The 56590-nt window shown below is 43.8% G+C and carries 64 protein-coding genes and 1 pseudogene (1 of these 65 running past the window's edge); 37 read left to right on the plus strand and 28 right to left on the minus strand.

Features of this window, described 5'->3' with window-relative positions; all coding sequences use genetic code 11:
• Both F6K64_RS19470 and F6K64_RS19475 read right to left on the minus strand, forming a co-directional pair.
• Positions 1–19 carry the start of a S1 RNA-binding domain-containing protein gene (locus F6K64_RS19470; RefSeq protein ID WP_044495335.1) on the minus strand. It extends 887 nt beyond the left edge of the window, so 19 of the gene's 906 nt are visible here — the first part of the coding sequence; it begins with the start codon at positions 17–19; its stop codon lies beyond the left edge, outside the window.
• A gap of 77 nt (positions 20–96) precedes the next feature.
• Positions 97–840 (minus strand): dienelactone hydrolase family protein, encoded by a 744-nt coding sequence (locus F6K64_RS19475; protein ID WP_008190223.1) that lies wholly within the window; start codon positions 838–840, stop codon positions 97–99.
• A 272-nt stretch (positions 841–1112) separates the two neighbouring features.
• Between F6K64_RS19475 and F6K64_RS19480 the strand changes: the two genes are divergently transcribed.
• The 3 genes from F6K64_RS19480 to F6K64_RS19490 all read left to right on the plus strand — a co-directional run bounded on the left by F6K64_RS19480 (position 1113) and on the right by F6K64_RS19490 (position 4772).
• Positions 1113–1355: a hypothetical protein gene (locus F6K64_RS19480; RefSeq protein WP_287266064.1), complete on the plus strand. Its 243-nt coding sequence runs from the start codon at positions 1113–1115 to the stop codon at positions 1353–1355.
• 453 nt (positions 1356–1808) lie between these two features.
• Positions 1809–2795 (plus strand): GntR family transcriptional regulator, encoded by a 987-nt coding sequence (locus F6K64_RS19485; RefSeq protein WP_008190220.1) that lies wholly within the window; start codon positions 1809–1811, stop codon positions 2793–2795.
• A 765-nt stretch (positions 2796–3560) separates the two neighbouring features.
• On the plus strand, positions 3561–4772 hold the full coding sequence (locus F6K64_RS19490) for a type IV pilus twitching motility protein PilT (RefSeq protein ID WP_008190218.1): 1212 nt from the start codon (positions 3561–3563) through the stop codon (positions 4770–4772).
• A gap of 307 nt (positions 4773–5079) precedes the next feature.
• Here F6K64_RS19490 and typA read toward each other — a convergent pair whose 3' ends face one another.
• From typA to F6K64_RS19525, 7 genes are all read right to left on the minus strand, one after another.
• On the minus strand, positions 5080–6882 hold the full coding sequence (typA, locus tag F6K64_RS19495; RefSeq protein WP_008190216.1) for a translational GTPase TypA: 1803 nt from the start codon (positions 6880–6882) through the stop codon (positions 5080–5082).
• Positions 6883–7012: 130 nt separating this feature from the next.
• Entirely contained in the window at positions 7013–7225 is a 213-nt protein-coding gene (locus tag F6K64_RS19500; protein WP_131826878.1) for a hypothetical protein, read from the minus strand.
• 77 nt (positions 7226–7302) lie between these two features.
• Positions 7303–9063 carry a peptidoglycan-binding domain-containing protein gene (locus F6K64_RS19505; RefSeq protein WP_287263235.1) on the minus strand — a complete coding sequence of 587 codons (1761 nt, stop codon included), beginning with the start codon at positions 9061–9063 and terminating at the stop codon, positions 7303–7305.
• 175 nt (positions 9064–9238) lie between these two features.
• Entirely contained in the window at positions 9239–9406 is a 168-nt protein-coding gene (locus tag F6K64_RS19510; RefSeq protein WP_154659963.1) for a hypothetical protein, read from the minus strand.
• Between the two features lie 297 nt (positions 9407–9703).
• Positions 9704–12130: a hypothetical protein gene (locus tag F6K64_RS19515; RefSeq protein ID WP_287266067.1), complete on the minus strand. Its 2427-nt coding sequence runs from the start codon at positions 12128–12130 to the stop codon at positions 9704–9706.
• Positions 12131–12214: 84 nt separating this feature from the next.
• Positions 12215–13609 (minus strand): NACHT domain-containing protein, encoded by a 1395-nt coding sequence (locus tag F6K64_RS19520; RefSeq protein WP_287266069.1) that lies wholly within the window; start codon positions 13607–13609, stop codon positions 12215–12217.
• Entirely contained in the window at positions 13590–13718 is a 129-nt protein-coding gene (locus tag F6K64_RS19525) for a hypothetical protein (protein WP_267872112.1), read from the minus strand. The genes F6K64_RS19520 and F6K64_RS19525 overlap by 20 nt, the downstream gene beginning before the upstream one ends.
• A 654-nt stretch (positions 13719–14372) precedes the next feature.
• On the opposite strand from F6K64_RS19525, the gene F6K64_RS19530 reads away from it, so the two are divergent.
• Together F6K64_RS19530 and F6K64_RS19535 are read left to right on the plus strand one after the other, a co-directional pair.
• Positions 14373–15581, plus strand: coding sequence for an FG-GAP repeat domain-containing protein (locus F6K64_RS19530; RefSeq protein WP_287266072.1), 1209 nt, complete (start codon positions 14373–14375; stop codon positions 15579–15581).
• A gap of 32 nt (positions 15582–15613) precedes the next feature.
• Positions 15614–15772: a hypothetical protein gene (locus F6K64_RS19535; protein ID WP_154659961.1), complete on the plus strand. Its 159-nt coding sequence runs from the start codon at positions 15614–15616 to the stop codon at positions 15770–15772.
• 3 nt (positions 15773–15775) lie between these two features.
• On the opposite strand, the gene F6K64_RS19540 is transcribed toward F6K64_RS19535, so the two are convergent.
• On the minus strand, positions 15776–15940 hold the full coding sequence (locus F6K64_RS19540; RefSeq protein ID WP_287266074.1) for a hypothetical protein: 165 nt from the start codon (positions 15938–15940) through the stop codon (positions 15776–15778).
• A 160-nt stretch (positions 15941–16100) separates the two neighbouring features.
• Here F6K64_RS19540 and F6K64_RS19545 point away from each other — a divergent pair, with 160 nt between their 5' ends.
• The 10 genes and pseudogenes from F6K64_RS19545 (at position 16101) to F6K64_RS19590 (ending at position 21717) form a co-directional block, all read left to right on the plus strand.
• On the plus strand, positions 16101–16250 hold the full coding sequence (locus tag F6K64_RS19545; RefSeq protein ID WP_287266076.1) for a hypothetical protein: 150 nt from the start codon (positions 16101–16103) through the stop codon (positions 16248–16250).
• Between the two features lie 138 nt (positions 16251–16388).
• Positions 16389–17165: pseudogene (gene rimK, locus F6K64_RS19550) on the plus strand (30S ribosomal protein S6--L-glutamate ligase); the annotation flags it as partial.
• Positions 17166–17280: 115 nt separating this feature from the next.
• Positions 17281–17508, plus strand: a complete 228-nt coding sequence (locus tag F6K64_RS19555) for a hypothetical protein (RefSeq protein ID WP_044495330.1) — start codon at positions 17281–17283, stop codon at positions 17506–17508.
• Positions 17509–17587: 79 nt separating this feature from the next.
• Positions 17588–17968: a hypothetical protein gene (locus tag F6K64_RS19560; protein WP_008190197.1), complete on the plus strand. Its 381-nt coding sequence runs from the start codon at positions 17588–17590 to the stop codon at positions 17966–17968.
• 555 nt (positions 17969–18523) lie between these two features.
• Entirely contained in the window at positions 18524–19969 is a 1446-nt protein-coding gene (locus tag F6K64_RS19565) for a PRC-barrel domain-containing protein (RefSeq protein ID WP_287266078.1), read from the plus strand.
• 49 nt (positions 19970–20018) lie between these two features.
• Entirely contained in the window at positions 20019–20258 is a 240-nt protein-coding gene (locus F6K64_RS19570) for a hypothetical protein (RefSeq protein ID WP_008190191.1), read from the plus strand.
• 36 nt (positions 20259–20294) lie between these two features.
• Positions 20295–20471, plus strand: a complete 177-nt coding sequence (locus tag F6K64_RS19575) for a hypothetical protein (RefSeq protein ID WP_287266082.1) — start codon at positions 20295–20297, stop codon at positions 20469–20471.
• Positions 20472–20510: 39 nt separating this feature from the next.
• Positions 20511–20798, plus strand: a complete 288-nt coding sequence (locus F6K64_RS19580; protein WP_287266084.1) for a hypothetical protein — start codon at positions 20511–20513, stop codon at positions 20796–20798.
• A 163-nt stretch (positions 20799–20961) separates the two neighbouring features.
• Entirely contained in the window at positions 20962–21339 is a 378-nt protein-coding gene (locus tag F6K64_RS19585) for a hypothetical protein (protein WP_008190188.1), read from the plus strand.
• 84 nt (positions 21340–21423) lie between these two features.
• Positions 21424–21717 carry a TroA family protein gene (locus F6K64_RS19590; protein WP_008190185.1) on the plus strand — a complete coding sequence of 98 codons (294 nt, stop codon included), beginning with the start codon at positions 21424–21426 and terminating at the stop codon, positions 21715–21717.
• Between the two features lie 204 nt (positions 21718–21921).
• On the opposite strand, the gene F6K64_RS19595 is transcribed toward F6K64_RS19590, so the two are convergent.
• On the minus strand, positions 21922–23556 hold the full coding sequence (locus F6K64_RS19595; protein WP_008190184.1) for an alpha/beta hydrolase: 1635 nt from the start codon (positions 23554–23556) through the stop codon (positions 21922–21924).
• 556 nt (positions 23557–24112) lie between these two features.
• On the opposite strand from F6K64_RS19595, the gene argF reads away from it, so the two are divergent.
• Complete coding sequence (gene argF / locus F6K64_RS19600; RefSeq protein ID WP_008190182.1) at positions 24113–25033, plus strand: ornithine carbamoyltransferase; 921 nt, start codon at positions 24113–24115, stop codon at positions 25031–25033.
• On the opposite strand, the gene F6K64_RS19605 is transcribed toward argF, so the two are convergent.
• Positions 25019–25282 carry a hypothetical protein gene (locus F6K64_RS19605; protein WP_154659959.1) on the minus strand — a complete coding sequence of 88 codons (264 nt, stop codon included), beginning with the start codon at positions 25280–25282 and terminating at the stop codon, positions 25019–25021. The two genes, argF and F6K64_RS19605, sit on opposite strands and share 15 nt — an antisense overlap.
• Before the next feature lie 144 nt (positions 25283–25426).
• On the opposite strand from F6K64_RS19605, the gene lexA reads away from it, so the two are divergent.
• Positions 25427–26059, plus strand: a complete 633-nt coding sequence (lexA, locus tag F6K64_RS19610; RefSeq protein ID WP_287266088.1) for a transcriptional repressor LexA — start codon at positions 25427–25429, stop codon at positions 26057–26059.
• A gap of 63 nt (positions 26060–26122) precedes the next feature.
• Here lexA and F6K64_RS19615 read toward each other — a convergent pair whose 3' ends face one another.
• On the minus strand, positions 26123–26413 hold the full coding sequence (locus F6K64_RS19615) for a TRADD-N-associated membrane domain-containing protein (protein ID WP_008190174.1): 291 nt from the start codon (positions 26411–26413) through the stop codon (positions 26123–26125).
• Between the two features lie 935 nt (positions 26414–27348).
• Between F6K64_RS19615 and F6K64_RS19620 the strand changes: the two genes are divergently transcribed.
• The 4 genes from F6K64_RS19620 (at position 27349) to F6K64_RS19635 (ending at position 29593) form a co-directional block, all read left to right on the plus strand.
• Positions 27349–27582 carry a hypothetical protein gene (locus F6K64_RS19620; RefSeq protein WP_287266089.1) on the plus strand — a complete coding sequence of 78 codons (234 nt, stop codon included), beginning with the start codon at positions 27349–27351 and terminating at the stop codon, positions 27580–27582.
• Positions 27583–27716: 134 nt separating this feature from the next.
• Entirely contained in the window at positions 27717–27851 is a 135-nt protein-coding gene (locus tag F6K64_RS19625; protein WP_287266091.1) for a hypothetical protein, read from the plus strand.
• 71 nt (positions 27852–27922) lie between these two features.
• Positions 27923–28051, plus strand: a complete 129-nt coding sequence (locus F6K64_RS19630; RefSeq protein ID WP_008190170.1) for a hypothetical protein — start codon at positions 27923–27925, stop codon at positions 28049–28051.
• A gap of 246 nt (positions 28052–28297) precedes the next feature.
• Positions 28298–29593, plus strand: a complete 1296-nt coding sequence (locus tag F6K64_RS19635) for an AAA-like domain-containing protein (protein ID WP_287266093.1) — start codon at positions 28298–28300, stop codon at positions 29591–29593.
• Here the strand turns inward: F6K64_RS19635 and F6K64_RS19640 are convergent.
• Positions 29562–29756, minus strand: coding sequence for a hypothetical protein (locus F6K64_RS19640; protein WP_287266100.1), 195 nt, complete (start codon positions 29754–29756; stop codon positions 29562–29564). The genes F6K64_RS19635 and F6K64_RS19640 overlap by 32 nt on opposite strands.
• A 39-nt stretch (positions 29757–29795) precedes the next feature.
• Between F6K64_RS19640 and F6K64_RS19645 the strand changes: the two genes are divergently transcribed.
• The 5 genes from F6K64_RS19645 (at position 29796) to F6K64_RS19665 (ending at position 38416) form a co-directional block, all read left to right on the plus strand.
• Entirely contained in the window at positions 29796–33413 is a 3618-nt protein-coding gene (locus F6K64_RS19645; RefSeq protein WP_287266102.1) for an AAA-like domain-containing protein, read from the plus strand.
• A gap of 119 nt (positions 33414–33532) precedes the next feature.
• On the plus strand, positions 33533–34429 hold the full coding sequence (locus F6K64_RS19650) for an Rpn family recombination-promoting nuclease/putative transposase (RefSeq protein ID WP_287266105.1): 897 nt from the start codon (positions 33533–33535) through the stop codon (positions 34427–34429).
• A 28-nt stretch (positions 34430–34457) separates the two neighbouring features.
• Positions 34458–36215, plus strand: coding sequence for a sodium:solute symporter family protein (locus F6K64_RS19655; protein ID WP_287266107.1), 1758 nt, complete (start codon positions 34458–34460; stop codon positions 36213–36215).
• Between the two features lie 142 nt (positions 36216–36357).
• Positions 36358–36513 carry a hypothetical protein gene (locus F6K64_RS19660; protein ID WP_287266109.1) on the plus strand — a complete coding sequence of 52 codons (156 nt, stop codon included), beginning with the start codon at positions 36358–36360 and terminating at the stop codon, positions 36511–36513.
• Positions 36514–36529: 16 nt separating this feature from the next.
• Positions 36530–38416 (plus strand): abortive infection protein, encoded by a 1887-nt coding sequence (locus tag F6K64_RS19665; RefSeq protein WP_287266112.1) that lies wholly within the window; start codon positions 36530–36532, stop codon positions 38414–38416.
• Positions 38417–38857: 441 nt separating this feature from the next.
• Here F6K64_RS19665 and F6K64_RS19670 read toward each other — a convergent pair whose 3' ends face one another.
• Positions 38858–39169, minus strand: a complete 312-nt coding sequence (locus F6K64_RS19670) for a protealysin inhibitor emfourin (RefSeq protein WP_287266114.1) — start codon at positions 39167–39169, stop codon at positions 38858–38860.
• 303 nt (positions 39170–39472) lie between these two features.
• Here F6K64_RS19670 and F6K64_RS19675 point away from each other — a divergent pair, with 303 nt between their 5' ends.
• The gene (locus F6K64_RS19675) at positions 39473–39664 is read left to right on the plus strand and encodes a hypothetical protein (protein WP_008190150.1); all 192 of its coding nucleotides are present in this window, start codon (positions 39473–39475) and stop codon (positions 39662–39664) included.
• A 281-nt stretch (positions 39665–39945) separates the two neighbouring features.
• Here F6K64_RS19675 and F6K64_RS19680 read toward each other — a convergent pair whose 3' ends face one another.
• The 3 genes from F6K64_RS19680 to F6K64_RS19690 form a co-directional block, all read right to left on the minus strand.
• Positions 39946–40332: an SET domain-containing protein-lysine N-methyltransferase gene (locus F6K64_RS19680; protein WP_008190148.1), complete on the minus strand. Its 387-nt coding sequence runs from the start codon at positions 40330–40332 to the stop codon at positions 39946–39948.
• A gap of 193 nt (positions 40333–40525) precedes the next feature.
• Positions 40526–40708: a hypothetical protein gene (locus tag F6K64_RS19685; protein ID WP_193374721.1), complete on the minus strand. Its 183-nt coding sequence runs from the start codon at positions 40706–40708 to the stop codon at positions 40526–40528.
• A 229-nt stretch (positions 40709–40937) separates the two neighbouring features.
• Positions 40938–41138, minus strand: a complete 201-nt coding sequence (locus tag F6K64_RS19690; RefSeq protein ID WP_287266116.1) for a hypothetical protein — start codon at positions 41136–41138, stop codon at positions 40938–40940.
• Between the two features lie 282 nt (positions 41139–41420).
• Here F6K64_RS19690 and F6K64_RS19695 point away from each other — a divergent pair, with 282 nt between their 5' ends.
• Positions 41421–42065, plus strand: coding sequence for an iron-containing redox enzyme family protein (locus tag F6K64_RS19695; protein WP_008190140.1), 645 nt, complete (start codon positions 41421–41423; stop codon positions 42063–42065).
• Between the two features lie 83 nt (positions 42066–42148).
• Positions 42149–42922 carry a CmcI family methyltransferase gene (locus tag F6K64_RS19700; protein ID WP_287266119.1) on the plus strand — a complete coding sequence of 258 codons (774 nt, stop codon included), beginning with the start codon at positions 42149–42151 and terminating at the stop codon, positions 42920–42922.
• Positions 42923–43078: 156 nt separating this feature from the next.
• On the opposite strand, the gene F6K64_RS19705 is transcribed toward F6K64_RS19700, so the two are convergent.
• The 3 genes from F6K64_RS19705 to F6K64_RS19715 form a co-directional block, all read right to left on the minus strand.
• The gene (locus F6K64_RS19705) at positions 43079–43228 is read right to left on the minus strand and encodes a hypothetical protein (protein ID WP_207554295.1); all 150 of its coding nucleotides are present in this window, start codon (positions 43226–43228) and stop codon (positions 43079–43081) included.
• A 145-nt stretch (positions 43229–43373) separates the two neighbouring features.
• Positions 43374–44456: a M4 family metallopeptidase gene (locus tag F6K64_RS19710; RefSeq protein WP_229419779.1), complete on the minus strand. Its 1083-nt coding sequence runs from the start codon at positions 44454–44456 to the stop codon at positions 43374–43376.
• A gap of 466 nt (positions 44457–44922) precedes the next feature.
• Positions 44923–45426, minus strand: a complete 504-nt coding sequence (locus F6K64_RS19715) for a hypothetical protein (RefSeq protein WP_008190132.1) — start codon at positions 45424–45426, stop codon at positions 44923–44925.
• A gap of 870 nt (positions 45427–46296) precedes the next feature.
• Between F6K64_RS19715 and F6K64_RS19720 the strand changes: the two genes are divergently transcribed.
• Positions 46297–47019 carry a hypothetical protein gene (locus tag F6K64_RS19720; RefSeq protein ID WP_008190128.1) on the plus strand — a complete coding sequence of 241 codons (723 nt, stop codon included), beginning with the start codon at positions 46297–46299 and terminating at the stop codon, positions 47017–47019.
• Here the strand turns inward: F6K64_RS19720 and F6K64_RS19725 are convergent.
• Positions 46913–47299, minus strand: a complete 387-nt coding sequence (locus F6K64_RS19725; protein ID WP_287266120.1) for a hypothetical protein — start codon at positions 47297–47299, stop codon at positions 46913–46915. The genes F6K64_RS19720 and F6K64_RS19725 overlap by 107 nt on opposite strands.
• Before the next feature lie 339 nt (positions 47300–47638).
• Between F6K64_RS19725 and F6K64_RS19730 the strand changes: the two genes are divergently transcribed.
• The 6 genes from F6K64_RS19730 (at position 47639) to F6K64_RS19755 (ending at position 52387) form a co-directional block, all read left to right on the plus strand.
• Positions 47639–48499 (plus strand): DUF1350 family protein, encoded by an 861-nt coding sequence (locus F6K64_RS19730; protein ID WP_008190120.1) that lies wholly within the window; start codon positions 47639–47641, stop codon positions 48497–48499.
• A 516-nt stretch (positions 48500–49015) separates the two neighbouring features.
• Positions 49016–50455 (plus strand): alpha/beta hydrolase family protein, encoded by a 1440-nt coding sequence (locus tag F6K64_RS19735; RefSeq protein WP_008190118.1) that lies wholly within the window; start codon positions 49016–49018, stop codon positions 50453–50455.
• Positions 50456–50529: 74 nt separating this feature from the next.
• Complete coding sequence (locus tag F6K64_RS19740; RefSeq protein ID WP_044495321.1) at positions 50530–50772, plus strand: hypothetical protein; 243 nt, start codon at positions 50530–50532, stop codon at positions 50770–50772.
• A 105-nt stretch (positions 50773–50877) separates the two neighbouring features.
• Positions 50878–51081 carry a DUF8624 family small hydrophobic protein gene (locus F6K64_RS19745; RefSeq protein WP_008190114.1) on the plus strand — a complete coding sequence of 68 codons (204 nt, stop codon included), beginning with the start codon at positions 50878–50880 and terminating at the stop codon, positions 51079–51081.
• Entirely contained in the window at positions 51074–51583 is a 510-nt protein-coding gene (locus tag F6K64_RS19750) for a GNAT family N-acetyltransferase (protein ID WP_008190112.1), read from the plus strand. Before F6K64_RS19745 ends, F6K64_RS19750 begins: the two co-directional genes overlap by 8 nt.
• A gap of 45 nt (positions 51584–51628) precedes the next feature.
• Complete coding sequence (locus F6K64_RS19755; RefSeq protein ID WP_287266122.1) at positions 51629–52387, plus strand: HEAT repeat domain-containing protein; 759 nt, start codon at positions 51629–51631, stop codon at positions 52385–52387.
• Between the two features lie 113 nt (positions 52388–52500).
• On the opposite strand, the gene nblB is transcribed toward F6K64_RS19755, so the two are convergent.
• The 6 genes from nblB to murG all read right to left on the minus strand — a co-directional run bounded on the left by nblB (position 52501) and on the right by murG (position 56282).
• On the minus strand, positions 52501–53163 hold the full coding sequence (gene nblB / locus F6K64_RS19760) for a phycobilisome degradation protein NblB (RefSeq protein ID WP_287266125.1): 663 nt from the start codon (positions 53161–53163) through the stop codon (positions 52501–52503).
• A gap of 84 nt (positions 53164–53247) precedes the next feature.
• Positions 53248–53715: a CBS domain-containing protein gene (locus F6K64_RS19765; RefSeq protein WP_008190106.1), complete on the minus strand. Its 468-nt coding sequence runs from the start codon at positions 53713–53715 to the stop codon at positions 53248–53250.
• 281 nt (positions 53716–53996) lie between these two features.
• A complete protein-coding gene (locus F6K64_RS19770; RefSeq protein ID WP_131826873.1) occupies positions 53997–54212 on the minus strand; it encodes a hypothetical protein in 216 nt (71 codons plus the stop codon).
• A 38-nt stretch (positions 54213–54250) separates the two neighbouring features.
• Positions 54251–54550 carry a glutathione S-transferase C-terminal domain-containing protein gene (locus F6K64_RS19775; protein ID WP_008190105.1) on the minus strand — a complete coding sequence of 100 codons (300 nt, stop codon included), beginning with the start codon at positions 54548–54550 and terminating at the stop codon, positions 54251–54253.
• 15 nt (positions 54551–54565) lie between these two features.
• Entirely contained in the window at positions 54566–54976 is a 411-nt protein-coding gene (locus F6K64_RS19780) for a Tom37 metaxin N-terminal-like domain-containing protein (RefSeq protein ID WP_008190102.1), read from the minus strand.
• A 256-nt stretch (positions 54977–55232) separates the two neighbouring features.
• Positions 55233–56282 (minus strand): undecaprenyldiphospho-muramoylpentapeptide beta-N-acetylglucosaminyltransferase, encoded by a 1050-nt coding sequence (murG, locus tag F6K64_RS19785; protein WP_008190099.1) that lies wholly within the window; start codon positions 56280–56282, stop codon positions 55233–55235.
• 52 nt (positions 56283–56334) lie between these two features.
• Between murG and F6K64_RS19790 the strand changes: the two genes are divergently transcribed.
• Positions 56335–56565 carry a hypothetical protein gene (locus F6K64_RS19790; RefSeq protein ID WP_131826872.1) on the plus strand — a complete coding sequence of 77 codons (231 nt, stop codon included), beginning with the start codon at positions 56335–56337 and terminating at the stop codon, positions 56563–56565.
• Positions 56566–56590: the final 25 nt, after the last annotated feature.

Consider the following 56590-nt stretch of genomic DNA (forward strand, 5'->3'; position numbering starts at 1 on the left):
AGGTTGATTTTGAATTCATGATGATTAACGGTTTAAAATCAGTAATGATTTCTGATATAGGAGCAGCTGCTTAAAAAGTTGGGAGCCGGTGACAGTTTAGTCAAGTTTTTCCCTAAACAGCTGCAAAACGTTTTGCCAAGCATCAGTAGCTGCTTTTTCATTGTAGCTAGCCCGTTGGTCACAGAAAAATCCGTGGTCTGCTCCATCGTAACGAAAGACACGATAATTAATTTTATTTTTCTCAAGAGCAGCCTCAATCTGATCAACCTCTTCTGCTGGAATGCTAGCATCTTCCATCCCAAAGAAACCATAGAGTGTACCGTTAATCTCTGGTGTGCGAGTAATCGTTGGTTCACCACCGCCAGGAGTCATGGTAGTAATCCCAGCACCATAGAACGAAGCAGTAGCTTTAATATCGGGTAAGGTAGCAGCCAGATAGGCAACATGACCCCCGAAACAAAAGCCAATAGAGCCGATGGGGTTATCTTGCACAGGGGTTTGACTCCTCAGGTAACCGATGGCCCCTTGGATGTCTCCCAGGAGTTCCGCTGCTCTGGTTTGTTCCTTGTATTCCTTGCCAATGTTAATGTCTTCAATGGTGTAACCTGTCTCAAAGCCTGGAGCAAGGCGTTGATAGAGTGCGGGAGCGATCGCAACATAGCCTTCTTTGGCAAACCGTTCTGTGATATCCCGGATATGGCCATTCACCCCAAAAATTTCTTGCAGCACCACAATTCCAGGAAGAGGTGTTTCTGCCACCGGCATTGCCAGGTAAGCTGCTATGTCTAGATCACCATTGACCACCTTGACGGTAATGCTACGAATTTCCCTATGTGTCATAATCGATTTGGAAGGATGTGAAGCTCTTGCTTGGCAGTTATAGATGCTAAGCTAAAGGTTTTCTTGGCTTTCTGAATTCAGCGCCAATTCTACAGCAGTAGCTTAACTCTAAATTATACCTGTATTTAATAAATAAATAATAAGTTTATTAACTAGTTTACTTAATTGGAGAGTTCAGGATAGTCCAGATTATTACTTTACCATCTATTAATTTTTATTGATTTTTATTGATTTTTATTGATTTAATTATTTGGGAGCTAAATCCGTTATAATTGGCTGATTTTTTTTCAGCTATCAGCTATCAGCTATCAGCTATCAGCTATCAGCTATCAGCTATCAGCTATCAGCTATCAGCTATCAGCTATCAGCTATCAGCTATCAGCTATCAGCTATCAGCTTATGGGCTACAGATGGTGCTACAGATGGTGCTATCAGCTATAGCGCTTTTTATCCTCATGAGGTACACATATTTTATTTTTTTACCTCTTCCCTCTTCCCCTCCTGGGAGGGGTTAGGGGTGGGTTCCTCTTCCCTCTTCCCTCTTCCCTGCTCCGAACGCGCCCCGCGTGGCCTACGGCCTCAGTCCCTGCTCCGAACGCGCCCCGCGTGGCCTACGGCCTCAGTCCCTGCTCCCTAAAACCCAAAAACTTGTACCTGACTAGATTAAAAACAGCTATATCAGCTATCAGCTAATGCTCTAATTGAGTTGCTACAGATGGTGCTATCAGCTATCAGCTGACGGCTGAATGCTTACTACCGAGACTTTGAATTGCTTCAAATCTAGAACTATTAAATTATTCCAAATGAAGTTTATTTTAAGCTGACGGCTGACCGCTGACCGCTGACCTTTGGCTGATAGCTGAATGCTTACATTATAGCTGAAGTGGATAGCAAAATTTGACCGAAAAGTTTAAAATCTAAAATTTACCATATAATAGTGATAAACAGGGGATTTTGGAGACTCTGTAATGGTTCAGTATCATATTCAACAAGATAGTGAAATACCTGCCTCGAAGCAGCTATTTGACCAAATTCAGTTTGCGATCGCATCCCGACAATATTCCCCAGGTCATAAACTGCCCAGTACTCGTCAGCTAGCCATGGAGACGGGTTTGCACCGCAATACCATCAGCAAGGTATATCGGCAGTTAGAAGAAACAGGACTAGTAGAGTCCCATGCTGGGTCAGGCATTTATGTTAAGGCACAGGGTCATGAAGGGGGTAATCGACGTCAGGTTGGCATTCTTAACCAGTTTTCCCCCGAAGCTTACAAGGTTGTTCAAGATAGCCTCAATCAACTTCTCGGACAAGGTTGCTCCCTTAACCAAGCTAGGGAACTATTTTTGTCGGAGATTGACTGGCGGTTACGGTGTAGCGCTAGGGTACTGGTGACAGTAGAGTCACGAGATCTTGGTGCTGGAGAATTGATGGTGCAGGAGTTAGAACAATCCTTGGGAATCCCGGTGCAGTTGGTGCCAATGGAAGAACTCTCAGAAGCTTTGGATCAAACTCACTCGGCTACAGTAGTTACTAGTCGCTATTTTATCGGTAAAGCAGAAGCGATTGTTGCCCCTAAATCTGTCCGTGTCATCCCTGTTGATATTTATGACTATGAGCCAGAACTTAAGCTAATTAAGAATCTCTCCAAAGGTAGCCGTTTAGGAGTGGTTAGCATCAGTTCTGGGATTTTAAAAATAGTAGAAATTATTATCCATAGTCTACGGGGAGATGAGTTGTTAGTGATGACGGCTCAGATCAAGGACAACTACAAACTAAAAGCTCTGGTTCGCAGTTCCCAGATAATTATTAGCGATCAGGCAAGTTATCAAAGTGTTAAAGATGCCATATTAGCCGCTCGTGAAGATATTATTCGACCACCCAAGGTGATCCGTTGTGAAAACTATATTGGTAGCAAATCGATTAATCTGCTCAAACGGGAACTGGGTTTGGGTTAACTTAAAGGTTTGATGGGATTAAAGCTATGGGATATTATGGATTATACCGCTAAAAATATCAAAATCAAAATATATTGTCCAGTAAACCGTTTTATAACATTAACTCCATCAGCTCAATTAGCTAGTTTAAATTAACTCCTTTAACTTAACTAAAGCAATTAATTATTCGTAAAATCACTGGACTTTTTAAAAACTAGCTCCAACTCTCGTCCCTTCTGCCTTCTACCTTCTGCCGTAAGCATTTAGCCGTCAGCTATCAGCTAGCTATCAGCTAATGCGCTACAGATGGTGCTACAGATGGTGCTATTGAATCAGCTATGCAGAGGTGCGACCCGTGGCGAATTTAATTCGACGACTGTAAACGCACCATTACCGACCTGCGGGGGTTTACCCCACTCACGCTTGGCATCAAGACAACAGGTAAGCATTGCTTTAATCTGAGTTACGTCAGCTGACCGCTGTTCGCTTAGCGTGAGCTAAAAGCTCACGGCTGACCGCTGATAGCTGAATACTTACGCTTAAGTTCTGCTACCTAAGGCTATATATTATAAAATTTAATTAGATCAGATCTAGGTGATGTCTGACAGCAATATCAAAAACCTAGCTGGATTAGTGTGAAAACTTTTTATATAAAGTAAAATTTCTCTAGGGTTGTTCTTTGGTTGGATCACAAGCAACCGAAATTAACTGCCAACAAGAAGATCAGCAAACATCAACGCCCCGACCCGATCAGTCCAGCAAGGGTATCCCTAGGTACATCATATTATGAAGAACACGAATTCTGGTGTAGGAGTGCAAATTGATCAAGAGCCTCAAACTTTCCCATCACCACTTAAACCAGTAGTAGAACTTAACCAGAACCTTAGTCATTCCCCTTCTATCGAGCAAATCGTCGCAGAGGCTCATGGTCACAAAGCTTCTGACATTCATATTCGAGTGGGACAGGTCCCCAGATTTAGGATTCGGGGCAAGATGTATGTGGCTAAACGTCATACCAAGGTCACAGTGGAAGTCTTTGAGGCATACCTCAATGAGATTCTCACTCCGGCTCAGAGGAAGCAGTTTGCTGAAGCCAAAGAACTGGATACTGCTATTTTTTACCCTGGCTTAGTGCGCTGTCGGGTGAATTGTTTTGACTCCCTAAACGGCGGAGCCATTGTGCTGCGATTAATCAGCCTTGATGTTCCTTCAATCGATGATTTAACTCTACCGCAAGTTTTCAAAAAAATAGTTAGCAGGGGTCAGGGAATTATTTTAATTACCGGTCCGACAGGATCAGGTAAATCAACCACTCTTGCGGCTATGATTCGCCATCTCAATGAAACAGAGTACAAACATATTGTTACGATTGAAGACCCGGTTGAATATGTCCACCGCTCCCGAAAGTGCCTGATTAGTCAGCGAGAAGTGGGATTGCACACCCATGAGTTTCACCACGCTCTGCGGTCTGTGTTACGGGAGGATCCCGATATAATTCTAATTGGGGAAATGCGCGATCGCATCACAGTTGATACTGCCCTGCAAGCTGCCCAAACCGGTCATCTGGTCTTGGGTACTCTACACACTCGCAATGCCATCAGCAGTATTAACCGTCTGTTGAATCTCTACAATCCTGATGAACAGTCAGCGATCCGCATCCAGATTGCTGAGTCCCTGTTGGCAGTTATTGCCCAACTCTTAGTACCAACCATCGATAAGGGTCGGATTGCGGTTCATGACATTTTAATCAATACCCCAACTGTACAGGATTACCTGCTTAAGGGAGAAGATGTGGATGTGTTCCGACTGATGGAAACTGAAACCATTGAAGGGATGCAAGTGATGAATCAGGCTCTCTACAACTACCTAATTGATGAAAAAATCACACCCACCGAAGCCCTTAAAGTGTCTCCTGATCCCCAGGCTTTGATACGCCAGATGCGCACTGGTGGTATAGATGCTTCCGCCTCGGCTCGTGATTGGATGAATGAAGGTTAGGAGGTTGTCTGTCAGAATTTAGAATTAAGAATGAAGAATTTAGAATGTAGCATTTAGAATGCAGAATTTAGAATGAAGAATGAAGAATGAAGAATGCAGAATGCAGAATGAAGAATGCAGAAGGCAGAAGGCAGAAGGCAGAAGGCAGAAGGCAGAAGGCAGAATGGTGAATTCCCAATTCTAAATTCTAAATTCTAAATTCCCAATTCTACATTCTTAATTCCCAATTCTACATTCTTAATTCCCAATTCTACATTCTTAATTCCCAATTCTACATTCTACATTCTTAATTCTACATTCTTAATTCTTACCTTTTACCTTGCTTCGCCAACTTCTTCTTAGACAGCTTCCGCAAACGAACTGACTGAGGTGTAATCTCTACCAGTTCATCGGGTCCAATATACTCCAAAGCCCGTTCCAAACTCATCTCCACTGGGGCTTGTAACTGCACTAATTCATCCCCAGTCGCGGAACGATGGTTAGTTAACTGCTTAGTTTTACAGACATTTAGATCTAAATCCTGAGGACGATTGTGTTCCCCAATAATCATGTTTTTGTAAACCTTGGTGCCTGGTTTAATAAAGAATACACCACGGTCTTCTCCATTTTTAAGGGCATAGAAGGTAGCCATCCCTTCTTCAAAGGCTACAATTACTCCATTGCGGCGAGTCTCTAATTCCCCAGTCATGGGACGATATTCTAGGAAGCTATGATTCATGATACCTTCACCTTTGGTCAGGCGAAGGAAGTCCCCCCGGAAACCGACTAAGCCACGGGCAGGAATCACAAAATCGATTTGGGTGCGACCATTGGCACCTACTTGCATATCTTGCATTTCCCCTTTGCGCTGTCCCAAACGCTCGATACAGCTACCAACCGCTTCTTCTGGTACATCTAGCACTAGATATTCAAAGGGTTCACAAGGTTGACCATTGACTTCCCGGTAGATCACTTGGGGTTGGGAAACTTGGAACTCATATCCTTGGCGACGCATGGTTTCGATCAGAATACCCAGGTGTAGCTCTCCACGACCAGATACTAGGAATTTATCGGGGGAGTCAGTGGGTTCTACCCGTAGTGCTACGTTTGTTTCTAATTCTCGGAATAAGCGATCGCGTAATTGTCGCGACGTTACAAAGTCCCCTTCCTTACCGGCAAAGGGCGAATCATTCACGCAGAAGGTCATTTGCAAGGTAGGCTCATCTACCTTAATTAGGGGTAAGGCTTGGGGTTCATTGGGACAAGTAATGGTTTCACCAATATTGGCATCAGCAAACCCAGCTACTGCCACGATATAACCAGCTGATGCTTCTTTTAGGTCAACTCGCTTGAGTCCTTCAAATCCCATCAACTTGGTAACTTTTGCCTGAACTATGTCCCCAGTATCCTTAACTAAAGCAGCTTGTTGACTGGCCTTAATGGTTCCGTTGTGAATTCTGCCAATCACAATCCGACCTAGGTACTCAGAATAGTCCAAGGTGGTGACTTGTAGTTGTAGGGGCTTAGCAGGGTCTCCTACTGGTGGCGGAACATGATGCAAAATTGCTTCAAACAGTGCCTGCATATCTACCGCTTCTGCATCCAAATCTTCTTTGGCGTAGCCTTGTAGACCGGAGGCAAATAGGTAGGGAAACTCACACTGGTCATCGTCTGCTCCTAATTCTAGGAACAGATCCAGGACTTTGTCGATGGCACCATAAGGGTCGGCTTGGGGTCGGTCAATTTTATTGACCACTACAATCGGGCGCAGTCCTTTTTCCAGAGCTTTTTTCAGGACAAATCGGGTTTGAGGCATTGGTCCTTCATTCGCATCCACAATTAGGATGCAGCCATCCACCATACCCAATACCCGCTCTACTTCTCCACCAAAGTCAGCGTGACCGGGAGTATCAACAATATTAATTAGGATGTCTTTGTACCGAACGGCGGTATTCTTAGAAAGAATAGTAATACCCCGCTCCCGCTCTAAATCGTTGGAGTCCATCACGCAGTCTGGAATGTCTTCCCCTTCGCGGAAGATACCGGATTGTTTGAGTAGAGCGTCAACTAGGGTAGTTTTGCCGTGATCGACGTGAGCGATAATAGCAACGTTGCGAATTGGGAGAGTCATACCAGCGCCTGGAAATAGGTAGCAGCAGTTAAAATTTTTTCTAAAGATTTCTTAATAATTCTAGCTTATCTTGGCAAGACCCGAAGAAAAATGGCTGATGCCCGACTTGTAGCATCCGGCTAAGCTAAACCTATGTATAGCAAAGGGAGTAGGGAGTAGGGAGTAGGGAGTAGGGAGTAGGGAGTAGGGAGTAGGGAGTAGGGAACTTCAGATTAAAAATTATCACAATTGATTTAGGTACCCTATCAAATTTATGCACTTTTGAGAAATTTGCGTTCGCGTAGCGTGGCCTACGGCCAATCGCTTTTAGCGGAAGCTTCGCTTCATCGCGTAGCGTGACCAAAGGTCAATCTTTGCTGCTGGTGCCATCAGTTGAGAGTTACCTGTAACTGTAGGCTTACTCGGTCAGTCCTGAATTGATTAACTGCTGACACTGGTAAGCGATCGCGTTTCAGTGGATACCTTCTTCTGGCTTTCAACCGGGGGCTGAGGAGGTGCTGACTCGTTCTCAGCCTTCAAACGCAGAGTAAAGGATTTATCAACATAGATACCTTTGGAATCAGTGCGACGGACAATCACGGTATGGCTGGTGTCTGTTTTGAAATTCATCAAGCTTTGCTCGGTAAGAGCCAGTTTATTCTCCGTCAACATAAACCGCCCGCCAGCATCATCAATTAATGAGTAGGTATACCGTTCTCCTGTTTTTGGGTTAGTCGGGGATAGGATACCAACTACAGTTCCTGGTTTCATCTGCTCAGGGATAGGTTGATCAGCTTGGTCAGACTTTTGGGCTGTTCGGCGGACATTTTCCTGACTTGTGCTGGTATCTTGGTGATGGTTTTGGTTAGCTAAGCTAGCGTTTTGAGCAAGGCGATACAGGTCAGTAAAGAAGTTATTGAGAGGTTGAATCCGCCCCTTAGCTGCTTCGACTTCGACTAAGTCACTGTTGGTCAATTCTTGAATAACGGACGATATAGAAGGGTGGGTAAAACTGTAGAGACCTTCCGCAGGAGATTCCAAAACAGCTGAGAAAGATAGATTCTCTTCACCGATCGATGGTGGTGATTGTTTAAATTTAATCTGATCTAAGGGCAAGAACAACGTAGAGGATTTAGCCAAGTTTAGCTTAGCTGTATTTTCCTTACTATCCTCAACTTGTATCGGTAAACTATTAGGGCTTGTTGCCACTGGGCTGGTGAACAGAAGTAGACCATACTTCCCTAAGCTTAAGTCTTGATTGTTTTGCTCTACAGTTTCCTCTATAGCATCAGTTTCAGAGACTGTTTCAGGGGTTGAGGATTGGTCTATCTCGCTCTCACTGATGGTAGTTAGCAAATCATCCATTGAATAGATGTTTGATTCGCTATCTTCTATGGGCACAATATTGTCAGGTTGCCCTGTTTTTGTAGAGGATTTTCCTATCCTCAGCCGAATCGGAAGCCGATGATAGTTTATCTGTAGTACAATTACTCCCCATCCTCCAAGAGATACCACTGCCCAGCCAAACAACCATAGGTATAGTGGTTTATTGGAGAGGGCGTTCAAGGGGGTTGAACTAACCGATTGATTTGCTAAGGGAGACTCTGCTGTTGAAATAAAATTATCAATGATAGTATCCTGGAGTTCCCCTCTAGTTTCTGGCTGATTTGGGGAAATCTCGATCAACTCCCTCTCTTGAGCAGATAAAAATTCTGAGTGCAATTGTTGTAGAGTTATCCAGGTTATTGGTCCAACTATACCATCCGCATTCAACCCTAGTGCTTGCTGGAATGTAGAGACAGCAGCAAAGGTATTGGAGCCGTATACACCATCCACTGGCTGTTGGTAGTATCCCAACTGTTGCAGTATAGTTTGTAGTCTAGTCACAACTTCCCCTTGGCTACCCAAACGCACTGTTGGGGGCAAGGCTATTTCTTCTGAATACCTTCCCTGGACTGTTTTGAGATTACTGAATCGAGAGTTTTGAGCAAATGCGATCGCTTCTGGAGCACTGATGCTATTGGGGGGTTTCCACTGCCCAGGGGCTTGGTTGAGCTTCTCAGTGGGCATGCAGATACTGCTGTGACTGTAGTTAAGACTAGCAGTGGCATTTTTGCAGTGGCTGTAGGCTAGTAGTAGGAGAGTTGAGGGGTCAGGCATATAGCGTTTGTATCTAGGTTGCAAACACGCTTCTTGCTGCAAAAGGCAAGAGGCAAGAGGAATTCCCCCTAACCGCCCTCAATCAGGGGAGGAGGCAAGAGGGGGAAGAGATCGGGAGTTTTATTCGACAATAAAAAAAGACCTCCTAGGTTTACATCTGATCGAGAAACGCTATAGACAGCACTTTAGTCTAGTAAGCTTTGCAGAATTTATTTTGTTAACCCGGATATTTTGGTGATGAGATTTGTAAAGTTTTGTAAACTATGGTAAAGGGAGCAGGGAGTAGGGAGCAGGGAGTAGGGAACAGGGAACAGGGAGTAGGGAGTAGGGAGTAGGGAGTAGGGAGTAGGGAATAGGTAATAAGGAAAAAATCTCTGTACCTCATAGCTATTAAAAACGCTATATAGCCATTTTCTATCCCATGAGCTACAAAGGGATCCCCCTAAATCCCCCTTAAAAAGGGGGACTTTGAGGTTGATAACCGTACTTTATAAATGCAAGAAACGCTATAAGTAAATATTATTAATTATGCTAGTATAGCATTCAAAAATCAAAAAGCTTTTTCTATCAGACTAGAGCGGTTTCTAGTCTAATCAGGTAGACATTATTTTTACCCTCTTACATTTTATGACTTCACTGCTCCCTACTCCCTACTCCCTACTCCCTTTGCTATAGATTATCGCTATTCACTAGATTGAGTTGAAGAAGGAGATGGAACAGTTGGCGTTGGTGACAGTGACGGCTGCTGATCTATTCTAAAAAATCTTTTTATTTGCTCGTTAAATATCCCATTACCGAATAATCCTATCACTCCCGCAACCACACCAACAATTGTCATAATCCCAAGGATTTTGTTCCATAGATCTCCGCTGCTAGGGTTGGTTTTAGGGTCAGTGACTTTGATAGTATTGCGTTTCCCTTTTCCGATTTTATTTGTAGTAATAGTTTTGCTGTTATTAACACTGCCTCTATTCTTGTTATTGGAATTGGTGATGACATCGCCACCATCCGTGTTGAAAGTCTTCTTTTTAACCATATTGGTTATATCTTTTCCTCCGATGGAAACATTACCACCTTCATTATACAAATCTATATTATATGTACTTTGATTATCTCCCACAGTTTTACTAACTATGGGATCATGATATAATATCGTCTTAATAACGTCTTTTGGCTCAAGTGCATTCCAGGTTTTACGACGCATGGTATCCCTGGCAGATATCAGCCTTTGCTTAAGCCAACGTAGTTCAGGAAATTTTCCAAAAATACGCTCCAATTGATCACAGGCTTGAGGGGTTCCAAAATTTTCCAGTTGCCGTAGAATGTCATCTCTTAATCTAGCCACCTTATCCCTTGGACTGACATTATAACGTACACCATTACTATGATCGGGATCTTCGTGATAGGGATATTGCCTAACCAGCCACATATATAGATCAGCTAACTGTTTCTCATTAAGATTAAGCTCTAAGTGACCCGGAAACGAATAATAGCGATAAGCAACTGACTCAATCAAGTCTCGTCCAAGATTTGGTTCTTGCTCAAGAATCGACCATATACTAGACCAACGGTCAGCAGTTGGGTAGCGGAATAGCAATGTTAAGGCAATCATGACTCTGTCACGTTCATCTTTCTTCAAAGGCAATGGCAATGATATCAATGTTTGGAGATATTCTCTCGCTTTCTCTTTAGCTTCATTCGAGCCATGTTTGAGAAGCTCTTCTAACAGATCCCGCATACAGCTGGGCTTTATGGATTTATTTTTAGCCTTGTCTAAAATAAAATCGCTTAGATGTTTATCCCAACATTTTTTAAATATTCTAATTCTAGATATAGAGTCAAACTGCTGATTTTCTTGATCGATCAGAATATCCAAAGTTTTACACACCTGATCACGAGCCTTTGAGTAAACTATCTTTACTAACTCTAAAAAGTTGTCAGAATCTAGGTTTCCAAGAGGAAAAGCGATGATTACAGGTGCCCAAATGCGCCATGTCTCAGATGGAATAGTTTCAAGAATCTTTGGAGCTTTATTTAGAAGCAACAGAAAAGCTCTACAACCCGCCAAGGCTGGCCGATCACATTCATTCTTACCAATCCAATCAGTATTTATCTCTTTCTGATTTATAATATAGTTTTCGGCACCTTGAATAATTCTAGTGCGAGTAGGTTCATCAGCCTCTTTCCACCCTGGAAGCTTAGTTAAATCAGGTTCAAATTCATTAGAATAGTGTCGGCTGTCTGGCTTAAGAGCCATGTCGATATTCAACCACCACCAAGCTGATAAGTTACCATCTTCTAATTCATTCAATCTAAGAATAACTCTCTCTCTAGGAGGTGGGTCTAATAATTTTTGTTTAGGACGGTTATTCCGAGGTTTGTTTGAAAGTGGTTTTCCCCCTCTAAAAAAATAACTAAAGTTTTGACAACACTCTTTATAATTATTATTTATGTAATAATTATAAATAATCCAATCAATCTCTTCTTTATTATTTAGCTGCAATTGACGGTAGATGGAAATCGCAAAATATTTATATGATTTATCCGATTTTGAGCCAAGCCTTGGAGTTAGGTAGATATCTCCTATTAAATTTAATACAAATTCTAATAGAGGATCCGATTCAATCATCACTAAATTAACTAGTGCTTTTAAAAGCTTCATACTCTTACCCTCTTCTTTTAGAAAATCAGATTTTAATCTTGGTTCCCTCCGCCATTTTTCTTGAAGCATTGGTACAAGTGTATTCTTGAGAAACCGTTGGTAAGAGCTATCAACAAGATTTATTTTTTTTGGAGGAGTTAAGGCATCAAACAACTCATCATCTGTCAAATAATTGCGCTTATTATTACACAGTGCTTGTAGGCAACAACCCTTAAGCCTGTCGTCCTCATCCTCCGGAAGCGGATTAAGGGCTAACGGTTTGAGTTTGAGTCTTGAATTCTTATCTCCAATCTCCCCAATAGCTTGAACAGCACTAATCCTAAGTTCAATTTTTTCCTCTGAATCAGTTGCTAACGTAACCAATTCATTTTGGAGTTTATTCACTTCACAAACTTCAGCAATCTTGATAGCTGTATCTCGTGCATCACTTGGCTTACTTGCATCCACAATATATGGACGAAGCTGTTCCGCAAGGTTAGGATGTTTTAGTTTCTCGTGTAAGCGGTAGTTAATATTTTGAGCAACAAAGATTTATTGTTCAGACTGCATCAATAAATAGGAAACTACCGCTTCTTGCACAGTACCATCTGGAGGTAGATCGCTCAGAAGTAACACATCAGGATCAGTGCTAAGAATTACCTCACGTATCTCAGGTATCATAGTCGCTAACCATGCAGCAGTTTCATGGAGCTGAGGAATCAATTTCTGCTCAGGGTCTTCATCCTCAGATAAATAGAAAAGACTCTGGAATAAGGACACAGATACATTATGTTCCTTCAAATACCATGCTGCTAGAAACTCAGCATAGGTCTGATGAGACCACCCTATCAGCTTTTCACCACGGGATGAGAACAAGCCAGTATCTAAAACCTCTTTGATAGCTGGTTCAGTGATATCAAAATTTTTGCTATTAGCAACTTCCTCCCCAATGCAGAGATTTTCAATTAGAACTAGCTCATCTTTAGATGGAGCACAATCTGCATATGTTCCATTACAAACACCAAATCGATTGGCAAAAATTGTAACAGCCGCAATCCGAGCAGCAATGATCAGGCGCTGGTCTGGATCGAGACCACCCATAGCACGTGAGTCACGACGGCTAGAATTACTTTCTTCGCATAAACAGCGACAGCCATCAAGATAAATTTCATCAATCCTCTTATTTTCGAGAGACTGACCACGATCACCGTAACTCTTCATCAGAAAGTTTAGGGTGATCGGCTTGATAGCTAGGGGGACGAGGTTTTTTCTAGAAACTTCTTCTAAGAAAGATTCTGGATCAATTCCGTTAGCTTCTGCTGCTTTAACAACATCTTGACGACGAAGTGGAACTAGCTGATATATTCCTAGGGAATCTTCCCCAAAAATTTCCTTTAGTTCTGACTCAAGCACAGATGGTAAGACAGCTGTTCTACAAGCAATCCGAAGAGTTAAACGGTTAACATCTTCCTTATAATACTTAAGCTCATCAACTAAAATTGCTGCCACTGTTTCTAGTCGTAAAAGGCATTCATCAAGACTATCTAAAAATATGTGGAGCCGTTCGCGTAGCGTGGCCGAAAGGCCATGGCTACCAGATTGCCACCTAATAAATTTTGGGCTTTCAAACAGTTTCTTATTGAGTTTATCTTCCGTAGAAACTGATCGAAGATCAAGTGACAGAATTTCATCGTCTGTATTTTCAAGCTCAGCAGTCACCTTATCTTCTTCCTCCTTCATGGCTTGAGTCTTGCCGATGCCCGGTTCACCGAGGAGTATGAGGCAGGGTATTTCAGAAATTTCCCTAAAGGTTACCAACTTAGGATTGGGATTGTAACCGTTGACCGATTTAACGTCTGGATCGGATAAGTAACCATCATAGCCTAAATCGAAGCGCTCAGAGGGAGAACACCAAAATCGCTGCCAGTTATAAGTCTGATTCGACATGCTGTAGGGTTAACAGAATAGACAAGGTTTTTTCTTGATGCAGTCGCTCATGGGGGAAACCCCCAAGACCGCTTAGGTGCGCTTTCCGTTGGCGAATTAAATTCGCCACGGGTCGCACCTCTGCATCGCTTCCTAGGATAACAAGAAAAATCTCTAGCAATCCGTGTAGGAATTGTGATAATTTTTGATCCGAAGTTCCCTATTCCCTGTTCCCTTTCCTATACCTTACCGAATTAAAACCGGCTATATTATAGCAGCTGATTTTTATAATAGCATTTAACTATGCCACTTTTTAAAGTGACATAATTTCAAAACAGATCCAAAATCTATCATGGTAGAAAATAATCTAGTGTGCAATCTCCACCATCTACATAAAAGACACACTTGTGTAATCGACACAAGATCAGACCAGGCTGCATTTAAACCAAAAACTGCATTCTACCAATAGTTTTGCTCAATACATTGGGAATTCTTAGAGCAATTCCTAACAGTTATGCCAAAGGTATTTTTAGCAAACCACTAGTTGATTAGCTGTTAATTTAAGCTATCAGCTATCAGCTAATGCGCTACGTGCACGCTACTTGAGGTGCTACTTGAGGTGCTATCAGCCTATGGGCTACGTGCAATGGGGGTTTTCCCCAGATTTTCAATTTTATTTTAAGCTGACCGCTGACCGCTGACCGCTGACCGCTGACGGCTGACAGTTTACTGTCAACAGTTACCAATCAACAAAACGCGCTTCATCTAAAACAGGAAAACAACCATGAAAATCGAAGCAGAAAACTCAACTCGCGTTACCCTACAAAATTACGAGGTTTTTGATAATGATAGTGCTTCAGGCTCTAAAGCAGTCAGAATCCAAGACATTGAAACCAACGGCATAATCAGAATTGACTGGACAGAAAGTGATGGTGTTGCTGGCAAATACCATATCGGTATTGCTCACTTTGATGAAGTAGATGGAAAAGCTAAACTAATACTACGGGTTAATGGTATTGACATTGACACCTATACTTTGGAGAAAAACCTTGGTGGAGATGGACCCAACCCCCTTAACTATGTCGGTTTCACTGACTCTCTCAGCAATAGTGATCCTAATCCAAATCCTATCTTTAAAGATGTACAACTTGCCCCAGGCGATCGCATCGAAATTGTTGTAGAGGCAGATAGTCTTGATAATGAGACCTTCGAGTTAGGGCGAATTGACGCCATTGAATTTACTTCCGCTGAAGTGGATCTGTTTTGGCATAATTCTCAGACTGGTGCCATGGGAGCTTGGCGGATGCATGGGGTAATGGGTACTGACCTAGATGAGGCAGTGACGATTCAAATGGAATCCGTTAACAGTGACTGGGAGATTCGTGCTGCTGGAGACTTCAACGGTGATAGCCACAAAGATCTGGTTTGGCGCAATACCGCTAATGGAGACATTGGTATCTGGTTAATGAAGGGTTCCCAGTTCCAAGAAGCAGTATCCATCGTCCCAGTCTCAGACCTCAACTGGAAAATCCATGGCACAGGAGATTTCAACGGTGATCAGCAAACCGATCTGCTGTGGCGTAATCACTCCACTGGCGAAAATGCAGTTTGGCTGATGAATGGCACTGAGCCGATTCAGGGAGTACTAATCAAATCAGAATCAGCGAACAGTAAATGGAAGATGGTTGGTGCCGGAGACTTTGATGGAAATGATAATACGGATATTCTCTGGCTTAATACTGAAAACCAAAATCTTTACTACTGGCGCATGGCAGGTACCGATTACATAGAATCAGTATTTGTTAATAATGCACCCTTTGACAACACCTGGAAAATTCAAGGAGTTATGGATTTTGACGACAATGCTTACGATGACATTTTCTGGAGCAATACTGTTGACGGCAAGACAGGGATGTGGATGATGCATGAAAACGGTTACGACCGACCAGTAATCGCTGAGTCGGTAGATTTGAGCTGGGAAGGCCATGCCTGAAGTGACATGTGTTGACCGTTAACTGTTGACGCTTGAGTGTCAACAAACAGCGCTTAATCAAATTATGCGATCGCGTAGCGGCTCGTACCGAGCATCGCGTAGCGTGGCCTACGGCCAATCGCACTGCTGACTTGCTGCCGTTTACAATCAATTGGTCACACACCAATGGGGCGCATCCCGTGCGCCCCTAAGAGTTATTTTTCTTCTATAGCGTTGATGATATAGAGTAAACTAAATGAAAATTGCGATCTTATCCCTAAATGCTGCCTTATAGCGTTTATCACAGTTATGAGGTACAGTCTCCTGGGAAGCTGATTCCCTGTTAGGTGCGCTCTTACTTGGCGAATTAAATTCGCCACGGGTCGCACCTCTTGATGCAGCGCATCCCTATTCCCTATTCCCTATTCCCTATTCCCTATTCCCTATTCCCTATTCCCTATTTCCTCTTCTTTCTTCCCAGATCCGCTGTTCCGGTGATCCGCTGTTCCCTAAAATCCCGAAATTGTGTACCTCATAGCTATGATAATTGCTATATATTCTACCCGACGGTTGAAGGATGCTGGGGAAAAGCGGGGTCATGAAATGCGGGTGATTGACTATATGCGCTGTTACCTGAATATTACAGCTCACAAGCCAATGGTAATGTATAGCAGTCGCCAGGGCAGTTAGGACATGACAAAAGTCTCACACCCTTTGTAAGCGATGCAGCGCGGTCTTGGGGGTTTCCCCCATGAGCGACTGCATCAAGAAGCGCAAGAGTTTGACTTCTGACAAATGACAAATGACTTCTGACTTCTGCTAGATCAGGGAAAACCTTTAGAAAACTTTGATGCCATTATTCCCCGGATCGGGGCATCAAAGACCTTCTATGGCACCGCTGTTGTACGGCAGTTTGAAGTGATGGATGTTTTTAGTGCTAATCCAACTCAGGCAATTTCCCGCTCCCGTGATCAACTACGCTCTCTTCAGATCCTTTCTCGTGAAGGTATTGGTTTGCCCGTAACTGGCTTTGCCCATTCAACCCAAGATATTGACGGTTTAATCGAGATGGTAGGTGGTGCTCCTTTGGTTATTAAACTATTGGAGGGTACCCAAGGCATTGGGGTGGTACTGGCAGAAACCCATCAAGCTGCCAAGTCCGTTATTGAAGCCAATCGCTGTTTAGACGCCAATATTTTAGTCCAAGAATTTATCAAAGAAGCAGGGGGTATGGATATTCGCTGCCTTGTGATTGATAGTAAGGTAGTGGCATCAATGAAGCGACAGGGAGCAGAAGGGGAATTCCGCTCGAACCTACACCGAGGGGGAACAGCAGAAAAAATCCAGTTAACCCCTGAAGAGCGTAGCACAGCAATTCGTGCTGCTAAAGCCATGGGATTACGCATAGCTGGGGTAGACATGGTACGCTCCAATCATGGTCCGCTAGTGTTGGAAGTTAATTCTTCACCAGGACTAGAAGGAATTGAAAAGGCGACTGGGGTGGATGTGGCGGGGAAGATTATTGAATTTTTGGAAAAAAGTGCTGCGAATGATAAAAAAGGTACACCTCGCAGTGGAGCTGTTCGCGATCGCATCAAGTATTAAATTGTGATTTAATTGTGATTTAATTGTGATTAAATTTTCAGCAAGCCTTTACAGAGAAAGACCGACCCCGTAGAGATAGTCAGCGATTACAAACTTAACTGGCTATCTAGGGTAAATGGACGATGATGGGGAGAGGATGGGCTGGTTATTCATTAGCTATCCTTGCTTCTGCTCTTTCTTGGGACTAGGATGCTCAGATTATATTTCTTTTCCCCTACCGGAAGCAATCCGAAAAAATGAGATGAGTAATCAGATTACTAAAAAAGCGCGATCGCTAGCTATGATCAAGGGCTTGATCGTGATTCGTGGCAAACTCTTCCAATGCTTGTGTAAGGGTACCTAATGCTGATCAATTCAATTTTGACGCAATCCTAGGTTATAGTTACTAGAAAATAGGTAAATTATTGATTAGGGTGTCAGGAATGAATCCAAGCCTGGAACAGTCAAGTATCGATACCACCAGTATGATGACATCTTCCGAACCATTGGTCGAGGTGCCGAAAATCTTGGCAGAAGAGCGCATGCAAAACGAGCGTATGCATGATGTCCTGCTGCTGCTGGAACATTTAGTAGAGAGGGAAGAAGCTACCGTGAAGCTCATCCTTGATTGCCTCTACGATGTCGGCTCAGTCAACCTGATCAACAAAAAGTTTCAATCTCGCTCCCTCAACTGGATGATGAAATCAATTGCCCGTATGTCGAAACCAGCCTTCAGAGTTGTTGCTCTGCGTTGGTTTAAGAAGAATTGTCCAGAACTAATTACTAAGTGGCTGGGGGAGCAAGTGCAAGGCAGCAGGGAGTAGGGAGCAGGGAGTAGGGAGTAGGGAGTAGGGGGAATAAAATTGAGTGTACCTCATAAGTACGAGAAACGCCTTTATGCGTAAGTCCTGAAAAGTTTACCGCTGGCTCAGCCTATCCTGACACCGAACAGCTTTTGGATAAAATAAGCTGACGGCTGAATGCTGACGGCTGAATGCTTACACCTTGAGTTAGGAATTTTCACCAACCCAATAGTTTACAAATCTGGTCAAGCAGTTGACAATTTTCTGCTTACAGAAGAATTCTGTTGTTGCTTTGATATCCGTCATTCAAAAGCTTTTTTAGCGCCCAAGGCCACTAGCATCCTCACAGTTTGTTCACAAAGTTTGATTAATCTTTCATCAGAGCTTAATCAAAGGAGCCGAATTTCTAAGTAAATACTCTGTTTCGGCCTAAACAACCAGCTGATGCCTAATGTCGTGACTATAGAGGGGAGGAGGAGATCGAAAGAGTCAATTGAGGCAAATGCCAGTTGTTAACAACTCCGATGCTACCAGATTTGCTCTAAAAACTCTGATTTAAAACTAAGGAGAACGTTGATGAACACACAATCAGAAACTGCCATTAAGCACAGTGATGTAATCAACCGGATAGTACTGAATCGCCAAAACACTGAAGAAATTGGTCGGGTAGCTGAGCTGTGGCTCGACCCAATGGCTCATAAAGTTTTGGGTTTGGTTTGCAAGTCAGGACTGCTGGGTCGCAAAAAACGGTCATTTACTTGGGCAGAAATTGAGGCGATTGGCTCCGACAGCATTCTAGTTTACCTTGACTCGGAAACCGCAGCGAAAAAACCCCCATCAGTGGAATCGATTGTGGGACATCAGTTGTGGACGGACGGAGGGAATCAGGCAGGTACTTTGGTGGACTATAGATTCGACCCCCAAACTGGAAAGGTAGTTGAGTATATCTTTGGCTCCAAGGGCTGGCGTGGTGTCACTGATGGCACCTACCGACTTCCCCCTGTCGCCATCGCTAGTGTGGGGGGTAAACGAGTGATGGCGATCGAGGCGATGGTGCAAAACGCTGAGCAGTATACCGATGGCATCAACCAAAAAGTTGCTCAGGCGGCTGAATCCTTGAAAGATGACTACGCCAAAACCAAGGAAGATATGGCGGGGCTGATGGAAGGGGCTCAGGGGCTAGCGACTCAAGTCCAAGAAAATGCTAAAACAGTAGCGGGGAATGCCCAAGAGAAGCTCTCTGATGTCGCTGGTCAAGTGCAACAGACCACTAAAGAGCTAACTGGTAATGCTCAAGATAAGTTCTCTGAGGTCACCACTCAAGTGCAAGAAACTACTAAAAAAGTAGCGGAGAATAGCCAAAATAAGTTTTCTGAGGTTGCTGGTCAAGTACAACAGACTACTAAAAAAGTAGCGGAGAATAGCCAAAATAAGTTTTCTGAGGTTGCTGGTCAAGTGCAACAGACTACTAAACAGGTGACTGGTAATGTTCAAGAGAAGTTTTCTGATGTCACCACTCAAGTGCAAGAAACTACTAAAAAAGTAGCGGAGAATAGCCAAAATAAGTTCTCTGAAGTTGCTGGTCAAGCACAACAGACCACTAAGCAGCTAACTGGTAATGCTCAACAGAAGCTCTCTGAGGTCGCTGGTCAAGCACAACAGACCAATAAAAAAGTAGCGGGCAATGCCCAAGAGAAGTTTTATGAGATTGCTACTCAAGTGCAACAGACTGCTAAACAGGTGACTGGTAATGCTCAACAGAAGCTTTCTGATGTCACCACTCAAGTGCAAGAAACTACTAAAAAAGTAGCGGAGAATAGGCAAAATAAGTTTTCTGAGGTTGCTGGTCAAGCACAACAAACTACTAAACAGCTGACTGACCAGGCTAAGGAAAAACTAGTTCAAGTAAAGACAAAGTTGCCGAGTGCTGACTCCCCTACTACTACAGACGCTGCTCAGAAAGACAAGACACTCAAAGCTAGTTCTGAACCAGAATCTGCCGAAACAGCTCTTAAGCACTAACTCATTTGAGCAACGTGTTTTGTCTATACAACTCAAGGAGAAAAATACCATGAGACAAGTTGCAATACTGGTAACTAGACAATTTGCAATGGTGCTAAGTATTTTAGCGATCGCATCTTTGTTATCTCTAGCTACTGATGGTAATGAAAACTCTCAGTCTAAACCTACTCCGAGTTCACCAGAAGCAACTGCACCCCAAACACCAGCAGAAACCGCTGCATCCGAGAGAAAAGAAAAACAGAGCTCTCTGCAGAACATCATCTCTGTGTTAATGATCGCTGATCAGTAATGTAAGCATATGCGCTACTTCACAGGCTAGAAGCCTGTGCCACGCACCCTAGGCGAACAGCTCTCAGCCCTCAGCTCTCAGCCCTCAGCTCTCAGCCCTCAGCTCTCAGCCCTCAGCTCTCAGCCCTCAGCTCTCAGCCCTCAGCTCTCAGCCCTCAGCTCTCAGCCGTTGGCCGTAGGCCAACGGCTGAATGCTTACTCAGTAATCACTTAGAAGGTAGCAAGAAACCTTTATTGAAGGAGTATTCAAACAATGATTACGACTGACAACAATAGCGATTGCGAATTTCTTCAAGAAGATAGTATATGGTCTGACCTCAGAGCACTTAGAGTTATCAATGGGCTGCAACAGGAGGTGCAAGCCCTAGAAGCCTCAGTGAAACGGCTCCAAATCTTGCTGGTTTTAAGTATTGTGATCCTAGGAGGTAGTATTGCTGCCATCAGTCCCCTTGGTGCTATGACTTACAAGCAGTTGCAGCAGCAATTTGCACCAGTAAATTCCTGGAAAACCACTCAATTAAAATGGTATTTTTTTTATTAATTATTGATGGTTAACACTAAACACTAAACACTAAACACTAGAGTATTACTCAATTAATTTTGCCCATTGTTGATCATAAATTACCTACTATCTACTACCTACTAACTAATCACTGTTCTCTTTGCTATCAACCCTCAACACTAAACAGTTTCTAATCAAGGCCATGTCTAACAACAATCATCTAAGTGAAAAAAGCACGATCAACGATTTTTTTATAGACAACAAAGCCCTTCCCAACACAGCCCTTCCTGTTGTTACCCCAGCCAATCCTCTTGCTAATCTCCAACAGCAACATATCGAAGAAGTCGCTGAAGCATTGGTGGAATTTCAAATGACTGCCATGTCCGATAAGAAGAAACATGAGCAAGAAACAAAGCAGCTACAGAAAAAAATGGGTCGCTTCACCGCTATTTGGATGATTTTAATCTTGATGGTGGGAGCAGCAGGAGCATGGACAGGATATTTCTTTTATACCCAGCTCAAGCAGCTAACTACAGAAATTACGTCATTGAAAGAGGCTCAGGGAGAATTAGAACTATAGCGTTGATTGAATTTATGAGGTACAGTTATAAACCTCAAAGTCCCCCTTAAAAAGGGGGACCAACGGGGGATACCTTTGTACCTCATGGGAGATAGAATTGCTATAGCAAAACAAGTTCAACAGCTAGAACGTCAGCTATCTGAACTTAAAAACCAAGTGCCATCGAATCTGGCAACTGACTTAGAAGCTAACCAAAAAAAACTTTCAGCACTAGAAAAACAAGTCCAAGGAGTACAAGAAAGCGTTAAGCACCGCCAACAAGCCCTAGTGGTTTTAGCCAACGCTTTTCAAGACTTGGCTAATTTTGATCAGTCTAACCCTCCTGTGACTGCGACCTCAGCGGAAAATAGTCCAAAAGGTGGGGCTGTAAATCAATAATTGAGTAAGCTATCAGCTTATGTGCTACGCACACGCTACTTGAGGTGCTACCAGCTTAAGCGCTACAGATGGTGCTACTTGAGGTGCTATTAGCTTATGCCTATAGGGCAGGCTACATCGAACAGCTTTTGAATCAAATAAGCTGACCACTGACCACTGACCACTGACCACTGACCGCTGACCGCTGACCGCTAAATTCTTACCTTACAACCCCGCTTTTTCCCGTACCAGAGGATCGAGAATTGTCAGCAAACTCAAGGGCATCAGCTCTTGACTAAGGGATTGAGCATAGGCAGCACTCAGATAAGCTTGGTACTCTGATTTACCAGCAATATAGGTTTGGAAAAATGCTAAACTCAATGCCTTCATATACTCCTGAGCAATAGTTGGGTCAGGACCAACCACTGCCTCAGGTAAGGGGACATCATCTTCTGATGGGGCGAGGGTGGAAAAGTGGGTTCCTCTCTTGAGCAATACTAGATACTTCTGTAGAGTTGTCAGCCAAGTAAAGGGTTGAATCTGTTCTGGTAACGCTGGCGCTATGGTATCACCACTACCAGCGACTACCATCAGCGGCACTTGAATTTCGCTAAGTTGGGATTTTCCTAAGACTGTGCTAGTAATTGGATTAATTGCGATCGCACCTTTAATCCGTTGATCCGATAACTGATAGTCCTGTGGTGGCAAGTCAAAGGCACGACACTGAAGTAGTAGGGATATATTCAAGGTATCCTGATTTAAAGGAGCGCAATCCTTTTGCAATTGCTCAAAATTGATCTCGGCTCCAGCAAGAGCTAAGGATGTGTAACCCCCAAAGGACTGACCTAATACTCCCACCTGTTGCAAATTTAACTGCCCTTTAAAGGAACTTTCTAGTTCATCCAGTAACAACTTAATATCCACAGGACGGTTAATAAATTCTGATGGTGGAGCTGCCTCTTTGGCAAGACCAGTTAACAAAGCCTGTATTTGATCCGCATTACTGCCTGGATGTTCCGGTACAGCCACAGCAAATCCATGGGATGCCAGGTGACGGGCTAAGTACTCAAATGTCTTCCGTTCTGAACCCAGTCCGTGGGAAATAACAATCACTGGTGCTAACCCTTCCCTTGGGGACTCTGGCAAATACAAGTCAACGGGAAACTCTCGGCGACGGCTGAGGTGATCGAAGGTAATGGTTTGCTTGGCATAGTTGACTGAACCGGGTTGCCGTAAGTCTAGGGAAAAATCGGATAAACCTCGCTCTGTCTGGGCTGCGGCTTCCTGCTCTGATGCCTGTTCCACTGCTGCAATGGCGATCTGGGTTTGCTGAATCAGCTTCGATAAGTCATCAATAATTTCAAAACCCCGTTGTGAGTTAATCCGAATGCCGTAAGTCGGAAATTCCTGCAACACATTCAAAATCGTCAACCCTTCTGGCTTAAAAGCGGCTTTGATTAAAGCAGCTCGAATGGCATAGAAACCGGGTTGACGAGCTTTGGTTTGTATGACTTCACCTACCCGTTGTAGAATTATTTCCCCTTGAGGTGAGTAGAGGAATTGAGCGATCGCTACTGGTGTGACATCAATGGGAGTGATTAAGACCTCCCGCAGTTGTTTGAATTCTTCCGGCTTTACATACCCCGCATAGAAAGCTAAGGATGGCTCAACTTTGCCAACTGTCGCATAAACTTCTAGAGCTGCGATCGGTAGAGAAAACTCGATTGGACCATAGGAAATATAGATTTTCTCTGCTGCCTCAACTGGTGCATAAATCATCACTGGGGTGACCAACAATCCTAGATTCAGCAGCAGCCATCTTAGTCTAGTTTGTGGTTTACCTTTTGCGAATCTGAACATATAGGGTTTCCAAATGATTTGTAAAACTAGATTGTCATTTTTTCTAATACAAAAAACGCTGTATTACCTAATATTGTTATGTATCCGGAGTTTTGTGTTCCCTAACGCATTTCATTATTTGTTCACATCTCAAATGTAAATACTATAGCGCTACTACCTGTTCCCGACTCCCCACTCCCGACTCCCCACTCCCTAGTGCTGAATCGGGCCAGACATTTGTATTATTTAATAAGGATTTGTCAATTTTTGATGACATTTAGGGCTAGATTAAATAGACTGGGATTATGTTATAGCGAAATTTTGTGGTAGAGTGAATAACTCTAGCCAAGATTCAAGGTTGTTTTCCTAGAAAAGACTAACTAGTTTTTTAGTCTTTTTTGGGAGAATGGCTATGATTTTTTAAGATAAATATGATAGCGTCTTAAGATGGTGCATCTTAACAAAAACTGGGGAGCTATAAGGTGCTCATTCCAGGTAAATAGTACACTTTGTTTTCTGGGCAATTGTGTGTATAACTGTGGCTATGGGAAACTAGTTTACTCATTGAATACAGAACATGAATACGTTAAAAGGACGCGATTTTCTAGGCTTCACAGACCTCAGTGCTAGTGACATTCAGGAACTATTGGATAAAGCCACTAAGTTAAAAAAAGGTCAGTGGAATCCTAGGTGCAATAAGGTTTTGGGATTATTGTTTTATAAGGCTTCCACACGAACACGGGTTAGTTTTTCCGTAGCTATGTACCAACTAGGCGGTCAGGTGATTGACTTAAATCCCAATGTCACCCAAGTTGGTCGTGGAGAACCGGTAGTAGATACAGCGCGAGTGTTAGATCGGTATTTGGATATTCTAGCAATTCGTACCTTTGAGCAAAAACAGTTGGAAACCTTTGCTGAATATGCCAAGATTCCAATTATTAATGCTTTGACTGATTGGGAGCATCCCTGTCAGATTTTAGCCGATTTGTTAACGATTCAGGAATGCTTTGGAACACTGGCTGGTTTGACATTGACTTATGTTGGCGACGGTAATAATGTCGCTCATTCACTAATGTTGGGCTGCGCTCTAATGGGAATGAATGTCAGAGTCGCCACACCACCAGCTTATCAACCTGATAGTGCTATTTGTGAGCTTGCCCTGAAAACCGCAGCTAGCCGCACAGAAGTAATGGTTACCAATGACCCAATAGCTGCTGCCAAGGAATCTCAAGTAATTTATACTGATGTTTGGGCAAGTATGGGTCAGGAAGCTTCAGCTGAGGAGCGAATTCCAATTTTTGAGCCTTATCAAGTTAATCAACAGTTGTTAGACCATGCCGACCCATCAGCAATTGTACTCCACTGTTTACCCGCTCACCGGGGAGAAGAAATTACAAACCAGGTAATCGAAGGCTCGCGATCGCGTGTTTGGGACCAGGCCGAAAACCGTTTACATGCTCAAAAAGCTTTACTGGTCAGTCTTTTAGGGGTTGAGTGAATGGTAAGGGAATAGGGAATAGGGAATCGGGAGTAGGGAATCGGGAATCGGGAGTAGGGAGTCGGGAGTCGGGAGTCGGAACCCACCCCTAACCCCTCCCAGGAGGGGAACGGGAATCGGGAATCGGGAATCGGGAATCGGGAATCGGGAAAAAATCCTGTTTACTTCATAGCTAGGAAAAATGCTATGACTCCCCATCTCCGGTTTCTCCCCATCTTCGGTTTCTCCCCATCTCCGGTTTCTCCCCATCTCCGGTTTCTCCCCATCTCCCCACACTTAACACACTTACCACCCTCCAAAACCGAACAATACTCTGGACAAATGACAATAGTTGATAGTACCAATGTTCTATAGAGCAATCACTAAGAACGACCATTTTTTGTCAAGAGTCTTATGGAAAACCTCACATCTGCTCAACAAGAACTCTACGATTGGCTGGTTAATTATATTCGGGTGTCACACCATGCCCCTTCGATCCGGCAAATGATGAGAGCAATGAACTTGCGCTCACCAGCACCGATTCAGAGTAGGCTGGAACATTTGCGTAGTAAGGGATATATTGATTGGACGGAAGGAAAAGCCCGGACGATTAGGCTGCTGCGGCATTCTAATTTGGGAGTTCCTGTCTTAGGAGCGATCGCAGCCGGGGGCCTAGTGGAACCCTTCACCGACACAGTTGAGGAGTTGAATATATCTGGCTTCTTCCACCAACCAGGTAACTTTGCTCTGCGGGTTACTGGAGACAGCATGATCGAAGACTTAATTGCAGAAGGGGATGTGGTGATTATGCGACCAGTGCCTGATCCCGATGACATCAAGAATGGTTTAATTGTCGCGGCACGGGTGGATGGACATGGTACAACCTTGAAACGTTTCTATCGTAAGGGTCACAAAGTTACTCTCAAACCCTCTAATGCTAAGTACCACCCCATAGAAGTGATGGCAAAACATGTTCAGGTTCAAGGAGTATTAGTTGGTGTCTGGCGGGGATATGAGCAGCATCTAACACCAGCAGCGATACATTAGACTTCCCAACAGTTGTCCGGAATAGGGAACAGAGTTTCCTATTCCCTGGGCTATAATTAGTCTCTACGACTCTTCATTATCATCTTCCTCTTCTGCCTCTCTAATCGCTTCATCTAGCCGGTCATTAGCATCCTTAGCTAGCTTAACAAAACGCATACTTGATGCTAATCCCACACTGGTAGTAACTATTCCATCAGATAGCTTGTTGGACATTAATAATCCTGCCCCGATTAGACCCACAATCCCGCTTATAATTGTAGCCCCGACAAGCAAGTTAAAGGCAAGCTTGGCTTGACGAATGCGCTCGTTAAAGTAGGTGGTTTCTGGGTCAGATTCTTTGTTTGATTTAGACATGATTTATTCAGCCTTTAGTTGAGTAACCCTCTTATCTCCAACTATAGGCTCAATAAATTAATATTAGTAATTTGTGATTTCAAAGTTCACTTAGTTCACGATTTTTACTATTGGTGAATATCAAAAAATATCTCCGTGATTAGTTGTTCACTGCTTTCTAAAAAATCGTGAAACTAGGGAATAGGTAGTAGTTGATGTAGGGTGGGCAGTAAGTATAATCCCGATGGTAAGCTTTGGAATTAGTATGATTACTGCCCACCTTACGATTGATTTTACTCTATCTTACAATTAATTTTCTGTTGGTGGGCAGAGAAGTTGATGTAGGGTGGGCAGTAAGTATAATCCCGATGGTAAGCTTTGGAATTAGTATGATTACTGCCCACCCTAGGATTCATTTTACTCTATTTTACAATTAATTTTCTGTTGGTGGGCAGAGTAGTTGATGTAGGGTGGGCAGTAAGTATAATCCCGATGGTAAGCTTTTAAATTGGTATGATTACTGCCCACCTTACGATTCATTTTAGCAAAAATTTATACAACTACTATTTTATAATTTATTTTCTGCTGGTGGGCAGTGCCGATTTAACCTGCTACAAGCTTTGAAATTGCTATCAAGCACTGCCCACCCTACGATTCATTTTACTGACTACAAGCTAAAAAAAAATATAGGAACACTGCCCACCCTACGATTCATTTTAACTTACGATTCATTTTACTATATTTTACAATTTATTTTCTGCTGGTGGGCAGTGCCAATTAAAGCTACTACAAGCTTTGAAATTGCTATCAAGCACTGCCCACCCTACGATTATACGATTTATTTCACTCTCCACAATCTCCATATTTCGTAATAAAAAAAAATCTCTAAATACCTTGACAAATGATTAATTTATAAATATATTAATAATATAATCAATTTACACGAGTCACGATTCATGACCAACAACATTCCGCCTAACTCCAATGACAATAACACCCCAGAAAACCCTGGTCGCAAACGTAAGAAAGTCAAGCACTTATTGGTTGGTTCTCCTGAACAAGTTCGGAAGACAATTCTTGCCATTTATGGCCTTAAGTACGCCTACCCCGATGAGTGGAGCACTCCCGAGCCTACGGGGAAGCCCGGTGAGGTTATGAGCAGCTTGATTCGCTATTTTTATGTAGACTAGGATAGTAATTTGCCAGCGATGCAGCGCGGTCTTGGGGGTTTCCCCCATGAGCGACTGCATCAAGACAGGGTTTTGACGCCCTGGCGACCATAAGTGAAACTTGTTTTGTGGAGGTTAGTTTACTGAGTTAGAAGTTGGAATGTTGTTGTTTTGGATCAGTTGCTGACTTAAGCATTCAGCAGTCAGCGGTCAGTGATCAGCGGTCAGCCGTCAGCCGTCAGCGGTCAGCCGTCAGCCTTGGCCTTTGGCCACGCTACGCGAATGGCTAATAGCTGATAGCTGATAACTGATTGCTAATCAGCTGATAGCTGATCAGCTGATTAGCTCAGCAATACTTGTAATGGCTTATATATTAGAATTCGGTCAAGAATTGCTTAACCAAAACTTGACCGAATTTTTTTTGGTAAGCTATCAGCCGTCAGCAGTCAGCGGTCAGCGGTCAGCCGTTGGCCTTTGGCTGTTCGCGTAGCGTGCCCGTAGCGCATAAACTGATAGCTGATAGCTGATAGCTGATAGCTGAATGCTTACGAACAAACTTCACGTTAGTTCACGGCTCTTCACATCTTCACATTAGTGAAACTCCAAGAAAATCTCGGTGATTATTTTTTCACTGCTAAAAAAAACTTCGTGAAATTATTGTCTCTATCTTGATGAAATCATCAACAATACTTTAAACTAACTATAGGACTACCTAGGGCACAAGCAGCGATCGCCTATGATTAGTAAAGAAGCCTTCCAGGAAAAATTCAAGACCATGCCTTGGAAAAGGCGACAAGTGTTGGAGGCGGTGGTGGGCGGCAAGAAAGATAAAGAAATCCAATACAAAGTGCTAGATGCCACTCATGACTCTAGTGTAAGAAAGCATATTCAACAAATCTATCAAGACTTTGATATTGAAGCTAACGGTTGTAAGAGTCGTTGTGACTTAGTTGAAATCGTTAATACCTATAAGCCGGAATTAGTGGCTGAACAAGTATTAAAAGAGTGCGGGTTGTCATCGTCTCGACCTAGAGCTGATCAAGAGATTTATATTGAGCGCCCACCCATGGAAGCTCGTTGTTATCAGGAAATTGTTAAACCAGCAGCGTTAATTCGGATTAAAGCGCCGAAACTGATGGGCAAAACCTTACTGATTCATAAGATTATCGCCCATGACGAAAAACAGGTTTATGGCAGGGTTTACTTAAACATGAATGGGCTAGATTTCACTAATTTAGATATATTTTTAAAGTCGTTTTGTGGACAAGTTGGTAACAAACTGAAATTGGCCAATCAGTTGCAGACCTATTGGGATGATAGTTTTTTTACCAGTGTAGACAACTGCACGGCCTACTTTGAAGAGTATTTGTTAGACTCTTTAGAAAGTCCATTAGTGTTGTGCTTGGATGACCTTGATCGAGTGTTTCAGCATCAAGAGATTGCGGAAGGATTTCTGCCCTTGCTCCGTAGTTGGCATGAGAGTGGTAAGTTTGAGGATAGTTGGGAAAAACTGCGCTTGGTGGTGGGTCATGCCACGGAAATTTATATTGATTTAGATATCAATAAGTCGCCGTTTAATGTGGGAGTACCTATAGAGTTACTAGAGTTTAATGCTCAGCAGGTTAACGAGTTTGCCGAGAGTTATGGGTTGACCTTATCTGTGGATTCAATAACCAAGCTGATGGCAATGGTTGGGGGACATCCCTATTTATTGTCCCAAGCTTTTTATCATATGAATAATCACCAAGCAGTAGAAAATACCCTGGATAAATTTTTGGATTTAGCCCCCACAGAAGCAGGAATTTATCGCAGTCATCTGCTCTCACTCTTAACTAGTATTCAAGAGCATCCCCAATTGCTGGACGCTGTTAAACTATTAGTTAGTACAGCCAAGCCGGTGCGCCTAGATGCTAATATAACTCGCAAGTTGGAAAGTATGGGACTGGTTCAACGCCATGGGAATGATTGTAGTTTGAGATGTAATTTGTATCGTCAGTATTTTAGCGATCGCATTTTAGGGAGTAGGGAGTAGGGAGTAGGGAGTAGGGAAGAGGCAATAGGCAAGAGGAACCCACCCCTAACCCCTCCCAGGAGGGGAAGGCAATAGGCAATAGGAGTAGCGTAGGTTGCGTTACTCCCCCATCTCCCCGCGCCCCCGCCCCACACTCCCCGCGCCCCCGCCCCACACTCTCCACACTGTTCCCTGTTCCCTATTCCCTGTTCCCTATCCAAAAATGACCAATCAACAATCAACAATCTACAAAGTAGGGGGGAGTTTAGCTCAAGATGAGCCCACTTATGTGACCCGAAAAGCTGATCACGAGCTTTATCAGGCATTGATGGCTGGGGAGTTTTGTTATGTGCTGAACTCCCGACAGATGGGTAAGTCCAGTTTGCGGCTACGAACCATGGAAAAGCTAACAAAGGCGGGAGTAGCTTGTGCCTCTATTGATGTGACCAGGATTGGCAATCAAGTAACCTCCCAGCAGTGGTATGGTAGTTTGATGAGAAGTCTGGTTACTAGTTTTAAATTAAAGGAAAAAATCAAGCTAATCCCTTGGTTAAAAGAGCGTGAACAATTATCACCAGTGCAGTGGTTAGATGAGTTTATTGAGTCGGTTATCCTAGAAGAAATAAGTCAACCGATTGTTATTTTTCTCGATGAAATTGATAGTATTATTAAAGTTACGTTTAAAGATGATTTATTTGCCTTAATTAGGGCGTGTTATAATCAAAGATCCGAAAATCCAGCCTACAATCGTCTAAGGTTTTGTTTGCTCGGGGTGGCAACTGCAGCAGATTTAATTCAGGATAAACAGCGCACCCCCTTTAATATTGGTCGGGATATTCAGTTAACTGGGTTTACCTTTCAGGAAGCCAAAGAGCCTTTGGTTCTGGGTTTGGTAGGCCAGGTGGATAATCCTGAACAGGTTTTAGGTGAGATAGTAAACTGGACGGGGGGACAACCCTTTCTGACTCAGCGGTTGTGTCGTTTGGTGGTCGAGACCTGGGCATCGGGAAATAGTCTTTCCGTAGAACAGATAGTGCGTACCCAGATCATTGAAAATTGGGAAACCCAGGATGAACCGGAGCATTTGAAGACTATACGCGATCGCATTCTCAGAAATGAGCAACGGGCTGGTATGCTGTTGGGTTTGTATCAGCAAGTGTGGGATCACGGTTGTATAGCTGCTGATGGGAGTGAAGAACAAACGGAATTAAGGCTATCGGGGTTGGTGGTTGAGTGTCATGGCTGTTTAAAGGTTAATAACCGGATTTATGGGGAGGTTTTCGGACCCGATTGGGTCAAGAAAGAATTGGCCAGACTGCGCCCCTACGCTGAGGCGTTTACCGCTTGGGTTGATTCTGGGCGTAACGATGACTCTCGACTGTTGCGCGGGAAAGCATTAGAGCAGGCCGAACAATGGTCTAGTGGAAAAGCCTTAAGCCATTTGGATTCCCAGTTCTTAAGAGCTAGTGAGGTTTTAGATAAGCGAGAAGTCCAAAAGGCTTTGGCAGCGGCTGAGAAAGAGGCTAGTGAAATATTAGCCAAAGCTCAACAGAAAGCTAAGCGAACCATACGCAGAGGGGGAATTGTACTGGGTTTGTCCTTAGTTGTGGCAATTGTGGCGGTGGTGACTGGTATCAAAGCTAGACAAGAAATAAAGGAAGCCCAATTAGGCACACGACTAGAACGGCAAGGGCGTTATATTTTAGGACAGTTACCAAATAATGTTTATTACGGCACCGGTACAGAACAGGAAAAGCTTTTGTATAAGGCAGTAGAAACTGGGCAAGAGCTAGATAATCTCGTTAAAGATGGTCGCCGCCTGGAGCAATATCCTGCTACCAGTCCTATAAATGCCCTCCAGCAGAGTATTAGTCAATTCCGAGAACGGGCTAAACTCACCGGGCATCAGGACTTGGTAAATAGTGTAGCCTTCAGCCCGGATGGAAAGAAGCTGGCCACGGCTTCAGATGACAAAACTGCCAGAATTTGGGAGTTACAGGGCAATCAATTAGCTCTACTCACCGGGCATCAGTCCTTGGTAAATAGTGTAGCCTTCAGCCCGGATGGAAAGAAGCTGGCCACGGCTTCAGATGACAACACCGCAAGAATTTGGGACAACCAGGGCAAGGAATTAGCTCTACTCACCGGGCATCAGGACTTGGTAAATAGTGTAGCTTTCAGCCCGGATGGAAAGAAGCTGGCCACTGCTTCAGATGACGGCACTGCCAGAATTTGGGACAACCAGGGCAATCAATTAGCTCTACTCACCGGGCATCAGTCCTGGGTATATAGTGTAGCCTTCAGCCCTTCTGGACAGAGGCTGGCCACTGCTTCATACGACGGCACTGCCAGAATTTGGGACAACAAGGGCAATCCATTAGCCGTACTCACCGGGCATCAGGACTTGGTAAATAGTGTAGCCTTCAGCCCGGATGGAAAGAAGCTGGCCACTGCTTCATGGGACAAAACTGCCAGAATTTGGGACAACCAGGGCAATCAATTAGCCGTACTCAAAGGGCATCAGGACGAGGTAACGAGTGTAGCCTTCAGCCCGGATGGACAGAGGCTGGCCACGGCTTCAGAGGACAAAACTGCCAGAATTTGGCACAAAAAGGGCAATGAAATCGCCGTGCTCAAAGGGCATCAGGACTCGGTATATAGTGTAGCATTCAGCCGGGATGGACAGAGGCTGGCCACTGCTTCAGATGACAACACGACCAGAATTTGGGATTTACAGGGCAATGAAATAGCCGTGCTCAAAGGGCATCAGGACTCGGTATATAGTGTAGCCTTCAGCCCCAATGGACAGTGGCTGGCCACTGCTTCATCCGACAACACGGCCAGAATTTGGGACAAAAAGGGCAATGAAATAGCGGTGCTCAAAGGGCATCAGTCCAGGGTATGGAGTGTAGCCTTCAGCCGGGATGGAGAGAGGCTGGCCACTGCTTCAGAGGACAAAACTGCCAGAATTTGGGACAAAAAGGGCAACGAACTAGCGGTGCTCACAGGGCATCAGTCCAGGGTATTAAGTGTAGAATTCAGCCGGGATGGAGAGAGGCTGGCCACTGCTTCAGAGGACAAAACTGCCAGAATTTGGGACAACCAGGGCAATCAATTAGCCAAGCTCACAGGGCATCAGTCCAGGGTAACGGATTTAGAATTCAGCCGGGATGGACAGTGGCTGGCCACTGCTTCAGAGGACAAAACTGCCAGAATTTGGGACAACCAGGGCAATCAATTAGCCAAGCTCACAGGGCATCAGTCCAGGGTATCAAGTGTAAAATTCAACCCCAATGGACAGAGGCTGGCCACGGCTTCATCCGACAACACGGCCAGAATTTGGGACAAAAAGGGCAATCAATTAGCCCTGTTCAAAGGCCATCAGTCCAGGGTATGGAGTGTAAAATTCAGCCCCAATGGACAGAGGCTGGCCGCTGCTTCAGAGGACAAAACTGCCAGAATTTGGGACAAAAAGGGCAATCAATTAGCCGTGCTCAAAGGCCATCAGGACTTGGTATATAGTGTAACCTTCAGCCCGGATGGACAGAGGCTGGCCACTGCTTCATTCGACAACACTGCCAGAATTTGGGACTTACAGGGGAATCAATTAGCCGTGCTCAAAGGCCATCAGGACTGGGTATTAAGTGTAGCCTTCAGCGCGGATGGACAGAGGCTGGCCACTGCTTCATCCGACGGCACTGCCAGAATTTGGAAGGTTGAAAGTTTAGGTGAGCTGCTGCATCGGGGCTGTGAATTGCTGGAAGATTACTTTGTTAGGAATCCTAAAGCTAAAGAGAAGTTATGGGTATGCCAGGAAGAGGCAATAGGGAATAGGGAATAGGCAAGAGGCAATAGGTTCAGAGGCTCAAGGTCGAGGTTCAGATACTCAACTTAGCAATTTAGGTATCCTAATCTAAATGGTGAACAGCTGAGCTGATAGCTTACCCTTTATCTATTAATATGGTGTTCCCCTGGCGAGATAAATACATTCACCTGCTTACGGATTTCGGCTTTAAGCGGGTCTTTGGCACTGAGTCCAACAAAGCACTGTTAATCGACTTCTTGAATACTCTGTTACCTGTCCACCATCAGATTCAGGATGTCACCATTAAGACTCCGGAATTCTTTGGCAACAGCTTAGTGAACAGAAGATCCATTTTTGATAGTTATTGTCAGAGCACAACCGGTGAACGGTTCATGGTGGAAATCCAAAAAGCCGACCACAATTTTTCCAAAGATCCCAGTGTCTACTATGCCACGTTTCCCATCCAAGAACAGGCGCAACAGGGAAATTGGCATGATCAGCTAACGGCAGTCTACACTGTTGGTATTCTGGATTTTATTTTTAATGACCATAAGCACGATTCAGAACTGTTGCATGTAGTAGAGCTAAACAATCACCACTGTGAACTGTTCTACGATAATTTGATATCCATCTATATTGAACTACCGAAATTTACTAAATCTGTTGATCAATTAGAAACTCATTTTGACAAGTGGTTATTTTTATTGAAGCATCTCGGTGAATTTAAGGCTTCCCCTGAATCCTTCCCAGGGGATGTGTTTGCCCAGCTGTTTGAGGTGGCCGACATTGCCAATTTCTCACCAAAAGAGCAAGCCCTGTACTATGATAGCCTGAAGGTCTACCGGGATATGTACAGTGTTGTCGAAACCTGTATTCAGGAAGGTTTCAAACAAGGTAGACTTGAAGGTCTAAAACAGGCCGCTATAGAACAAGGGAAACTTAAGGTAAAACAGCAGGTTGCTAAACGGATGAAGGCAGCAGGGTTACCCCTGAAGGATATTGCTCAATATACGGAGTTGAGTGTGGATGAAATTAATCATCTGATATCATAGCTGAATCCGTGACCAGCAACCGGAATTTATGCAACTCGTTGATTGGCTGATTGTCCTAGTCTACTTAGTCTTGTCTTTAGGGTTAGGACTATACCTCTCTCGCAAGGCTTCCGGCAGTCTTGTGGATTTCTTTGTTTCGGGGCGATCGCTCCCGTGGTGGTTAGCCGGTACCAGTATGGCTGCCACTACTTTTTCCATAGATACCCCCCTCTACATTGCCGGGGTAGTTGGCAATCGAGGCATTGCGGGCAACTGGGAATGGTGGAGTTTTGGCATATCCCATCTAATCATGATTTACATCTTTGCCCGGATGTGGCGACGGTCAGAAATTGTTACGGATGCCGAACTCACGGAAATCCGTTATGGTGGCTCGATAGCTGCCCTATTACGGGGAACCAAAGCCTTTCTGTTTGCGGTACCAATCAACTGTATTGCCATTGGCTATGCCATGCTAGCCATGGTCAAAGTAGTAGGTGCTCTAGAAATTTGGCAAAGCCTTGGTATCGCTCCCGAAGCCAGTAGTGTAAAACTCTGGAGTGTATTGGGAGTAAGTGTTCTAGTCTTAGTCTACGCTGGCTTTGCTGGACTGTGGGGCGTAGTTGCTACGGATTTCTTCCAATTCTTTTTTGCCCTACTCGGAGCAATCATAGTTGCTGTAGTTGCCATTAACCATGTCGGTGGTATTCATCAACTAGTCCCAAAAGTGCAGGAAGTCACCCAACAGGATGTACTAGCCTTTTTTCCCCTCACGGTTGGTTCCAGAGGGATTAGTTGGAGTGAAACTGCTGGCATCAGTGCTAGCACATTCTCTGCCTATATCTTCCTGCAATGGTGGGCATGGCGTCGCAGTGATGGCGGTGGTGAATTTGTCCAGCGCCTGGCCGCATCCAAAAATGAAGCAGATGCCGAGAAAGCCGCTTGGCTATTCAATATCTTTCACTATGTAATCAGGACCTGGCCGTGGATCCTAGTTGCCCTAGCCGCAATGGTAATCTATCCAGATTTGGCAGACCGGGAATTGGGCTATCCCAAACTGATGCTAGACTTTCTGCCACCAGCCATGCTCGGGATAGTGGTAACCTCCCTGCTCGCCGCATTTATGAGTACTGTGTCTACCTCCATTAACTGGGGAGCCTCCTATCTCACTAATGACCTCTATTTGCGCTTTTTTCATCCCCAAGCCACAGAATCGGAACTAGTCTTAGTGGGGCGGATCGCATCAGTGCTGGTCACAGTTTTAGGAGCAATTGCCGCCTTCTTTGCCACAGACGTTGCCACCGTGTTCCGATTAGTAATTGCCATTGGTACTGGACCGGGATTAGTGTTAATGTTACGTTGGTTCTGGTGGCGGATTAATGCTGCTGCTGAACTAACCGCCATGGTTGCTGGTTTTGTAGTCGGGTTTGGTACTAGTGTCGTGCCAGTTATTCAGATTCCTGACTTTGGTTGGCGTCTGCTAGTAACAGCTGGAATTACTGGTGTGTTGTGGGTAGTGGTAATGTTGCTCACTCCACCAGAATCTGATACCACCTTAGATGAATTTTATCGACGGGTGCGTCCAGCAGGGCCTGGCTGGAAACGTCAGCAGCTTCGCACCGGTTTAGCCCCAATCCAGGATTTGGAACACGATCTAAAACGGGTGCTGGCATCGATATTGCTAATGTTTGGAGCAATGTTAGGAATTGGAGGATTTTTGTTGCTAAAGCCCTTGACCGGTTGGGTGTCTCTGGTAATAGCCGTTCTAGGATGGATGTGGCTGCGTCAGATTAAAGGGAGTAGGGAGTAGGGGATTAAAGGCAAGAGGCAAGAGGCAAGAGGCAAGAGGCAAGAGGGGAGTGTGGGAAGTGTGGGAAGTGTGGGAAGTGTGGGGAGAAGGGGGAGTGTGGGGAGTGTGGGGAGTGTGGGGAGTGTGGGAAAGATAGGAAATTATGAGAAGTTTGGAGATAGGTAATTGCAACGACTATACTATTAAAGCGGTTGTCATAATTATCAGGTACAGTCAATTTTCTTACCCCGATTCCCGACTCCCGATTCCCGATTCCCGATTCCCTAATCCCTACTCCCTATTCCCTGTTCCCTTTTAAAAAAACCATAGTAATAATGGTAAATCTCCAAAACCCTTTGGTAATCGTCCTGGTTATCCTAATTTTAGTAATCGGGGTGGTATTTTTTATCTACTCTCAAGCCCAGAAAAAAATGACCGAACCGAAACCATCTAACTACGAACTTTCTCGTAACGATCAGATAAATCAGCCTAGTTATTATCCCATCAATCAGACCCTATCATCAAGTCTTTATCAACCCGTTAGTGAGTGGATAGGACGACTGATCGAGCTGCAAAAGGATGAACGAACAACTGATGATTCCGTACTGTTTGAAGTCTACCATGCTGCTCCGGAGTATCAGCATCTGGTAGGAGAGATTGTGACCTTAGGATGGAGTAAGGATGCTCCAGGGATCCAAGACTATGTGAAGCGAGTTACCATAGATATTAATTTTAATCAAACCACTGAAGATAGCATGACAGGGGGCGCTATGCATCCGGTTCGATTAAATCATCTGAATCGGGTAGGTCCCCTGGAATCTTTGGCTGCAGCCAGACCTGACGATAATGTGATTGTCATGGTAAACAATCCAGTTGTGACTGAGTCAGAAACAACGACATCTTTGACTATTGCCGAAGACCCAGTGCAAATTACCGGTCGCTTCTATGGCTTGGTTACCATTATTAAGCGGGAGACACTTGAAAGCGATCGCTTTCAAGTATCTCACTTTAATAAAGACTCAAAACAATTTGATGGACCTCAAGAAATTATTCGTATTCCTCAAGTGGTGGCTGACCGGTATGACATCCCTAGATCTACCAATTCCCAGATTGAAGACTCTCCTCTAAATAGCGCTGGTTGGTATATTTATGGTGCTCAGGATCCTGACGGCATTTTTGTTACCCAAGGGATTGAACCTAGGGCTTTGATGATGCTAGAGCCAGATCAAGTAATTTTGGGAGTTGAGGAAGGGGTAACTTACATTAAGGAAAAAAATTGGGAAAATACCGAACAGCAAAAAGGTACTGCCAAGACAGTTCTGCTGGATCCTTTAGCTGAACAACCAGACGCTGCGATATCCCCTTGGCAGGAGGGAGACCGGGGAATTGTCATCCATCTTTATGGGGGAATTGGTGGTAATAAAAAAGATGAACGTGTCCTTTTTAATATGGTAAGCGGTCACTTTGCCTATGGTATTGCTCATGTAGTGCGTGACCCATTAAGCGATGAATTACGCTTTGATATAGAGTACCAGCAAGTTTATGCTAGTAACCCCGATGGCATTATTGCAGGGTCAATCAAATGGCCGAACTATATGGGAAATTTGCAGCGGGGTTGGTTAGGCAATCGACCTGTTTCTGATGTGATTGTTAAATTGGATGCTGTCACCCAAGACTACGAGTTTGGTGATATTAAACTATCACCTTTGGATGAATTGAAGCATCAGTTACAAGTCATGATGGCTCGCTACCGCACGGGGGATGGTGACGGTGCAGCATTGGCTTCACCAGCAGAGTCCTGTGTGCAAGACTCCAATCAAGCGCTTTATGTAGCCATCCAACAGATAGAAGATGAAGTGAATGACAATCCTGAAATTCAAGAGTGGTTGAACAGTCATCCAGATCATCCCCAAACTCAGCGATTTCAACAATTATCCGAGTTGGGACAAGCACTAGAACAACAGCTGACTCCCCTAGGAATTGTTCGTAGTGACTGGAGGGAAAATGCTGAAACCTTGGTGGGAGTTGCTACCAGTGAAAGTCCAATTACTTCGATTTTAAGAGGACTTGCTAGCTGGCGCACTATACTACCACGACGTGGTCATGACGAAATCGCTAGTCTTTTGTTAAACCATGGCGCTAAACTTTGGGTTATCCGCACTAATCAAGTGGGGGGATTCGATCCTGATATTATCCCCTATGCTCCGACTACGTTATTTTAGAATGTAGAATGTAGAATGTAGAATGTAGAATGCAGAATTTAGAATGCAGAATTTAGAATGTAGAATTTAGAATGCAGAATTTAGAATGCAGAATTTAGAATTATACATCTCGGGGGGTGACATGAGCCCTAAAAAGCTTAGTAGTATATAAGGCTTTGACGCCAATGAGCTCAGGTAAGATACACTCGGAAACTAACCCGACTTTGATTGTGTGGAAGCGAGGGAGCCTTATCACTATGTCAAATGTCAGCCCAAAACAGCATGTATCTTTTGATCACTTATGGGCTAAAATTACTACCCAGTAACGATTTAAGCTTGCTTGCATCTCACCCCCCCAGATTCTAAATTCTAAATTCTTAATTCTACATTCTTAATTCTACATTCTTAATTCTACATTCTTAATTCTTAATTCTTCATTCTTCATTCTAAATTCTTAATTCTTCATTCTAAATTCAAAGTTGACCTTGCCATCGTTGTCAACCGTCTTAGCAAAGGTTGCAGCATCTCTGGAACTGCTGTATCACCAATTTCCACAGTTTTTTTCCGTCCAGCAACTTCTACGGTCAGTTTGTAGCTAAACTGATCTGCACCCGGTGTTGATGACATCAGCTGTGCTGGTAGCTCAAAGAAACTATTAGTATTAATCATGGCTTGCAGCTGATCAGCTTCTTCTGGCGATAGGGATTCAGTATCAACCTCAGTTGCCATATTCATCCCCATAAAACCGCCAGTACGCTCAAAGTGTATTTTCATAACACCCCCGTCTTTACTACTAAAATCTTGCTTAGACCATTGTGATTAATTATAAGGATTAATTGTAGTGATTAATCCTACAGATTAATCCTAGGGTGGGCAGTGGGTAAAAACGCGATGTTCGAAAAGAACCGCTTCGCGATTGGCCGTTGGCCACGCTACGCGAACGCAAACTGGCTCCATCGGTATAAGACTACCCATTAAGGTGTTTGACATTGATACAAGCTTAAAAGCTGTTGTAGTCAATTTAGCATGCATGCCTTGCGCGTAGCGCCATAACAGGCACTGGGTGCATTTCAATGCATGCTGTTTGACCCGCTGGGTGGAATGGAAATTATGGGTGCAATGGTGATCAGGGGTGGAACAGATATCAGGGGTGGAACAGGAATCTTGCCCGTTACCATTCAGCCTGTGCCAACCAAGCCTGAAGAGGCGTTGCTTAATAATGAAATGATTTTAAGAGTTCTGTGGAATGGATATCTTGCCCGTTTCTGATATTTTCAGACAGGCAGGAGCCCACCTCACTCATATTCATTACTTGATTCAGGAATGCCCATTTGTCTATCTGTGATTGCTTTGTTTTAAGCATTAAAAAAGTACTATTCTGGTTTAAGAGGTTGTCTGAGAAGTCTCATTTGCTACATTCAAGCCCCCTAAATCCCCCAATTTTGGGGGACTTTTACCAACAAATGGATTCTTGTTCCCCCCAGAATTGGGGGGCTAGGGGGGCAAAATTCAGTATCAAAAAACTTTTCAGATATCCTCTAAACAATAACTCAAATAAATTTATTAGCTAAAGAATATTGATCAATGTTGGTATATAAAAGCAAAACTTCCTCCCCTGGCTGAATATCTTTCGATGCGATTAAATGTGCCCATAGACCAATCTCATCTTTAACCCAATTGATATAAGCATTGGGGGTTTCCGAATGATTACATAGGGATGAAAGACCAAAGGCAATATAACCGCCCACATTTTGTTTTTTTTCATATTCTGCAGGGATTACGAAGCAGTACTTAAACACTTCAGTTTTATTGATAATTGACCATTGTTCGGCAGGAAATGATCCCACTGGGGCAGCCTCAATCAATGTGTCTTTGGTAATCAGTTTTGTTGATACAATTCCTCGTTCTTTTTTATCAAAAAATTTAACTTCAATCATTGATATAGTACTTCGATAAGTTTAACAAAGTAGGCATGAAAATAATGCTTTTACCATTTTATTATTATACTATGAAATCTACTTAAAATAGTACCATACAGCACAGCATGGCAATATTTTTTTTAATACTTACTATTCATGAAAATTTACTTTACAGCATTTTTCATTCTATTCTCCAAGCACTCACACTAGGTCAGGCTTTGAGCTTACTTTGACGGTCGTAAGAGCCACGAGAGGTTTTCCCATCGATGTAAATCAGCTTGATATCTAATTGATCCGTAAGATACTCTATCCAGCGCAATAAAAAGTCATGAAACTGTTCTGGGTCAATCAGGGCAAACACTCGCGAGCGTCGTGTCGTGAGACGGTATCCCATTTGGCAACTCCAAAAGCGATGCAGCGCCTTCACGCGGGGGTTTCCCCCGGAGACAAAACCTTAGACAGTTGAGCCTTTATGGTTGGTAGGCTATGCAGAAAAGGGGTAAAACTTATTGATTAAGGCTCAACTGTCTTACGGTAAATTCAAACCACTCGCGCTTTGCATCAAGACAAGGTGGCTAACCACTCGTATTCTTCGCGGGCCTTAGGTAGCGACCGCCACCATATTATCTGCTCCAGCTAAAGTGGCGCTTGATCCCAATCGCTACAATATCTACCAGCAGATGGTCTGGTTTACGCTTTGTTCTGGGGTCATCTAAGTTCTTGAGTTCATCGATAATGGTGCGTTTGACCCTTTTAACAGGATCAGATGGCCTCGAACTGGATGTTGGTGTTGAGCTAGACCCTGGTGCAAATCCTTTAGTCATGGCAATTAACCGAAGGAGAGACGATATTAGCTAGTGGAGCACGATTGAACCAATATTGTCTACAATCTCAGAGCAAGTATTAAAGCCTTTTTGTCAAGTAAATCTGATCTAAAGTTAAGTGCGATTACCCTGGGCATCTATGCCTTCCCCAGCGAGCAGATGACCTTGGTTGTGAGTTCTCTGTCATTAGGTGCAAGATCTGAGAATACCCCATGTCTGGTGTTTTTGCGTAAGTCCTGCTAGTATAGAATGTTAAGTTAACCAAGATTAGAAGGAGCAAATATGAATTACAGTGGTCTGGCAGAAAAGACTGTTCAAACACTGGATTGTATTGCCCAGGAGGGCGCTAAAGAAATAGCAGCAGCCTTTGATTTGGCTACCAGAACTAACTACATCCACCTTGTGTCGACTTTTTATCATTATTCTGCTCCTGGCGAAACACAACTGTTAAGAGCAGCTGAGGCAGCTCCTACTAATGCCATGAAAATGCTATATATTCATCTCGCCAGAGACGAGGCTGATCACGATATATTAGCAATACGAGATCTTAAAGCACTGGGCTATAAGCTTGAACCAGAATCGAAGTTAACAGCAGGCTATCATGCCTATTGGAGCAACTTTTCAGATGAAAAAGTAATAGAGTATTTGGGTATGAATGTCGTTATAGAGTATCTTATAAGTTACCTAAACTCCTGTGCGAAAACTATGCGCGAAAGACTCAAACTAAAAGCAGAAGAGTGTAGATGGTTGCAACTACATTGTGAAGAAGATGAACAACATGGCGAAGCTGCTGTGAAATGTGTGAAAGAGCACATAAATGAGCGATTCGCAGACTTAATGATTAAAGGCGGTATGGGAGACAAGAGACGCTTTGTCAGTATGTTTATTGATGCTTTGCAAAATAATGCTTCTCTGAATCCACTGTAAGCTCCTTTATTATTAAACTGCTCACATCTGGAGATAACTGAAAATATTTTTTTATATTTTCTGCGCAACAAAGATATCGAACTATGAATAAACAGGTAGATACAATGTCAGATAAATTTGGATATAAAAGCCTTAAAGAAGAAAATTTACCTCAACGGGAGATGTCTGCATCTGATCGATTTATTGACATTGATGCACGAAAAGATTGTTGCGATTTGCCATCTAATATATGGCCGTTTCTAATTGAAAGTAGCTACAAACAGCATTGGAAGGAAATTCCTATTTGGAAGAGTGCTCTGGAAATGGTGATTTACCCAATGCTTCTGTACGAACTAAGACCTAAAGTAGTCATTGAAATTGGGGCGTTTACAGGCGGTAGTGCTGTCTGGATCGCTGATCATCTGCAGATCTTTGAGATTCCATGCCAGGTTTACTCTGTTGACATTAATCTTGCCTTCTTAGACAAGAAATCACAACAAGACGATCGCATCACTTTCATTGAGGGTGATGTCAACAAAATTGAGGAATTATTTTCTGCCAAAATGCTTTCTGAATTAGATCATCCCTGGCTAATTATTGAAGATGCTCATGTCAATGTCTCTGGGATTTTAAGCACTTTTCATTCTCATGGACATGCTGGAGACTATATTATTATTGAGGACACCAATCTAGAGTGCTGGAAGTATTGGGATGAAAACTTTGAAGATATTGGTGATGTTAAGAGTGACAAGATTAGAGAGGTTAGTAGATTTTTGATGCAGTATAAAGACACTTACAAGATTGATGCTTTTTACCAAGACATTTTTGGATATAACGGTTCAAAATCTTGGAATTCAATCATCAAAAGAATGTTGTAAAATCTGTTAAAAACCTCAATCTCAAGGTGAGATGACTCCTGGCAGGGTTGCGAGCGTCTATGGGGGGAGTTTAGTAGTCCTGTAGAAGTAGTGATTTTACATCTTTTTTCGGTAGTGGTACAAAAGTAGTGATTTTAATCCCCGAAACCTTGACGCTTACCGTAGCCAAATCACTACATCTTTACCACTACCATTTTTTTGGCATTGCTGAATCTTCGAATGATTATGAGTAGGGTGGGCATCCTGCCTGTCCGGAAATATTGATAACGGGCAAGATGCCTGTTCCACGCCTGATGCCCGTTCCACAAAACTATTCAAATCATTCCACTATTCAGCAATGCCAAAATCTGAGCCTATGGATGGTGCGTTACTGGACGGACTTTGCCAGGCCCGAAAAGGCGGAAAATTTGGGCGAGCCCTTCCCTAACGCACCCTAAAGAATTTCCTATCCTTAAGAGGAGGGGGTGAAAAAAGACCTGATAAAGTCTGGCGCACCTGCGGAGCATCCTGGGGGTTCAGAGGGTTGAGGTGCCGGAGGCTTTTCAATAATCTCAACACCTACCTCTTCCCAACCTTTACGGACAGCTTTTTGTTCCAGGCTGCCAACACCAAATCGGTCACCTGCCACCTTGTATGTCTCTCTGGCAGCATCCTTAAAATCTGAGGTGGAACCCAGCTTATCCCTCAAGGTAAGATACCAGATCCAACCGGCCTTGTCCCAAGCGTATCCACCAATGTCCAGAGCAGCAATGTAGAAGGCTCGGTTGGGGATACCAGAATTGATATGAACCCCACCATTATCTTGAGACCCGGTGTAGATGTCTCTCATATGACCTGGTTGAGGGTCTTTACCTAGTCTGGGGTCGTTATAAGCACTCCCTGGTTCTTTCATGGAGCGAATGCCTTTAGCATTGACATTCTCAGTAAACAGACCAGCTCCAATCACCCAATCCGATTCACTAGCAGTTTGGTTCAGTGTCCGTTGCTTAACTAGGATTCCGAACACATCAGCGAAGTGTTCGTTGAGAGCACCTGGTTGATTCCGATAGACCAGTCCTGCTTCATATTGGATCACCCCATGGGTCAGCTCATGACCAATAATATCGATGGCGATAGTAAAGCGATTGAAGAGTCTCTCCTCTTCTGGCAAATCTTCATCCCCATCCCCATAGGTCATCTGTTGACCATTCCAGAAGGCGTTGTCAAAACCGCGCCCATAATGAACGGTTGAGGTCAACACCACCCCTCGATCATCAATCGAGTTCCGCTCGTATATGTCACGATATAAATCAAAGGTGGCTCCAGAACCATCGTAGGCTTCATCTACTGCTGTGTCACCTGTGGCCGGGTCTCCTTCCCCCCGGACTTGACGGCCAGGTAAACGAGTTTGGTAGTCTGCATGGCAGATCACCCGTTGTTTTGCTGCTCCTGGTTCTCGGGAACTGGGTCGTGTGGAGAAGTCAGCTAATTCCTGGCGCACCCCACGGAACTGACCAGATTCCACTAGGGCGCTCAATGCCCGTTCTCGCTGCATAGGGCTTCCCTGTTCTGAAACTTCCCGCAGCATATACGCCGGAACAATACAGTGCAGAGGGTTGTGGTGGTGATGGTGGTGATGGTGGTGATGGTGGTGATGGTGGTGATGGTGGTGATGGTTTATCTTGGTAGGCATAGTAGTATTTAAGTATTTTTGCTATTACTATGATCGCCCTTGCTAGCTCAGGTTTTATTGCCAAGTTTTATTGCCAGAAGCAACACCTTGGAAACCTTGCCAGCCACTTTTAATCATAGCGAAGTCAACTCAAAACAGTTTCTGATTTATGGCATTGCTTATTGGTCGGATGATTAAGTCTGTTCTATCTTTCCTTACTTCCAGTCTCTTCACCCTGTTTCACCGTTTCATAAATCATCCCCCCAAATCAGCAACGCCTTTATCTGTGGTGTCTCGATTTAAAAATATCGATACCCAAATGATAATTATAGGTTAGATTTCCGAGCTTTTAACTCTTTGATACAACAATCGTTACAATATAGTCGGATTGTATTATTTTTTCCTGATTAGTCATTGGCAAGGGTTCAACATTTTTTAATATCATGGAATAGCCATCAAAATTTTTAACGGCTAAATTTTCTTGGGCTGCTCTCAGGGTTAACTCAACCTCCTCTGGTTGTGAGTTTTCCTTAACAACCTCGAAGGCAATGGTGACTTGTCCTGGCTGCACACAAACCGCATCAACTGGGCATCTGGAATCCTCTACTATATCCAGAACCTTAACTTGCATCGTTTTCGATTCCATTAAGGCCATCTGATCGATATGAAGTTGAATCTCTTGATTTAAATCCGCCTTAACCAAATTTTCTGTTGCTTGAATCTCTTGATTTAAATCCGCCTTACTCAAATTTTCCGTTGCTTGAGTACAACCGAGCATCGGTTGAATCAGACTACAAATGATAATCAGTTTGATGAACCCTGAGACTAAAGCTAATCCGTTCGATTTCGTCATGATTGACCACCCCAAGTCGGTGTAAATGTAAGCCGTCAGCCGTCAGCCGTCAGTGGTCAGTAGTCAGTGGTCAGGGGTCAGGGGTCACCCGTTCGCTGATAGCTGATAGCTGATAGCACCTCAAGTAGCGTGCGCGTAGCGCATTAGCTTAAGTTTAACTTAGCAATCAAAGCACTAACGGGCTAAAAACCCGATCGTTCTTCAATTGAAATTATCTGAAGTTATCGAGTTAGTTACTCCTTGTCTTCCTGCTATTTTTTTTGAATTACTTGCATTAGAAGCAACACTGTCCCCTTTAGGAGAGAGAGAGTTGCTTAAACCTATAGGGAATAATCCCACCAGCTCAATGCTGGTGATGGTAACCTTTTCGCACCTACTTATTTTACCCTACTTATTTTAGAGTATTTTATCTTAATTGACATAAGAATAAACCGAAAAATCCTCAAGATCCTAACCGTGACTGTAATCCTATGGTAACCATTCAGCCCAAGGCTGATCAGCTATCAACTATTTCTGAAGGGTAACAGAACTCTGCCCTGCCAAACCGGGTCTCGAAAAAGTGCCCTATTTGAAAAAGCGATTAGGGCTGACTCTCTTTATTGATCCAGCATTGTCTTATCTTAGCTAAGAGCTGAATGGTGATGTCGGATTTGAATACAATATCTTGCGATTTATTAATTAACGTAAATTTATCAATCCAGGAACTTGCAACAATGAATTGAAATCAATTAACTGGTAAATAAGGGTAAATGCTATTCGAGGATCAATACTCTTACCCATAAGCCGGTCTTGCATAGGTGGGTCACGTTTTTGAGAGCTATACGACTTATCACGACCAAGCTTAGATATTGTTTCAGTTTATGGAACATCATGACTAAAAGTTTGTTAAAAATTTATCCCCTTGGCCATCTCAGTCTTGCTTTGGTGGAATGGGTATTACTGGCATGGGCGATTCGCCTGTGGCGTCGCTCAACTAGTCTGGCCATGATTGTGCTGCCAATTGTGCTAGCAAGCATTAGCTATGACAATCTAGTTCTGGCCATGGGGAGCCTGATTGGTGAAGGAGATCTCCTGAAATCACTGAGTATGGTGCGCTTCCTATTACACTTCTTAGTAGTGCCGCTGTTCATTGTAATTGCTGTTGAGCTAGCTCACCGCGCTGGAGCAGTTTGGGCTAATACAATTGTACGAGTTTTCTCCTGGGTGCTTGCCCTAGGACTGGGTGGGTTTGAAGTGGCGACCCAGTTTGTTGGCCTAGAATTGGTTCCAGTCACCTTTGCTGGCACCTTGCGCTACACAGTAGCGGAAGTGAGTGCTCCACCAATTGTAACAATTTTGGTCAATTTGTTCGTGCTGCTGATTGGTATCGGCATCTGGGTAAGGCTGAAATGGCCATGGCTATTTGTGGGAACCTTGGTTGCCCTAATTGGCAATGCTGTACCGATTTCTCGAGTTGGGACCCTTGTCGGTAGTGCCTCTGAATTCGTCATGGCTCTGAGTTTGCTATTAACTGAGCGGCGGACACAGTTTGTTCGTGCCCAACTCGGCTCAGGTGAAAAGACAACGAAGGTTGAAGGTTGGGTTGAAGGTTGAAGGTGGGGTTGAATGTTGAAGGTTGAATGTTGAAGGTTGTTCGCGTAGCGTGGCCTTTGGCCAAGGTTGTTCGCGTAGCGTGGCCTTTGGCCAAGGTTGGGTTGAAGGTTGTTCGCGTAGCGTGGCCTTTGGCCAAGGTTGTTCGCGTAGCGTGGCCTTTGGCCAAGGTTGGGTTGAAGGTTGTTCGCGTAGCGTGGCCTTTGGCCAAGGTTGTTCGCGTAGCGTGGCCTTTGGCCAAGCTTGGTTTTAATGTTGTTCGCGTAGCGTGGCCTTTGGCCAAGGTTGAAGGGTTAATAACCTGAAAGCTGTAACCTGTAACCTCTAAGCTCTAACCTGTAACCTGTAACCTCTAACCTGTAACCTTCAACCTCTAACCTTCAAGCTGCAACCTGCAACCTGCAACCTGCAACCTGCAACCTGTAACCTTAAACCTGCAACCTTAAACCTGCAACCTGCAACCTTCAACCTGTAACCTTCAACCTCTAACCTGTAACCTGTAACCTCTAACCTGTAACCTTCAACCTCTAACCTTTAACCTTCAACCTCTAACCTGTAACCTTCAACCTCTAACCTTTAACCTGCAACCTGCAACTTAGTTATCCTAAAAGAGCTTACTGCCATGAATGCCGAATTTAAATTTAGACCAATTCCCTTTGCTTGGGTTGCTATCCATCCCAAGCCGATAGGTGTTGTTCAGTTAATTGGTGGTGCGTTTTTCGGAAGTTTTCCGACAATTTTCTACCGATATATCGCCAAGCGATTATTTGAATCAGGTTATACCGTTGTTGCCAGACCGTTTAGATTTACCTTCCGCCATTGGCCTGTAGCAATTGGTTTGGTCAAAGAAGAAAAAACCCTATTCCAGGGAATTTTGGAAGAAGCAAAAAAATTGGGCTATGAGTACAGTATCTATCAACAAGACTCCTCTGCCAGAGGGAGCAATTATTTTTGGTTAGGTCACAGCCTAGGAACAAAATATATCGCACTCTTGGAACTTTTAAGTGATTTGGAGTCCAAAAAACTTCAGGAAATTCTGGGAGATTGTGTGGGGAAAGATCAAGAGAAGCAGATTGAAGATAGCCTCAGAGATGCTGAGCTAAAATATATTTCTTTGATCAATCAACCATCTGTATTAATGGCTCCTGTTATTAGCGGTACCAGTAGTGCGGTTCCTGTTCCATTCATAGCTGATTTAGTAGACAGACTTGGTTTCGGGGTGTTACCCACACCCGAACAAACCTATTGCTTGATCAAAAATAGCCGTTTATTTAATCTTACTGCTTTGATTAGCTTCAGTAAGGATAAGATTGCTCAACAAGCTGGAACGGTGCGTTGGCTAGAGGAGAATTTAGGCAATAAACTTCTCATTGATGAGAAACTTCCCGGTAAGCATCTAACTCCCCTCGGTTGGCTCCGGGGAAATGATCAACTTGCGGATACCGTGATTCAAGTGATCACAAAACTAGCCGAGCGAGTCTAAGGGAACAGGGAATAGGGAACAGGGAACAGGTGGAAGAGTATGGGAAGTGTGGGAAGTGTGGGGATATGGGGATATGGGGGTAATTTTGGACGAATAGTCGGGATTTTGGCCAAATTTATCTAACCATCCTCGAAGGCCGAATCACGAATTGTTAGTCATTGTCTTGATGCAATAGCGACAAATTAAGTACATTTTCTTATCCCCCACACCCCACACCCCACACCCCACACCCCACACCTGACGTCTTTGTAAAAAACATACCCTTGAAAGGGAAGGGGGGTAGGGTGTAGGGAAAGATCACGAGCTTGAAAAGTTGGTAGTGATGCAGTCGCCCAAAGGGAGTTTCCCCCACTCGTGCTTTGTATCAAGAAGGGACGGTTGAATCAAATTGGGGACAGAATGTTTGTGCTGGGGTAACTCGAAATTTGCTTCTATTTTTCCTAAGTTAAATCTAATTGTGCTACCATTTGCTTTTCCTTGGTATAATATTTATCACAATTGTAGGATTACCATTAAATGTCAAACTCTTTATCCCAATCTTGGCAATGTGTCCATGTGCCATCTGAGAAAGGATATGATGTGTATCAACATGGTTGCCACCTCAGCGCTAATTTTATCCGAGTGTATGTTCCAGAGGAAGCCAAAAATACTGAAACAAAGCTGAAAGCCATTATTTATTTACATGGATTTGCTCTGTGTATGCCCTCTTTTTATGAAGCTCACCTCATTGAGTTAGTAAAAAAGGGATATATTGTGTTTTTCCCCGATTATCAACACAGTTTTTATCCCAATACTCCACCTCAAGGTCCTACCCCCTCTAAACAATCTTTCCCTTATTTGCAGAAATGGCGATCTTTGGCTAAATTGTCAGCCGATACGTTAGCCAATGCTAACTCTTCAATTAATACTCCCTCATTAACAACAGACAATATTGACTCCATACTTTCCGAGTTTGAGGCTTACGAACGGGGCGATCTAGCTGTAAAAGGCGAATTATCGGAATTCAGCGCTTTTGAATTGCGCAGAGTAGCCCGAGCTATGATCGTTATTACTATTCTATTAATGATTCTTAGTTGGTTTCGGCGGGAGTATAGTAATAATTTAATTCATCTGTTATCCACAGTAGCATTGAGTTTAGTCCATTCTCCTGAGGAATGCCTAGAGAAGGCGATCACCTGCACGAATGATGCCTGGGAGTATCTGTCGCAGCAGGACCAATATTTACATTGGAATGATCAGAATCAGCCAGATACTTTTGCCTTTGGTCATTCTTTGGGAGGGTTAATTGCCCTAAGTTTACCTTTTCATTTGGAGGTAAATTCGCCCGAGAGTCGATTTTTTCCCAAGAAAATTGTAGTGGCGGATCCGACTCCAAGCACAGAGAATGGGATTCCCAAATTTGTCATTTGTATCTTGAAGTTGTTTTGCGTTCCATTTGTTAAGAATCCTATCAAGATTAAAAATACGGGTGAAAGTCTGACGGAACCTGTGGCAATTTTGCATGGTAACTCCGATGAGTTGGTTCCACCGTCTGAATGGGTTGGTGGTAAGTGTTCCAATTATGACGCTATCAATAGCGAGCAAAAGGCTATTTATTTCTCATATTCTAATGATCAGGCGGAGCCTCAACTGGTAGCATTTCACAATCAGGCAGTAACCTCTACTCAATACTATGGTGATGGCTTGTTCAAACATTTCGGTGGCGTCAAAAATGGACCCAATGCTTATAACATAGACTATGTTTGGCCTGGTGCTGATAAGATATTTGCGGGGGAGACAACGCCAGAAGACCTTCTTGATCATCTCCATACCCCTCATTTTCAGGTACAACCAACTCCATCTAAGAATTGTGGCAACCTTCTGACAAAACTAGCATTGATTTTTGGGATTATCTTGTTGCTTGGAGTTGCCTATTGGATAGGGACAAAAGTTGGGTTACCTGTTTATTCTCAATAAGCCAAGGAATTTTTCACTATTTGAGTAGGGACTGCGATAGCTGTAACGCTTTCCCTGTCTGAGGGTGACTCGGCTTGTCACCCCTTCAAACTCTTACCCATAAGCCTGTCTTCCATAGGTTGGTCAACCGTCAACTGTTAACCTACAACCTTAAACCTGCAACCTTCAACCTGCAACCTCCAACCTTCAACCTCCAACCTCCAACCTCCAACCTCCAACCTTCAACCTGCAACCTCCAACCTTCAACCTCCAACCTCCAACCTCCAACCTCCAACCTCCAACCCCCAACCGTCAACCTTCAACCTTCAACCAAATAACCTTGGCCAAAAGGCCACGCGATCGCGTTCAACCGCTAAAAGCTTTGCCATTGTTGTAAGATGGAGAAAGTAAAGAATTGTTAAAATCAACGAACCATTAAATTCATGGCTATATTTCGTCAGTACATTGCTCCCCTACTGGCATTACTAGGCTTCTTAATTGCCCTATTGGCAGTCAGTTCTCGGATCTTTTTACCGAACGATATGCTAGCCCCTGCACCGATTGAAGAGTTTGACGCTGCCAGCATTCAAGCACCAGTATCGGCTCAGTTGGTTGTTAACCAAAATTCTGGGAACACTGGTGAGTAAGCCATTGTTAGCACGGTACCAGCTACGCCTGGGAACGGTACGAGAACGGGCAATTTTGGTGAAGTTCATGGAATTAACTTACCAAGAGCTTTTCCCAGAACAAAATGATTTTTCTCACCTGGCGAGGACTGTTAAACAGTACTTTTCCAGAGAAACCCCGCTGTGGTGGGTTACAGTAGCGGATGGGAACGTTTCTAGGAAAGGCTCTATCGTAACTCATCCCTTGCCAGTTGGTTGTCTGTGGATGGGAAATGGGGTTGATCAGGTAAATGGCGATCGCTATACCTATATTTTTTTACTGTACGTCATGCCAGCACACCGCCGTCAAGGCATTGGTTCAGCACTGATGCAGCAGGCTGAAGCTAGGGCAAGGGCAAGAGGCGATCGCCAAATTGGACTACAGGTGTTTCAATCGAATCAAGTCGCTTTGAACCTTTACCACGGACTGGGTTTTAGAACCCAATCTCTGTGGATGGTTAAACCATTGCACAGACAATACTAATTAAGAAACTGGTAGAATCAGGCAAGATAAGGTAGGTTATCAGGCATGTATGAAGATGATGATCTAAGTTTACTGGATAATACGGCTTTACTAGAAAGCCCTTTAGATGACATAGAGCCGATTGAAGATGAGTTAGAAGCTCCCAAACCTGATCCAGAGGAAATGCTGGCTCTGTTAACGGCACCGGAAAGCCAGCAACGGATGCTAGCAGCTCGTGCTTTTTGTGAGTTGCAAGATGAGCGGGCAATTCCCGATCTGATTAACCTGTTAAATGATGTTTGTCCCTTAGTGCGGGTAAGTGCTGCCTATGGTCTAGGGCGCAATCCCAGTCCCACGGCAGTAAAGCCCTTGATTGACCAACTTAACCAAGATTGGAACGGTTATGTCCGTAAAGGGGTTGTCTGGGCATTGGGGAACTGTCGCGATCGCCGTGCTTTAGCGTCTCTAATTGATTCCCTAAAAACGGATATTCCTGCAGTGCGTTTGTGGGCAGCTAGTGCTCTGGCGCAAATGGCAGAGTTAGATTATGAAGAAGTAATCGCATCGATTCCGCCCTTAATTACTGCTTTAAGGAAAGACCCAGTAGCAGCAGTGCGCAGTAATTGTGCTTGGTCTATCGGGCAACTGTGTCGGGAATTGCCCTCCAATGCGGTTTACGCTGGTGCTATTGATGCCTTAATTGAAGCATTTGCTGATGATCAAGACCTAGGGGTAAAAGAAGACGCCAAAGCTGCCCTCTTGAAAGTGGGAGACCCCCGTGGACTTCAGATGATTGAAATGATCGAGATGGAAGGGTTTTTGTAATTGGGTTTGTTATTGCGTTGGGCACTTCCCACACTTCCTACACTTCCCACACTTCCCACACTTCCCACACTTCCCACACTCCCGCCTCTCCCCACACTCTTCTCCCTATTCCCTTATGCTTGTAGCCCCTCTTGCGCTACACTAGCCACCTGCTCAACACTGTCATTAGCTAATGTTTCTAGGACTGCCCTAGCCTCTTCTCCTCCCAGATTAACTAGTGCTTGTACTAACCGGTAACGAATTTGCCAATCGGAATTAGTGGCAAAGGGAATCAACAGAGGCACGGCACGGGGGTCTCCCAATTCTCCTAAGGAACTAATGGCAGCTGTTTGAATTAAACTGGTATCGGATTTGAGAGCGTCTTCTAAAATTTGAAATGAACGGGGTTCACCTAGTTCCCCTAAGGCAGCTATAATACTAAATTTAATGATCCACTCAGTGGTTTGGTGATAGGTTCGCTCTAAATCATCATAGGCTTCGGTGAGCTTCAAGGCACTCAAGGAATCTGCTGCTGCTGCTATAACATCAGGTTCTGGATCATTCAATAGGCGATCGCGTAATAGGGTCAAAGATACGGTTAAATCTTGATCACCCAAGGTATCGAGCTGGCTGACTGCCCCATATCGAATCCGAACATTGTTATCGTTAACCAAGGGTTGAATTAGCTCAAACGCCACCGATGGTTCCAGCTGGCGTAGTTGGTTTAATCCACTAATGCGCTGGCCAAAATCCGTTGAATTCAGCAGCTCTTGGACAGATTCACGAGTAACGGTCATGGGTAATTGCTCAATATCTAGCCAAAACTCAACTTACCATGTTATTTGTTCAGCGTGAACACTATTTGAGATAGAACAGTTCCCTTAATTCTTTAACTCAGCTGCCATAGCGCGGACAATATCCCCAGAGCTCAGAATTCCAATCACTTGCTCCGCTTCATCTGTTACTGGTAAATGGTGGATTGATTTTTCCTGCATCAACTTAGCCGCTTTCCGTAAGGGTTGATCCGGTTTGATGCTCATGGGATGACCAGTCATTACTTCCCCAGCGGTTTGTCCAAGTGCTTTATGGAGTTCTTGGTCATAACGGGCAGGATTTTCTAAGTAAATCACGCTGTCGAGAAACATGATATAGACTGGCGGTTCTACTCCTGTCTCCTGCCACAGCAAGTCAGTTTCTGAAATCACTCCCACCAATTTGCCTGCTTCGTTAACCACTGGCAAGCCACTGATGCTTTGTTCAGCAATAATTTTGATCACTTCCTTAATCGGTGTTTCGGGCTGCACCACGATCGGGTCACGGGTCATGACTTCAGCAACGGTTTTAGCCATAGTTGGGTTTTTAAGGGTTTTGAATGGTTTAGCTGGTGATAACTCTATTCTCCCACTGCCTTAGTCTAGAAGGTGACAGAAGTCTGAAAACTTTATGGTTGATTAAGCTTTGACCGTTGAACTCGCTCCCCAAAAGCTCCGCGTTAATTCTATTGCCCCAGGGCGAATCGAAACACCCCTCTGGTCAGATCTTGGTTGAACACCAGAACAACTGCAATCCGTTGCCAAGTAGGTCAATAATCGCCTCATCCCAGGACCTTTTGGTTCACCAGTCGATATTGCTAAAGCAGCCGTTTTTCTGGCGTTGCGTCAGTCTTCGCGCTGAATAGGAGTAGAGTGGGCATCCTGCCCGCCCGAAAATAAGGAGGAAACTGGCAAGATGCCAGTTCTACGCAAGATGCCAGTTCTACGCAAGATGCCAGTTCCACGGCTGATGCCCATTCCACAGGTGCGACCCGTAAATTGAAAATGCGATCGCTATTGTGATTACTTGACATTTAAGGCAATTACCACATCTCCTAGAAATTTTTCTGGATTAAGAAGGCAAATAATCTGGAAAAAACGCCTGTTTCATCCGTTCACAATATTGACAGATATTGTTAAATTGAGATACCCGATCAATAATCAGACTCTTGAAAGGAGGTAAAATCATGTTTGCAATATAACCATAAGCCGTTGCATCTAAAGTGGTCGGTCTCTCCCCCATAAAAAATGGTTTATCTGCTAAATAATCAGACAGGGCTTGAAACTCAGCATTAATAATTTGAGAAATTTCCTTCTCGGAGTGACGACCCAGTCCCTGTTGATAAATCTGATTAGAAAGGGAATTTCGCACCTGTTGTAAAAACTGTTACGATTCTGGTGTCGAGCTCCCAGCAAAGTAGAGAGTCGTTAATGTTTGTTTGAATAATTGCCAGTTATCTTCAATGTTATAACGAATATACATCTCTCCCCAATAAGTATTTTCTTTCAGCATCCGCCGAAAAGCTAAGGAGATTGCTTTTTCTGTTGAGGTCAAATCCCGATCAGGATCTATGCCCTCTTTTTCCTTAAGCATCTCGATAATTATGGTGGAGTCACCGATGAGTTCTCCTTTATATTCTATAAACGGAATTTTGCCTTTGGGAGCTTTAGTAAAGTCCTTAGTAATCTCGATATCGTAAGCAATATTAGCTATACGCAGCCAAGTTTCCAATTTAATACAGGGTGGACTAATGCTCGGTAATCCCCATAAAGGTGGTGCCTTATACAAAGTTATCATCACAGTAAATTTGGTTCGATATTACGCTTAAGCAATAACTATTATAAGGGCAAAATAATAATAAATCAATCTAGTCATTATCGAATCAACAACTCGAAGCTAGTCTACATTATTTTTTTGACTTTTTTGCAATTATTTTATTGTTCTTATTCGGTTTGAGCAATTTTTAGGTATTTAATCAAACCTCTGAAACTATTAATATTTAAAGTCAAGGTAAAGCTTGATTGACATGAGATCATAGTTCTCCTTTCATATTTTATTTTTCAACTAACTCACGAACTAGAGAGGCTAAACGCTTTCCACTATCTCTAATCGCAAGACTAGCTGTTTTTTGTTTCATCTCTTCTAACCTAGTTGGAGACTTGAGTAAAGCCAGCACCTCCTGTTCTAACGTTTCGTGAGTCAACTGGTCTTGACGAAATACTAAAGCAGCACCAGAATCCTTAAAGCTAGCTGCATTGAAAGCTTGATGGTCTTCCGCTGCATAAGGGTAGGGAATCAGAATGGCTGGTGTTTCAGTTATGGCTAGCTCAGTTAAGGTTCCAGCACCAGCACGGCTAATGGCTAAATTGGCCCGTTGCAGTAATGGTGCCATCTGGTCATAAAAGGGCATAGACAGGTACTGAGGATGGCTAAGGGTGTTAGCCTCTGGGTCTTGTTCTCCAGTTAAATGAACAATCCAAGCACCAGCTTCAAACCAGACGGGAGCACATTGGCGCACTAGTTTATTCACTGCCACTGCTCCTTGGGAACCCCCAACCACCACAATCAAGGGTACCTCTGGTGGAATCGGGAGTTCCAGGGATTGACTCTGTTGAAAACTATCCCGCACTGGTGTACCAACGGTTACAGTTTTAATCCGGGGTAGGTACTTGGAAGCGGCTTCAAACCCTATGGCTACGGTATTGCAAAAGGGACTCAGCCACCGGGTTACTTTTCCGGGAATGGCGTTAGATTCATGTATAATAGTAGGTAGACCCTGCAACCGTGCTGCCATAATTGCAGGTCCAGCGATGTAACCCCCAGTGGTGAAGACACCATCAAATTTACCTTCTCTCAGCAGTTGCCGCACTTGCCAAATTGAACTGACCAGGCGAGTGAAGATGCGCAGAGTACCGAGACCGAAGCGTTGTTGAAAACCTTCTACGGCAATGGTGTGCAGGGGATAGTCTGGTGGTAGCAACTCATTTTCAATGCGGTCAGGAACACCAAGCCACTCGATAGTGTAATTGGGTAAGTGTTGGGCTACTGCGAGGGCGGGAAATATATGTCCCCCCGTACCACTGGCGGCAATCAGCAATCGCATGGGTGACTTAGACACGGCTATAGGTCTCCTTGATCAATTGGGTGAGGGGCTTTTGTCTTGGGTTAATGGGAATCGGGAATCGGGAATCGGGAGTCGGGAATCGGGAAGAAAAAAAATACCAATTAAAGTAGGGTGGGCAAAGTCATATACTCTAGAGTACTCAAAAAAATCAAACTGTTTTTGCCCACCCTACAAGCTAGACATAGGTTATCAAACTAGATTTGGTATCATTGGTGAATCCAAGGGATTACCCTTTCTCCAATCACCAATGATCAATTACTAATTACTAGTTACCAGAATTACCAGTT

Source organism: Moorena sp. SIO3A2, assembly GCF_010672265.1.
Taxonomy (GTDB): domain Bacteria; phylum Cyanobacteriota; class Cyanobacteriia; order Cyanobacteriales; family Coleofasciculaceae; genus Moorena; species Moorena producens.

Excerpts from the sequence above, each read along its gene's own strand:
- F6K64_RS19660 (WP_287266109.1), top strand. The coding sequence starts at position 36,358 with ATGAGAAGTTTGGAGATAGGTAATTGCAACGACTATACTATTAAAGCG.
- F6K64_RS19685 (WP_193374721.1), bottom strand. The coding sequence starts at position 40,708 with ATGGGATACCGTCTCACGACACGACGCTCGCGAGTGTTTGCCCTGATT.
- F6K64_RS19780 (WP_008190102.1), bottom strand. The coding sequence starts at position 54,976 with ATGATAACTTTGTATAAGGCACCACCTTTATGGGGATTACCGAGCATT.
- F6K64_RS19615 (WP_008190174.1), bottom strand. The coding sequence starts at position 26,413 with ATGTCTAAATCAAACAAAGAATCTGACCCAGAAACCACCTACTTTAAC.
- F6K64_RS19520 (WP_287266069.1), bottom strand. The coding sequence starts at position 13,609 with ATGTCGAATCAGACTTATAACTGGCAGCGATTTTGGTGTTCTCCCTCT.
- F6K64_RS19735 (WP_008190118.1), top strand. The coding sequence starts at position 49,016 with ATGTCAAACTCTTTATCCCAATCTTGGCAATGTGTCCATGTGCCATCT.
- F6K64_RS19720 (WP_008190128.1), top strand. The coding sequence starts at position 46,297 with ATGACTAAAAGTTTGTTAAAAATTTATCCCCTTGGCCATCTCAGTCTT.
- F6K64_RS19490 (WP_008190218.1), top strand. The coding sequence starts at position 3,561 with ATGAAGAACACGAATTCTGGTGTAGGAGTGCAAATTGATCAAGAGCCT.
- F6K64_RS19560 (WP_008190197.1), top strand. The coding sequence starts at position 17,588 with ATGAATCCAAGCCTGGAACAGTCAAGTATCGATACCACCAGTATGATG.
- F6K64_RS19555 (WP_044495330.1), top strand. The coding sequence starts at position 17,281 with ATGGACGATGATGGGGAGAGGATGGGCTGGTTATTCATTAGCTATCCT.
- F6K64_RS19730 (WP_008190120.1), top strand. The coding sequence starts at position 47,639 with ATGAATGCCGAATTTAAATTTAGACCAATTCCCTTTGCTTGGGTTGCT.
- F6K64_RS19680 (WP_008190148.1), bottom strand. The coding sequence starts at position 40,332 with ATGATTGAAGTTAAATTTTTTGATAAAAAAGAACGAGGAATTGTATCA.
- F6K64_RS19510 (WP_154659963.1), bottom strand. The coding sequence starts at position 9,406 with ATGAGGTACAGAGATTTTTTCCTTATTACCTATTCCCTACTCCCTACT.
- F6K64_RS19650 (WP_287266105.1), top strand. The coding sequence starts at position 33,533 with ATGGTGTTCCCCTGGCGAGATAAATACATTCACCTGCTTACGGATTTC.
- F6K64_RS19665 (WP_287266112.1), top strand. The coding sequence starts at position 36,530 with ATGGTAAATCTCCAAAACCCTTTGGTAATCGTCCTGGTTATCCTAATT.
- F6K64_RS19545 (WP_287266076.1), top strand. The coding sequence starts at position 16,101 with ATGATAATTGCTATATATTCTACCCGACGGTTGAAGGATGCTGGGGAA.
- F6K64_RS19675 (WP_008190150.1), top strand. The coding sequence starts at position 39,473 with ATGCTGTTTGACCCGCTGGGTGGAATGGAAATTATGGGTGCAATGGTG.
- F6K64_RS19655 (WP_287266107.1), top strand. The coding sequence starts at position 34,458 with ATGCAACTCGTTGATTGGCTGATTGTCCTAGTCTACTTAGTCTTGTCT.
- typA (WP_008190216.1), bottom strand. The coding sequence starts at position 6,882 with ATGACTCTCCCAATTCGCAACGTTGCTATTATCGCTCACGTCGATCAC.
- F6K64_RS19715 (WP_008190132.1), bottom strand. The coding sequence starts at position 45,426 with ATGACGAAATCGAACGGATTAGCTTTAGTCTCAGGGTTCATCAAACTG.
- F6K64_RS19485 (WP_008190220.1), top strand. The coding sequence starts at position 1,809 with ATGGTTCAGTATCATATTCAACAAGATAGTGAAATACCTGCCTCGAAG.
- F6K64_RS19755 (WP_287266122.1), top strand. The coding sequence starts at position 51,629 with ATGTATGAAGATGATGATCTAAGTTTACTGGATAATACGGCTTTACTA.
- F6K64_RS19635 (WP_287266093.1), top strand. The coding sequence starts at position 28,298 with ATGATTAGTAAAGAAGCCTTCCAGGAAAAATTCAAGACCATGCCTTGG.
- F6K64_RS19645 (WP_287266102.1), top strand. The coding sequence starts at position 29,796 with ATGACCAATCAACAATCAACAATCTACAAAGTAGGGGGGAGTTTAGCT.
- F6K64_RS19580 (WP_287266084.1), top strand. The coding sequence starts at position 20,511 with ATGATTACGACTGACAACAATAGCGATTGCGAATTTCTTCAAGAAGAT.
- F6K64_RS19620 (WP_287266089.1), top strand. The coding sequence starts at position 27,349 with ATGACCAACAACATTCCGCCTAACTCCAATGACAATAACACCCCAGAA.
- F6K64_RS19530 (WP_287266072.1), top strand. The coding sequence starts at position 14,373 with ATGAAAATCGAAGCAGAAAACTCAACTCGCGTTACCCTACAAAATTAC.
- argF (WP_008190182.1), top strand. The coding sequence starts at position 24,113 with ATGAATACGTTAAAAGGACGCGATTTTCTAGGCTTCACAGACCTCAGT.
- F6K64_RS19475 (WP_008190223.1), bottom strand. The coding sequence starts at position 840 with ATGACACATAGGGAAATTCGTAGCATTACCGTCAAGGTGGTCAATGGT.
- nblB (WP_287266125.1), bottom strand. The coding sequence starts at position 53,163 with ATGACCGTTACTCGTGAATCTGTCCAAGAGCTGCTGAATTCAACGGAT.
- lexA (WP_287266088.1), top strand. The coding sequence starts at position 25,427 with ATGGAAAACCTCACATCTGCTCAACAAGAACTCTACGATTGGCTGGTT.
- F6K64_RS19565 (WP_287266078.1), top strand. The coding sequence starts at position 18,524 with ATGAACACACAATCAGAAACTGCCATTAAGCACAGTGATGTAATCAAC.
- F6K64_RS19605 (WP_154659959.1), bottom strand. The coding sequence starts at position 25,282 with ATGGGGAGAAACCGGAGATGGGGAGAAACCGAAGATGGGGAGAAACCG.
- F6K64_RS19765 (WP_008190106.1), bottom strand. The coding sequence starts at position 53,715 with ATGGCTAAAACCGTTGCTGAAGTCATGACCCGTGACCCGATCGTGGTG.
- F6K64_RS19595 (WP_008190184.1), bottom strand. The coding sequence starts at position 23,556 with ATGTTCAGATTCGCAAAAGGTAAACCACAAACTAGACTAAGATGGCTG.
- F6K64_RS19585 (WP_008190188.1), top strand. The coding sequence starts at position 20,962 with ATGTCTAACAACAATCATCTAAGTGAAAAAAGCACGATCAACGATTTT.
- F6K64_RS19670 (WP_287266114.1), bottom strand. The coding sequence starts at position 39,169 with ATGAAAATACACTTTGAGCGTACTGGCGGTTTTATGGGGATGAATATG.
- F6K64_RS19630 (WP_008190170.1), top strand. The coding sequence starts at position 27,923 with ATGGCTTATATATTAGAATTCGGTCAAGAATTGCTTAACCAAAACTTG.
- F6K64_RS19710 (WP_229419779.1), bottom strand. The coding sequence starts at position 44,456 with ATGCAGCGAGAACGGGCATTGAGCGCCCTAGTGGAATCTGGTCAGTTC.
- F6K64_RS19745 (WP_008190114.1), top strand. The coding sequence starts at position 50,878 with ATGGCTATATTTCGTCAGTACATTGCTCCCCTACTGGCATTACTAGGC.
- F6K64_RS19570 (WP_008190191.1), top strand. The coding sequence starts at position 20,019 with ATGAGACAAGTTGCAATACTGGTAACTAGACAATTTGCAATGGTGCTA.
- murG (WP_008190099.1), bottom strand. The coding sequence starts at position 56,282 with ATGCGATTGCTGATTGCCGCCAGTGGTACGGGGGGACATATATTTCCC.
- F6K64_RS19590 (WP_008190185.1), top strand. The coding sequence starts at position 21,424 with ATGGGAGATAGAATTGCTATAGCAAAACAAGTTCAACAGCTAGAACGT.
- F6K64_RS19770 (WP_131826873.1), bottom strand. The coding sequence starts at position 54,212 with ATGTCAAGTAATCACAATAGCGATCGCATTTTCAATTTACGGGTCGCA.
- F6K64_RS19695 (WP_008190140.1), top strand. The coding sequence starts at position 41,421 with ATGAATTACAGTGGTCTGGCAGAAAAGACTGTTCAAACACTGGATTGT.
- F6K64_RS19700 (WP_287266119.1), top strand. The coding sequence starts at position 42,149 with ATGAATAAACAGGTAGATACAATGTCAGATAAATTTGGATATAAAAGC.
- F6K64_RS19690 (WP_287266116.1), bottom strand. The coding sequence starts at position 41,138 with ATGACTAAAGGATTTGCACCAGGGTCTAGCTCAACACCAACATCCAGT.